We start from the raw sequence: 55,835 nt of genomic DNA, 5'->3' as shown, positions 1-55,835 counted from the left end.
TTACACAATCGGGCTGTCCAATCTGGTGCCGGCACCAAGAGTCGAACTCGGGACCCCCTGATTACAAGTCAGGTGCTCTACCAACTGAGCTATACCGGCAAAGAAGGTGAATTATGCAGGCAACTTCACACTTTGGCAAGAAATTTGTTCGACCCCCTCATAAAAATACACTAAGTATCTTATTTAAAACAAAATTAATTTGAAACAGGACAAGCATCGGCATTCTGATAAAATATCCGCCTTTCAAACCGACCGTTCACACCGATGGCAAGACATCCCTACCGCCGCCTGCGTCCTGCAAAATCCGGCTTTCCCGAAGTCGGCATTTCCGAAGAAGGCAATATCCGTTCGCTTCACTTGGGCAGCGACACCGTTCAAAGCTCGATGAACCTCGACCACCCGTCCGAGCTGGTACTCTCTTACAGCCGCGCGATGATGGGCTGGCTGCTGTTTGCGGAACGCCTGCCGCAACATATCACCCAAATCGGCTTGGGTGGCGGCTCGTTTGCACGCTGGATAGATACCTACCTGCCCGACACGCGCCAAACTGCCGTGGACATCAATCCGCAGGTCATCGCCATTGCCCGCAGCCTGTTTGAGTTGCCTTTCGAGGGCGAGAAATTTGAAATTATTGAAGCAGACGGTGCGGAGTACATCAAAGTCTTCCGCCGCAATACCGATGTGATTTTGGTGGACGGCTTCGACAGCGAACAAATCATCGATACGCTGGTTGAAGAACCGTTCTTCCGAGACTGCCGAAACGCACTCTCTTCAGACGGCATATTCGTTACCAACTGGTGGAGCGGCGACAAACGCTATCAACGCTTCATCGAACGGTTGTTGAGCGTTTTTGAAGGGCGCGTATTGGAACTTCCTGCCGAAAGCCACGGCAATGTCGCGGTAATGGCATTCCAAAGCAGCCCCAAAGAGCAAAACATAGGCAAACTCAAAAAACGTGCCGACAAACTGAGCAGCGCATACGGATTGGACTTTCACCGTATGCTCGCCGGCCTGAAAGCATCCAACCCCAACAACGGCAAGCATTTCCACCTTTAAGCCGCCATCTTCGCGGCTGCATCGGAATATGCGGAAAATCAAGAGGAAACCATTATGCAAAAACCCGAAACCATACACATACCCGGCCCTGCCGGCATTTTAGAAACCATCCATATCCCGTCCGAACAAGTACCAGCGCGCGGCGTTGCCGTTATCAACCACCCCAACCCCCTCCAGGGCGGGACAAACACCAACAAAGTCATTCAAACCGCTGCCAAAGCCTTAAGCAAACTCGGATTCCACTGCTACCTGCCCAACCTTCGCGGCGTAGGCGGCAGCGGAGGCGAACACGATTACGGACGCGGCGAAACGCAAGACTGCCTCGCCGTCATCGATTATGCCCGCGCCCAACATCCCAAGGCTCCCGAATTTGCCTTATCCGGCTTCTCCTTCGGCGGTTATGTCGCCACATTTGCCGCACAAGAGCGCATACCCGACCTGTTACTGCTCATGGGCGCAGCAGTCTGCCACTATACCAACCGTCCGGAACCGTCAGCCGTTCCCAACGTTGCAAAAACGCTGATGATACACGGCGCGGAAGACGAAGTCGTCGAAATCGAAAAAGCCCTGAAATGGGCGGAACCGCAAGATTTGCCCGTCATCACCATCGCCGGTTCCACGCATTTCTTTCACGGCAAACTCATCGTCCTGCGCGACACCATCCTCCGCTTCGCGCCCGTATGTCTGAACGGATAAAGCCCCTTTCAGACGGCATCGATAATATCAAACCCGTATCGGCGGCATCTGCCGATACGGGTTTGCATTTCCTCTCATTATAGGCAAAACCTACTGCAAAACACCCTTTCCAGACCCGACAAAGGATCTGCAAACGCAATCTTTTTTGCCAATAGCTTCAAAGGTTTCCGATAATCCTCGCTTCCCGCTTCAGACGGCACGGGATAGAGCGCGTCATTCAACAACGGCATACCCAAACCCATCATATGTACGCGCAACTGGTGTTTCTTGCCGGTATGCGGCGTAAGGCGGTAAAGGCTGAATTCCCCTCTGTTTTCAATCAGTTCGACCGTCGTATGTGCGTTTGGTTCGCCTTCCGCCTCTTGCGTCGTAAAAAATTTTTCACCCCTTACCAAACGCGACACCACATCCAGCGGATACGGCAAATCCGTCCTTGTCGGCGCAAGTGCCTCATACGTTTTCCATACCGTTTTGTTTTGAAACATCGTCTGATAAGCCCCGCGCGTGTCAGGATTGTGCGACAGCAGCATCACACCCGCCGTATCCTTGTCCAAGCGGTGCAGCGGCGTAATGTCTTCAACATTCAAATGCTGCAATTCAGGACGCAGGCGCAGACGTGTGAGCAGCGTTTCCCTCAAAAAACGCCCGCTGGGGATGACGGGCAGAAAATGCGGCTTGTCCACCACAATCAAATGTTCATCAATATGCAAAATCTTTTCTTCAAACGGAATACGCGGCTCATCCTCACTGCTGGTTTCCCGATAATAAAACATCGTCTTACCCGGCTCGAACAAAGTATATTCGTCCAACGCCGCACCATCCGAACCGACCACAAAACCGCTGTTCAACCGCCTGCGCCAATCGTCCGCGCCCACAAAAGGAAAGCGGATGCACAGAAAATGCAGCAGCGGCAGCCCGTAAAACTGCTTTTCATGCGGCAGCACCAAATAACTGGGTTTGACACCGTTCAACAACGGAAGAGGATTGTTGCGTTTTTTCATGCGGCGGATTGTAACCGTTTTTCACAAACTTTTCAGACGGCATATCAAAACATAATTGATAAAAACAAATATATCGTTTTTTTTTGATTTAAAAATTTATTTAGACAGAATTATCGGATATTCATTACCATTCTTAAATAAGAATTAATATCAATAAGAGGAAATATGAAACGTATCTTTTTGTCCGCCTTGCCCGCCATCCTGACTTTATCCGCTTATGCCGACCTGCCCTTAACGATTGAAGACATAATAACCGACAAGGGCAAATGGAAACTGGAAACTTCCCTTACCTACCTGAACAGCGAAAACAGCCGCGCCGCACTTGCCGCACCGGTTTACATTCAAACCGGCGCAACCTCGTTTATCCCCATTCCGACCGAAATCCAAGAAAACGGCAGCAATACCGATATGCTCGTCGGCACGCTCGGTTTGCGCTACGGACTGACTGGCAATACCGACATTTACGACAGCGGCAGCTATCTGTGGCACGAAGAACGCAAACTCGACGGCAACGGCAAAACCCGCAACAAATAGATGTCCGACATATCTGCCGGCATCAGCCATACCTTCCTCAAAGACGGCAAAAACCCCGCACTCATCGCTTTTCTCGAAAGCACGGTTTACGAAAAATCGCGCAACAAAGCCTCGTCGGGAAAATCGTGGCTCATCGGCGCCACCACCTACAAAGCCATAGATCCGATTGTCCTTTCCCTCACCGCCGCCTACCGTATCAACGGCAGCAAAACCCTTTCAGACGGCATCCGCTACAAATCGGGCAACTACCTGCTGCTCAACCCCAACATCTCATTTGCCGCCAACGACAGAATCAGCCTGACCGGAGGCATCCAATGGCTGGGCAGGCAGCCCGACCGGACGGACGGCAAATGGGAATCCTCCGGAAACACATCCACCTACGCCCATTTCGGCGCAGGTTTCGGTTTCACCAAAACCACGGCTTTAAACGCATCCGTACGTTTCAACGTTTCAGGGCAAAGCAGTTCCGAACTGAAATTTGGCGTACAGCATACATTTTAAGCAGGTTTTGATTTTCCAACCTTGTAATCCAAAGGAGTTATTATGAAAAAACAAATCACCGCAGCCGTAATGATGCTGTCTATGATTGCCCCCGCAATGGCAAACAGCTTGGACAATCAGGCATTTGAAGACCAAGTGTTCCACACGCGGGCAGATGCGCCGATGCAGTTGGCGGAGCTTTCTCAAAAGGAGATGAAGGAGACTGAGGGGGCTTGGGGACCGGTAGGTGCATTTATCGGAGGAGTCGGAGGCGGAATCGGATATATGATGAACCAGCAACTTAGCGGAAGCAGATTTTCTCCCACAGCATTCACTCTTGCCGTAGGGGCGGGAGCTTTTGGAGGGGCGACAGCAGGTCCGGCAGGGGTTGTATGGGGATTTAACCGATCTTTGGCAACAGGTATGGTTACGGGTGTTGCCCAACGATATGGTAAATAAATATATAAAAACAGCAATCAGCATAACCACCATATCTATATTTTATCTTCTAACTCAAGAAAGCAGCGGCAAAACTGAAGAACCATCATATTTCTTGATGTTCATGTTTCTCAACTCGCTTTGGTTTGAAGAAAATAAAACAGTTATGGCTGCCGTTACGGCAATGATTGCCGCCCACCTTATATTTGTCACACTATCCGATTAATAAGCAAACAAAAAGGCTGCTTGGAAATTTCAGGCAGCCTTTCAGGAGGACTTTGATGAAACATTATCTCCTCCCTAAGAATTTGTTATGAAAAAACAAATCACCGCAGCCGTGATGATGCTGTCTATGATTGCCCTCGCAATGGCAAACGGCTTGGACAAAATGAATTAAGGACATTAGCTGTTTTTACAGAAATTTTTAAAATGGATGATTTGATTGTAGCTTTTTTAGGCTATTTATCAGGTAAATATAGCGAAGGGAAAATAAGCAGATTAGAAATATCCCTAACGGCAGGAAGTATTTTCTTTGCAGTATTCTTTATTCATGAACTGATAATTTTTATTGTTGATGGAAATAAGGAAAATCTTTGGAATTTTATTACTGAGATGATGAAAGATTTATTTTTATTTTCATGTTCTGTTTGTTTATTATTCTACTTCTTATTATTTATTGCGGAAACTATTGGGAAAACAATCAATAAAATTAAATAAGATATTTAAGCCGCTAAAACCATTTAAGTATTTTATCTTTTCTATGCGGCATTTATCTTGGAATTGAAATACTGCAATCGGACTGCCGTTACGGCAATGATTGCCGCCCACTTTATATTTGTCGCACTATCCGATTAATAAGCAAACAAAAAGGCTGCTTGGAAATTTCAGGCAGCCTTTCAGGAGGATTTTGATGGAACAAAAAAGGCGGTTTGCCGCTTCCCTGCTCCTCGCCGCCGCCCTGCCGCTTTGTGCACATTCTTTTCCCTTTGCGGAAGAAAACCCCATAGCCTACGGCAAAGTCAAAATACAAAGCTGGAAAGCGCGGCGGGATTTCAATATTGTAAAGCAGGATTTGGATTTTTCCTGCGGGGCGGCTTCGGTGGCGACGCTTTTGAACAATTTTTACGGGCAAACGCTGACGGAAGAAGAAGTGTTGAAAAAGCTGGATAAGGAGCAGATGCGCGCGTCGTTTGAGGATATGCGGCGCATTATGCCAGATTTGGGTTTTGAAGCGAAAGGCTATGCCCTGTCTTTCGAGCAGCTCGCGCAGTTGAAAATCCCCGTCATCGTGTATCTGAAATACCGTAAGGATGATCATTTCTCGGTATTGCGCGGTATAGATGGCAATACGGTTTTGCTTGTCGACCCGTCGCTGGGTCATGTTTCGATGAGCAGGGCGCAGTTTTTGGATGCTTGGCAAACCCGTGAGGGAAATTTGGCAGGTAAGATTTTGGCTGTCGTACCGAAAAAAGCGGAGACGATTTCAAATCAATTGTTTTTTACACATCATCCCAAGCGGCAGACGGACTTTGCAGTCGAACAAATCAGGCAAGCACGTGCAGAGTAAGTCAAATGCCGTCTGAAAACTGTTTCAGACGGCATTTTTACCCGTCCGCAAACCATCTCCATCCTCACAAGCCCTTAAAAATCCGCTATAATCGCCCGCATTTGATTTCAGCACCCCCTTTTTGAAATGGCACAAAAAATTCAATCTGTAAAAGGTATGAACGACCTTTTACCTGTCGAACAAAAAGATTTCAAACTGACGGCTGCGTTTTGGCAGGCGTTTGAAGATACGGTAAACCGCTGGACACGCGCTTACGGTTATCGGCAAATCCGTACGCCGATTGTCGAGCAAACCGGTTTGTTTGTCCGCTCCATCGGCGAGGAAACCGATGTGGTTGGCAAGGAAATGTACACCTTCTCCGATTCAAACGATTCTTTGAGTTTGAGCCTGCGTCCTGAAGGTACGGCTTCTTGTCTGCGTGCGGTGGTCGAACACAACCTTCTGTACAACAGCCCGCAAAAGCTGTGGTATATGGGTCCGATGTTCCGCCGCGAGCGTCCGCAAAAAGGCCGTTATCGTCAGTTCCATCAGGTCGGTATCGAGGCTTTGGGTTTTGAAGGGCCGGATATCGATGCAGAAATCATTGCGATGTCTGCCGACTTATGGGAAAAATTGGGTATTCGTGAATACCTGACTTTGGAAATCAACAGCTTGGGCAACCGTGAGGAACGCGCAGCACACCGTGCGGCGTTGGTTGAATATCTGACCCGTTATGAAGACAAATTGGACGAAGACAGCAAACGCCGTCTGAAAACCAATCCTTTGCGCGTTTTGGATACAAAAAACCCTGATTTGCAGGAAATCTGCAATGCCGCACCGCGTTTGGTGGATTACTTGGGCGAGGCTTCGCAAAACCACTATGCACGCTTCAAGGCGATGTTGGATGGTTTGGGTATTCAATATATTGAAAATCCGCGCTTGGTTCGCGGTTTGGATTATTACAATCAGACGGTTTTTGAGTGGACGACCGACAAACTCGGCGCGCAGGCGACTGTGTGCGGCGGCGGCCGTTACGACGGTTTGATTGAGGAACTCGGCGGCAAACCTGCGCCGTCCATCGGTTTTGCAATGGGTATCGAGCGGCTGCTGCTTTTGGTGAGCGAATACGGTTCGCTGGAAGTGAACGCCGCGCCTGATGTGTATGCAATGCATCAAGGCGAAGGTGCGGACTTGCAAGTGATGAAATACGCCCAAGCCTTACGCGCTCAAGGTTTCAACGTGATGCAGCATTCCGGCTATCAAAGCCTAAAAGCGCAAATGAAAAAAGCAGACAACAGCGGCGCACGCTTTGCCCTGATTGTCGCGCAAGACGAACTGGCGAACGGTACGGTTACCCTGAAAGATATGCAGGGCAAACACGGTCAGCAAACCGTTGCCGCCGCCGATTTGACAGACACTTTACAACAATGGAAGAACGCATAAATGGCAGCCCATTTGGAAGAACAACAAGAGTTAGACAACTTTAAATATTTTTGGAAAACCACGGGCAAATGGCTGTTTGCCTTGCTGATTTTGGCGGCACTCGGCTACTTGGGATACACGGTTTACCAAAACCGTGCGGCTTCCCAAAATCAGGAAGCGGCGGCGGTGCTGGCAAACATCGTGGAAAAGGCGCAAAACAAAGCCCCGCAAAGCGAAATCAATGCCGAATTGACCAAACTCCAGCAAAGCTACCCGCATTCCATTTCCGCCGCCCAAGCCACGCTGATGGCGGCGGCAACCGAATTTGATGCGCAGCGTTACGATGTTGCCGAAGGCCATTTGAAATGGGTGTTGTCCAACCAAAAAGACAGCCTGATTCAGGCGTTGGCGGCACAGCGTCTCGGCGTGGTCCTGCTCCAGCAGAAGAAATACGATGCCGCCCTTGCCGCACTCGACACGCCGGTTGAGGCGGACTTCGCCCCCCTGCTGATGGAAACCAAAGGCGATGTCTATGCCGCACAGGGGAAAAGCCAGGAAGCCTTAAAAAACTACGGACAGGCTTTGGAAAAAATGCCTCAAGATTCTGTCGGTCGCGAATTGGTTCAAATGAAACTCGATTCGCTGAAATAAATGCCGTCTGAAATGCCGCTCTCTCTTCAGACGGCATTTCAGACAACCCCATCCTACGGCAATTCCCGTAAAACCCATCCGCCGTGTCCCAACGGACACCTGCTCGTGTTCAGTTCTCCCGAACGGCACTTGACACAGAAAGACTTAATTATGAAACCAACCATCGCACTTGTCGGCCGTCCCAATGTCGGCAAATCTACTTTATTCAACCGTTTAACGCGCACCAAAGACGCGCTCGTGCATGACCTGCCCGGTCTGACCCGCGACCGCCATTACGGACACGGCAAAGTCGGCAGCAAACCTTATTTGGTCATCGATACCGGCGGTTTTGAGCCGGTTGTGGACAGCGGCATTTTGAACGAAATGGCAAAACAAACCTTGCAAGCTGTCGATGAAGCCGATGCCGTCATGTTTTTGGTGGACGGACGCACCGGCCTGACCCCGCAAGACAAAATCATTGCCGACCGCCTGCGCCAAAGTCCGCGCCCCGTTTATCTAGCGGTAAACAAAGGCGAAGGCGGCAATAGGGCTGTACTTGCCGCCGAGTTCTACGAACTTGCCTTGGGCGACCCTTATGTTATTTCAGGTGCGCACGGAGACGGCGTGTATTACCTGATTGAAGAAATTTTAGAGAACTTCCCCGAGCCTGAAAAAGAAGAGGAAGAGGCGAAACATCCCGTTTTTGCCGTTATCGGCCGTCCGAACGTCGGCAAATCCACGCTGGTCAACGCCATTCTCGGTGAAGAACGCGTGATTGCCTTCGATATGGCAGGTACGACGCGCGACAGCATCCATATCGATTTCGAGCGTGAAGGCAAACCGTTTACCATCATCGATACCGCAGGTGTGCGCCGTCGCGGCAAAGTGGATGAAGCGGTGGAAAAGTTCTCCGTTATCAAAGCCATGCAGGCGGTTGAAGCGGCAAATGTTGCTGTTTTGGTGTTGGATGCGCAACAAGATATCGCCGACCAAGATGCGACGATTGCAGGTTTCGCTTTGGAAGCAGGCCGTGCTTTGGTAGTTGCCGTCAACAAATGGGACGGCATCAGCGAAGAGCGGCGCGAGCAAGTGAAGCGCGATATCAACCGCAAACTGTATTTCCTCGATTTTGCCAAGTTCCACTTTATTTCCGCCTTGAAAGAACGCGGCATAGACGGATTGTTCGACAGCATTCAGGCTGCCTACAACGCGGCGATGATTAAGATGCCGACACCGAAAATCACGCGCGTATTGCAAACCGCCGTCGAACGCCAACAGCCGCCGCGTGCGGGCTTGGTGCGTCCGAAAATGCGTTATGCCCACCAAGGCGGCATGAATCCGCCGGTGATTGTGGTTCACGGCAATTCGCTGCACGCGATTTCCGACAGCTATACGCGCTATCTGACCCAAACGTTCCGCAAAGCCTTCAACCTGCAAGGCACGCCACTACGTATTCAATACAATGTTTCGGAAAACCCGTATGAAAATGCGGAAGACAAACCAAAGAAAAAACCGCTGCGCCGTGTCAGCCTGAGCAACCGTATTGAGAAACGCGAAGGCCGTAAGGAAGAGAAAAACCGCTTCAAGAAGAAAACCAAAGTCAGTGTGAAAAAACAGCACAGCAGGTAATCTTCGATATTTCAAACAACTGGAAACATCATGTGGTTCAAACAAATCAGTTTTTATCCGATTGACAAGGTAAAGCTGCCTGAAGCGGACGTACTTGCCGACAAACTTGCTGAAGCTGAATTTACCCATTGCCAAGGTTTGGACTGGTTCAGCGAAGGCTTTACCGCGCCGGTTTCTTTTTCTCCCGAACTCGTTTTCCCTGCCGACTTTACCTTGTGCATCGCTCTGAAAAAAGAGGAAAAAGTCCTGCCTGCCGGTGTCATCCGCGACATTTTGGATGAAAAAATCGCCGAAATTCAAGACAACGAGGCGCGTAATGTCGGACGCAAGGAAAAACAAGAACTTAAAGAACAGATTACCGACGACCTGCTGCCCCGCGCGTTTACTCGCAGCAGCCGCACCGAAGCCGTTTTCGATACCCGCCACGGCTATCTTTTGGTTAACAACGCCGCCTCCGCCAAAGCTGAAAACATCCTGACCAAGCTGCGCGAAGCCTTAAGCGGCTTGGAAGCCAGACTCCCGAACACCAAACAATCCCCATCATCGCTGATGACAAGCTGGCTGTTGCAGGGGCATTGCGAAGGCGGTTTTGAATTAGACAGCGATTGCGAACTCAAAGGCACGGGCGATGCCGCGCCTGTCGTCAAAATCTCCAAACAGGATTTGACCGCCGACGAAGTCGTGCAACACGTCAAAAACGGCAAAACCGTAACCCGGCTGGGTTTGATTTGGCGCGAACAAATCACCTTTATCCTCACTCAAGACTTCACACTCAAGCGCATCCAATACCTCGACGTATTGCAGGAAGAAGCCGAAAGCAACGGCGACGATGCCGCCGGTCTTGCCTTTGCCTCGCAAATCCTGATGGCTGAATCCGTCAGCACCATGTTGGAAGAGTTGGTTTCCTATTTGGGCGGCTGGCAAGATTGATTTTTCAGACGGCTTTTATACCGTCAGCCAAAATCCAATGGAATAACCCTTATGCTTAAACATCTCGCATTCCTACTGCCCGCCATTATGTTCGCCCTCCCCGCCGCGTCCGCCGTTCTGACTTCCTATCAAGAACCAGGCTGCACCTACGACGGCGATGTCGGCAAAGACGGCAAACCTGCCGGCAAAGGCATATGGCGTTGCCGGGACGGGCGCAGCTACACTGGCTCATTCAAAAACGGCAAATTCGACGGGCAAGGCTTTTATACCGTTGCCGCCGGCCGCGAAGTATTTCTCGAGCCGTTCAATTCCGACAGTACCAAATTCCGCAATATGGCATTGTCGGGCACGTTCAAACAAGGCTTGGCGCACGGCAGGTTCGCCGCCTCGCAAAACGGCGAAACCCTCTTCATTATGAAATGCGAACACGGCATGATTAAAGAAGTGAAACTGCCCAAAAACAAATAAGCCCCCCGTTTTTCAGACGGCATCCCCCAATGCTTTGTCCGAACACCGCAAAAAACAAGGAAAACACTATGAGCATCAAGTCCGACAAATGGATACGCCGAATGAGCGAAGAATTCGGCATGATCGACCCCTTCGAGCCGAACCAGATTAAAGAAGCCGACGGCAAACGCATCATTTCCTACGGCACGTCCAGCTACGGCTACGACATCCGCTGCGCCAACGAATTTAAAATCTTCACCAACATCAACAGTACCATCGTCGATCCCAAAAACTTCGATCCCAAAAACTTCGTTACCGTCGAAGACGACTGCTGCATCATCCCACCCAATTCCTTCGCACTGGCGCGCACTGTCGAATATTTCCGCATCCCGCGCAACGTCCTGACCGTCTGCTTGGGCAAATCGACCTACGCCCGCTGCGGCATCATCGTCAACGTTACCCCGTTCGAGCCGGAATGGGAAGGCTACGTTACCCTCGAGTTTTCCAACACCACCCCCCTGCCCGCCAAAATCTACGCCGGCGAAGGCGTGGCGCAAGTCCTGTTTTTCGAGAGCGACGAAATCTGCGAAACTTCCTACAAAGACCGCAACGGCAAATACATGGGGCAAACCGGCGTAACCCTGCCCAAAGCCTGAAATACAAAATGCCGTCTGAACCCTTATCGTCGGGTTTCAGACGGCATTTACCGTTCACCTCAAATCAGAACTGAACCGTCCCATTGACGCTGATGCTGATTTCCTCCACACCCGGCGCGGCAGAATCCGCACCCTCCATATTGACGCTTGCCGCCATCGGCATGGCACGAAGCATTTTTGCCTGAGCAGCTCCCCCTCCCGCGATATGGCTGCCGATGTGTCCCAAATTTAATTTGACGATTTTATAACCGGACGCACCCAAAATGCCCGCCAGTTTTTCGGCACGCGCCTTGAAACGCAAAACGGCATCCTTGCTGACCTGATCGATGACCTCGTTGCGGCGTTCGCGCGACACATAAAAATCCGTATATTCCAACGCGGCATCTGCCTGAACATCGGCAATAAAACGGTTTAAAGCATCAAAATCCCTGCCCTCGACCTTAAATTCCGCACGCTCCTCCCAACCCGTTTGGATACGCTTGCCGTTGGTATATTGATAGCGCGGCATCGCACTTCGGGAAACCAATTCGGTTTTAAAGCTGCCATTTTTCGATTTTCTGTTAAAACTGTTGAATTTTTTAACAAACTCAGCATTGACGACATTTTTGTCCCGTCCTTCCGCCGCCACCTGGAAATGTGCGGACATTGTATCTTGAGCCACCTCTACACCGGCCGATTCAGAAAATTCGACAATATTGTAATTCAATGCTTCAGCCGCTGCCGGAAAAGATACCGCCAATAGGGAAGCCGCCAAAATAGAACGCAACATATCCGTCTCCTTACTTGAAAAACCGCCAATCTAGCATATCGGCGCGCCAAATTGCATTAGCGCGGGGCAATTATTTCAAACCGCGTTTTCTCCTGCCGCCCGCAAGGCAAAATAGATTAAAATCACACAATATCCAACCATTCGGATGAACATATGACACATACCGTCCACCTGCATTTGGAAGAAACCGGCAACTTGGCATTGCAACGCCTGTGCGGTTCTTTCGACAGCAACCTAGATTCGCTTGCCAAAGCACTCGGCATCAGCATCAGCCGCCGTTTTGAACATTTCACCCTCAACGGCGCATTTGCCCATGCCGGAAAACGCGCACTGCTCAAACTTCTAGAAACGGCGCAAACACGCGATTTGGACGACAACGACATCAGGCTTGCCGCCGTCGAAGCCCAAACCGAAGATGCCGGGCATCAGGAAAAAAACCATGACCACGCCTATTATTTCCGTACGAAGCGCGGCAGCATAGGCGGCAGGACACCCAGACAAAACGGCTACATCCGCGCCCTGCTCAACCACGACATCGTATTCGGTCTCGGGCCGGCAGGCACGGGCAAAACCTATCTTGCCGTCGCCGCCGCCGTCGATGCGATGGAAAAACACCAAGTCGAACGCATCATTTTAGTACGCCCCGCCGTTGAAGCCGGCGAGAAACTGGGCTTTCTGCCCGGAGACTTGACCCAAAAAGTCGACCCCTACCTCCGCCCGCTTTATGACGCGCTTTACGACCTGATGGGTTTCGACCGCGTCAGCAAACTGATTGAAAAAGGCCTGATCGAAATCGCCCCGCTCGCCTATATGCGCGGCAGGACGCTCAACGGCGCATACATCATCCTTGACGAGGCACAAAATACCACGCCCGAACAAATGAAAATGTTCCTGACCCGCATCGGCTTCGGCGCGAAAGCCGTCATTACCGGCGACACCAGCCAAATCGACCTGCCCAAAAACATCAAATCGGGATTGAAAGACGCGCGTGAGAAACTGCACGGCGTGGAAGGGCTGTATTTCCATACCTTCACCGGCGAAGACGTTGTCCGGCATCCTCTGGTGCAAAAAATCGTCGAAGCCTACGAATCGGCAGAACACGAACGGGAATGACGGGGCAGATGCCGTCTGAAAGGAAACGCAGAGGGGGCTTTTACCGGCATGGGACAACAGGGACATGACCGCGCAAAAATCCGACGGGCAAGTTACCCCGTATTTTCGCCGGGACGGCGGTTACGGACTTCAAACGGCAGCAAGCCCTAAACGAACACCCCAAAACGAACAGGACGAAGGCGGCACAGGCGGCAAGCACCCCGCCGTCCTCCTGCATTGCCATTACCTGTGAGTCCGGTAGGAAACCTCGAACCGTCCTGCGGAACGTGCGCCCGATTTATCTTGGCAGACAGTGCTTCGGCAGCTTTCAGATTGACGCACGGCATCCCGCCCGAACAAGAATGACGTATGCCGTCTGAAGCCTGAAGCTTAGGCAAGTTAAAATCGAAAATAATTGAAAGCCGACTGAAAAAGACGGCCGGCGCATCGAATGGGAAGCACAGAAAGAAGAGCGGCGCGCAGCTTCCTTGCTGTTGGCGGAGCAGTGCGAAACGCGCGGCGCATAGGCGTTAGCCTGCGCGCGGTCGCGTTGCGCCGCAAACGAAAAGGAGGAAAGTACAGATGACCACAGCCGTTTTAGATTACCGCCTGTCGGAATTTGACACCGTGCAAGAAGCGGAAGATTACGACACTTGGCTGGCGCGTAAAGTCGAAGAAGCAAGAAAAGCCGGGATTGTCAGCCATGAAAGCGCAATGGCGCATTTTGCCGCCAAGAGAAACGAGCGGCTGAAGGGATTGAAAAATACCCTTATTCCTTGAATGGACAAAGCCCGCGATTGCCGATACAGACGAAATCATCGATTACATTTTTGCCGACAATCCCGCCGCCTTTGACTTTGAGCAGATTATCCACGAAAGCGCGAACAATCTGACCGTTTTGCCATATCCCGGCAGGTTGGGAAGAGTTCCGAAAACGCGCGAACTGATTTTTCATCCTAACAAAGTTTGCGAAGCAATCTCGCTCACGCGGCTTGACCTTGACAGGTTTGGAAACGACCCACGCTCAAGGTGAGAGGGACAGAGCCCCCGCAGGTTCGCCCCAAAGGACGGACTCATCACACCGCAGGTTCAGGTTCGCCGCCGCCGTCCTTTTTTGTTTTTTGCAGAAAAACGACAATTCCTCATATATAACTTATTAAAAAATAGGCTGTGTTTGAATACTCGGTTGATTCCATCCGTTTGTAAGGGGAAACGCCGGTTGCACTGTCGCCGTCGGTTTATGCGAAGGTTTTGCCATTGAACGGAATGTTGGCGCAAAAGGCCGGCAAATCGGAAATGGCAAGGCGTTTGGGGATAACGCCGCAGGAGTTTCAGCGTGTGGCGGAATTGAACGTAACCAAAATCGATATGCCGGCACGGGTGCCGGCCCTGCCGGGCAGGCGGCTTGAGGTGCGCCCTGCTTGAGTCAAACCGATTTTTACAAGGAGAACGTAGGGTTCTTTTTGAAATCTTCAATTATTGATGGTAAAGATATCAGTTAAGCCAAACAACATAAAACATAAGCATATCTTACCAACATGAAACAGATGTAATAATATTATCTTCAATCCAAAATAAAGCATTCAATTTTTCTGATTGATAAAAATCTCCTTTTAAATCTAAAGTCAAGTCATTAATATTTATATTTTTCATTATATTAATAAATTTATTAATGGGTAAGCCAATAATGCTTATGTCGTTTAAATGTAGATTTTTCTGAATTTCAAACCCACTACAGATTAAATCATTTGTTAAAGTAATTGAAATACCAAATTCGTTAGAAATATATTCAAAATCTAACTCACCATTAGCAAGTCCTTTATCAATATATGCTAAATTGAAATTATATTTAATTAATAGATCTTTAGGGCATTCTTTATTCAAAAAGAATTCATTTACACCTATATTGGGCAACCAAATCCACTTATTTATCATAAAATAGTTTCTGTTAGTGTTTATGTTTCATAGAATAATTTTCACCTGTTTCATTCATTTTATTGCGCCAATGTCGTACTTGTCTTTCAAGAGGTTTAAGTTCTTTTTTTGAAAGTCTTTGCTGTTTCGCTTCTTTTAACGCCTTTTATGTTGAACTATGTACCGGTTTTTGACGGCACATGCCTCACTGATCCGCACGGCTTTCAAATAAGCACACAGTACGGATAGGGAATATAAGCCCGAGGTTTAAAACCTGAAGCCCGATCGGTCGCAAAAACAAAAACGGATGCGGAGGTCTGATTCCGTATCCGTCTTATCCGGCAGCCGGCGGATTTTCAGTCAAACTTCCTGTACTTGACCGCCCCGCCCGTACAGAACATCGCCACAGAACATCGCCGAAGTTGCCCGCATACACGCCCGCCTTGCCTTATCCCGCACCGCACCCTCGCTCCGCACGCTTCAAATGTCTTCTGCAACGGCGTGACGCTGCATACATACAGGACCGGGCGGGTATAGGAAAGACCGGCTTCAAGGATGCCGCTTTCCAATACGGCGATGCGGTGTTCCAATTCTTCCGGCAAAGGCAGGAAACGCGGCACGCGCGCCGAAAATATATTTTTTCTTCGTTGCCCTTAATGGTTCAAACCATCCGGGGCGGGGGTTGTTTTTTTGAAGCTGCGTCCAAACGGTGCGGAACGCGGACCGCGCCTTATGCGTCGGAACGCCGTTGCCCTTTCCTGCCGGCGTTATGTCCCAGCTGCCGCCGCCGGCTTGGGTTTGCGCCTGCGACGGCGGCGTTTTTTCGCCTGTCCCTCGTTTTTTTCGTGTCGGGCGGCGGCTTTGTTTTTGGTCATCTCCGACCGCTGTTCCGCCGATGCCGTCTGAAACGCCGTCCACCACTCGGCAAGGGCACGGTCCGCATTGCCGGTTTCGGCGCGCAAGAGCAGGAAATCATAAGCGGCACGGAAACGCGCCTGTGCAAACAGTTTGTGCGGACGTGCGCCTTTGCGGTTTTCAAACTGCGGCTGGAACATCCAAATTTCGCGCATCGTGGCGGAAAAGCGTTGCGGCACGCCCCAACCGCGTTCGACGGTTTCGCGCATCGTATTGATTGCATCGGACAGGGCGGGCGCGGGTTTCAAACCCTGTTGCAGATTGCTTTTCCAATGGCGGACCAACTCGGGCCACATTAACGCCGCCAACACAAAGCCGACCGAAACCGATTTGTCGGCACGCAACCGCTCATCGGTATTTTTCAGGGCAAGCACCGTCATTTTTCCGGCGATGCCGTCTGAAACGCGCAAGGCATTGAGCAGCGGATGGATGTCGTCCGGTATGTCAAATCCGTTCAAACGTTTCAGACACTCGCGCGCATGCCCTGAAAACAGCAGTTTCATGATTTCGTCGAACAGCCTTGCCACAGGTTCGTGCTTCAGACGGCATATCGATTCGTCAATCGGTGCGGCGGTTTCTTCCGACAGTTCAAAGCCCAATTTGCCCGACAGGCGGATGGCGCGCAAAATCCTGACAGGGTCTTCCTGATAGCGTTCGGCGGCATCGCCAATCATAACCAGCCTGCGGGCGGCAACATCGGCAATCCCGTTGTGGAAATCCAAAATCTCTTCTTTTTCAGGATCGTAATACAAGGCATTGCAGGTAAAATCGCGCCGCATCGCATCTTCTTCGATGCTGCCGTAGGTGTTGTCCTTCATGATTCTGCCGCGCGCGTTCTGCTGAACCTTCGCACCGCCGCGAAACGTCGTTACTTCGATAATCTCTGCACCGTTCATCACGTGGACGATTTGAAAACGCCTGCCGATGATGCGGCTGCGGCGGAAGAGTTTGTGCACCTGTTCGGGCGTGGCATCGGTTGCGACATCGAAATCTTTGGGTTCGATGCCGAGCAGCAGGTCCCTGACCGCGCCGCCGACCACATAAGCCTGAAACCCCGCCCCTTTCAGGCGGCGTATGACGTTTTCGGCGGCAAAGCTCAACATTTCCGCACGGATGTTGTGTCTTTCGACGGGAATAACCGTTTTGCTTTCCGCTTTTTTACTGCTCCGACCGGAAGGCAGCATCTTATTCAACCATTTTTTCAGCATAAGTATTCTGACCCGAAGAGCGGCATCTCCACGGGCAACCGTGTTCAGACGGCATCAGGCGGTACGATTCCGCAAGATGCCGTAACCATAAACAAAAGGCGTAGAAACTACGCCGTCCGAATCACGCCGCCCTCGCGGCGGCAACGCGCCATTATAACAGATTGCCCTTTAAAAAATTCCGCCGACGGCAATCCGGCCGGCAAAGAAACGGCATCGGCGGACTTTGCCCGCCGGACGCGTCCGAATGAATAAGCCCTGACGGCTTCTATTTTTCTCAAAATCGGAAAGGTTTTAACCGATTGGACATTTTCAGCACATTTTTTAGCGCATTTTTATGCGTCGGATTGCACGGACAGGCTGTTTTGCACAGGCTTCAACCGGTTTAAAAACTTCTCCCGTCCGCCTTAAACGCGCGTCAAAATGCCGTCTGAAGCCGTTTTACCCGTTACGCGGAATGATGCGGGCAGGCAGAATCCTACCTTTCCCTTAAGCCGCTTCCCAGTAATCGATATACAGCTGCAATTCGAGGTTGTTGCGCCACTCGTTTGCCACGGGGCGGTACACCGTGCGGATGTATTCGGGAATGTCTTCGCTGCAACGCCAAAACATGGCTTCAAATTCACAGCCGTCTTTTTGCAGCCAGACTTTTTTGTGTTTGCCTTCCGCGCCCAAAGGCTGCTGGCGGACGACGTGAAATTCGTCGGTAAAACTCGGCGGAGCGAAGCCTTGTCCCCAAACGTGGCGGGCGAGGTTTTGCGCCTGTTCCAACGTGATATCGCAGGCGGGCAGGCTGCCGTCGGTGATGAAGGTTTGCGACAAATCGTCTTCGCACACCATCTCGCGCACGGCTTCTTCAAAGGCCGTCTGAAACGCGGGAATATTGTGTTCGAGTATGCTCAAACCCGCCGCCATCGCGTGTCCGCCGAATTTCAAAATCAAATCGGGATGGCGTTTGGACACCAAGTCCAAAGCATCGCGCAGGTGCAGATTGGGAATGGAACGCCCCGAACCGCGCACTTCGCCGTTGTCGGCAGGCGCAAACACGATGGTCGGACGATAAAAACGGTCTTTGAGGCGGCTGGCAACAATGCCGACCACGCCTTGATGGAAGTCGTCGCGATACGCCACCAAAGTCGTCTGCCCCAGAGGGAGTGTTTCGGGAAAGGCGTTCAGTGCGTCTTGCAGCATAGACTGCTCGATTTCGCGGCGTTCGATGTTGAGGTTGTTCAACTGGGCCGCCAGTTCTTGCGCCTCGGCATCATCTCGCGCCAACAGGCAGGCAATGCCGACCGACATATCGTCCAGCCGTCCGGCAGCGTTGATGCGCGGGCCCAACGCAAAGCCCATATCAAACGGCTGAGCCTTGCGCCAATCGCGCCGCGCCACTTCAAACAAGGCACGGATGCCGGGGCGCATTTTGCCCGAACGCATCCTTTTCAAACCTTGCGACACGAGGATGCGGTTGTTGTGGTCAAGGGGGACGACGTCGGCGACGGTACCAAGTGCGACCAAATCCAAAAGGTCGCCCAGATTCGGCTCTTTGATGCCGTCTGAAAAATAATTGCGGCGGCGCAGTTCGGCACGCAACGCCGTCAATACATAAAAAATCACGCCCACGCCCGCCAAGCTTTTGCTTTGGAAACCGCAGCCTTTTTGGTTTGGATTGACGATGATGCAGTCGGGTACGGTCTCGGCAGGCAGATGGTGGTCGGTTACAATCACATCCAAACCCAATTCCTGCGCACGCGCCACGCCTGCGATGCTGGCGATACCGTTATCGACCGTAATCAGCAAATCCACACCTTGCTCTGCCGCGATTTCGGCCAGCTCGGGCGTTAAGCCGTAGCCGTGTTCAAAGCGGTTGGGTACGAGGAAATCCACTTTCGCGCCCATCGCCGCCAAACCGTCCAAACCGACAGCACACGCGGTCGCGCCGTCGGCATCGTAGTCGGCGACAATCAGGATTTTTTCCTGACGCTCAACCGCATCCGCCAAACGGCCGGCGGCGGCTTCACAGTTTGTCAACGTTTGATACGGCAAAAGCGCAGCAAGCTTGTCGTCCAATTCGGCAGGACTTTGCACACCGCGCGAGGCACAAAGCCGGGCGATTAAAGGATCGGCACCGGCGGTGAGCAAATGATTGAAAACGTCGGTATTGACGGATCGGGTTTGGATTTTGGCTGACATGACGAAGTTTTTTCAAGATATGATGAGGCTGAAATGCCGTCTGAAGGCTTTTCAGACGGCATTACCGTTCATTTGTCTGAGGAATTCGAGACTGCAATCAACGCCGCGATAGGCAAGGCCAGCACCGCGCCCACCGCATCCAGTATCAACGTGGTGGGCGTATATGCAATATTTTCAAACAACTTGGATTTGTCGGTATGTTTTTCCGTAACCGTGTAATAAATATCGGCAGGCACACTTTGCTCAAAATGATAATCGGCGTTCAGTTCTTGCGGTGTGGCGTAGTATTTGCCTTTGGCGGAGACGCAGCGCGTGTAAATGGTCCGATTGTCGAGTTCGACCGCTTCAAACTCAAGCTGTTTCAGCTTGGCGATGTCGGCAGGTCTGTCGGTATCGTAGCGCAGGCAAAGGTCGTCGGTACTGAAATTCTGGCTGCCGGGCGATTCGAGTTTGACCGGCAAGGCTTGGTAGGCAAAGCGCGGGTTGGACTCAACCATTTGGAAGGGCTTGTCCAACCTGACCTTCAAAATGCCCGTCAGCTTCGCCGAATCTTCAGGATTGACGACGAACCAGTATTTCCCACCCATCATCACCAGGCTGCCCTTTTCCAATTGGGCATTGTCTTTGGCAACCACACCGAAGGCGCGGATTTGGTCTTTGTCAACGTGTTTGCGGGCGGTCGTTTCGCTGAACGGGTAGTTCACGCCCCACATCATTACCGTACAGCCGTTCAGCATCAAGGTTGCCGCCAAAACGGCGGCGGTCGTTTTACGGAACAACATTTTATCCTCCAATCTGAATAACGGCGGATGCCGTCTGAAAATATGCCTAAATTTCCCCGCCGCCATTTTCCATAACGGTTTTCAATTCCTGAAACAGGGCGCGGAAATTTTTCGGCGGTTTGTTTTGCTCCTGCTCTTTTTTGGTATTGCGGACGAGTGTCCTCAGCTTGCCCGCGTCCGCATGTGGAAAATCCGACATAAACTGCGTCAACGCGCCGTCGTCTGCCAACAGCCGTACGCGCGCCTGTTCCACACGTTGCAAAAAGGCATTGTGCGCCGCATCGTCGCCGCGCAGCTTGGCAAGAAACGCCTCGATGGGCGCGGGATCGGTGTCGCGCATCAGCCTGCCGATAAATTGCGCCTGCCGCTTGAGCGCGCCGTTGGACGTAATTTTTTTATAGGTAACGACGGCTTCGTACAAAGCTTCGTCCAAACCGATTTTTTTCAGCGTATCGTTTGAGAGCTTGGTCAACGCCATGCCCAAATCCTGCAAATCGTTCATTTGCTTTTTCATTTGGGTTTTGCTGACCCATTCATCTTCTTGTTCAAACATCTTGGTTCTCAAATTTTATCCGATAGGCGCATTTTAACAGAATGCCGCCGCGTTCAGACGGCATTTTGCACCGCACGCCCTGCAAACGGCGCGCTTTTGCCCCTGCCGCCCGAAACGGTTAAAATGCCGCAACGCTCCACCAAGAAAGATTTCTATGCTATTCAACCACACTGCTTCCGAACTGCTCGACCTTTGCCGCCGCACGCTCGACTTGGCAAAAGCGACGGGCGCAACCGCCGCCGAAGCCGATTTCAGCGAATCATTGGGACAAAGCGTCAGCGTGCGGCTGGGCGAAATCGAACAAATCGAGTTCCAGCAGGACAAGTCGCTGGACATTACCGTTTACGTCGGCAAACGCAAAGGCCGCGCCAGCACTGCCGACTTCTCCGAAAAAGCCCTGCAAGACACCGTCAAAGCCGCCATCGACATCGCCCGCTACACTGCCGAAGACGATTGCGCAGGTTTGGCAGACGCTTCGCTTATGGCGCAACACGTCGGCGACCTCGACCGTTACCACGAATGGGATTTAAGCCCGGAAGCCGCCGTCGAGTTGGCAAAACAATGCGAACAAGCCGCCCTGAACGAGGATGAACGCATCGAAAACTCCGAAGGGGCGGCGGTACAAACCGGACATTACCAATACGTTTACGGCAACACCCACGGTTTTGCCGCACACCAGCAAGGCACACGCCACAGCATTTCATGCAGCGTCGTTGCCGCCGACGAAAACGGCATGCAGCGCGACTACTGGTACGATTCCTCCTGCCGACATCAAGACATGGACAGCCCGACGCAAATCGGTCAAACCGCCGCCGAACGTACCTTGCGTCGTTTGAACAGCCGCAGCATTCCGACTGGAAGCTACCCCGTCCTATTCGATGCGACCGTTTCGGGAGGTCTGATCGGACACCTAGTCGGCGCACTGTCCGGCGGCTCGCTCTACCGCCAAAGCAGCTTCCTGATTAACAGCATAGGCAAGCAAATTCTGCCCGATTTCCTCAGCCTGCGCGAAGAGCCGCATATTCCCCGCGCCTTCGGCAGCACCTATTTTGATTCCGAAGGCGTCGCCACGCGGCCGCGTTTCATCATCCGCGACGGCATTGTCGAAAGCTATTTCCTCAGCAGTTATAGCGCGAGAAAACTCGGTATGCAGACCACGGGCAACGCCGGCGGCGCGCACAACCTTTATTTGAACCATACGCACGAAACGCAATCAGACCTGCTGAAAGAAATGGGCACAGGATTGTTGGTAACCGAGCTCATGGGACAAGGCGTAAACGCCATTACCGGCGACTACTCGCGCGGTGCGGCGGGTTTTTGGGTGGAAAACGGCATCATTGCCTACCCCGTCCATGAAATTACCGTTGCCGGCCGCCTTCAAGATATGTACCGCAACATCGTCGGCGTGTCCGATGATGCCTTACGCCGTTCGTCCAACCAAATCGGTTCTATCCTGATAGGAAGCATGACGGTTGCCGGCAACTGAAACCCCAACCGGATGCCGTCTGAAAGCAAAGGGCTGAACCTACAACGGTTCGGCCCTTTGTTGATATAGTGGATTAACAAAAACCAGTACGGCGTTGCCTCGCCTTAGCTCAAAGAGAACGATTCTCTAAGGTGCTGAAGCACCAAGTGAATCGGTTCCGTACTATTTGTACTGTCTGCGGCTTCGTCGCCTTGTCCTGATTTTTGTTAATCCACTATACATAATTTCTTTTAGATTTCCGCAAAAATCCCTGACAAACAATCTGCACATTTTTTAATCATATAAGATTTCCCCTTATTCCTCAGCATACTATCAAACATATCCACAACAGGATTCACACAGGCTAAGGATAAAGCAGATAAAAGACACTTGTTCTTTTCAGACGGCATTCCCTGTTTCTGCAAACGGCAAAACAAAACGGCAGGACATCGTCTGTCCTGCCGTTTCACATATACGGTTTCCCGTACACTCGGGATTAAGCAGCCTGAATGTTAGCAGCTTGTTTGCCTTTAGGGCCGGTGGTTACGTCGAAAGAGACGCGTTGGCCTTCTTTCAGGGTTTTGAAACCTTCCATATTGATCGCTGAGAAGTGAGCGAACAAATCTTCGCCACCTTCGTCAGGAGTGATGAAACCAAAACCTTTAGCGTCGTTAAACCATTTTACGATACCGGTTGCCATTAGAAACTTCCTATACTTAAAAATTAACAAAATCAGCAAAATAAGGCATACAGCAAACTTAAACGTTCAGCGTTTCTCCCCAGCTTTATATACTTGGTCGAGTGCCAGCTTCTGCTTAACCGTCTTTTTACATTTGTTAAGCCGAAACGTCAAGCTATGTTTCCAAAAAAGTGAGAAAATAAGCGGAAAGACCGAAAATACAACAGAAATGCCGTCTGAAAACGGCTTCTTCCCGATAGAAAACAACTTATGACGACACACTGCCAATCCGATACGCTTTTAAGCGACCTGAAAACCCTGCCGCCGAAACGTTACGGCGTTTTCCTATTGAACGACGATTACACCACGATGGAATTTGTCGTCGAAATCCTGACCGAAATCTTCATGCTCGGACAAGAACAGGCGGTAGCGGTAATGCTCTTGGTTCATCACGAAGGCAAAGGCCTGTGCGGCACTTACACGCGCGATATTGCCCAAACCAAACGGCAACAAGTCATGCAGCGGGCAAAAGCCGAAGGGCATCCGCTGCAATGTATTGTCGAGGAGATTTAATATGCTTGCCCCTGAATTAGAACAGATTTTGCAGCAGCTTTACCGCGAGGCGCGCAACGCCCATTATGAATTTATCAGCCTCGAGCATCTACTTTTGGTACTCATCGAAGAAGATGCCGCCGTCCCCAACGTCCTCAAGCTCTGCGGCACGGATTTGAAAGTGGTGTCCGAACAACTCGCCGCCAGCGTTGCCGAAAACACCCCCCTGATTCCCGACCACCTTTTAGACACGGTCGAAACCCAGCCCACGCTCGGCTTCCAACGCGTCATCCAACGGGCGATGGTGCATACCCAATCGGCAGGCAAAGGCTTGGTCGAGCCTTTGGACGTTTTGGTCGCGCTGATGAGCGAAACCGACAGCCACGCCGTCTATTTCCTCAAGCTGCAATCGGTTACGCGTTTTGAAGTTTTGCGCTGTATTGCCCACGGCTCTCCCGATGAAGATGAAGACGATGGCAACTATTCTTCAGACGGCATGGACGACGATAATGAGAACCGCACCAAACCGAGCAAAAACCCTTTATCGGAGTACACCGTCAACCTCAACGCCGAAGTCAAAGCCGGCCGCATCGACCCCTTAATCGGCAGAAAACACGAAATGGAACGGCTGGTGCAAATCCTGTGTCGCCGCCGCAAAAATAATCCGCTTTTGGTCGGCGAGGCCGGCGTGGGCAAAACTGCGCTGGCGGAAGGTTTGGCACATCAAATCGTCAACGGCGACATTCCCGACGCACTTAAGGAAGCCGAAGTGTACGCGCTGGATATGGGTTCGCTTTTGGCGGGCACGAAATACCGCGGCGACTTTGAAGCGCGGGTCAAATCCGTTTTGAAACAGCTCGAAAAAATCCCGCACGCCATTTTGTTTATCGACGAAATCCACACCATCATCGGCGCGGGCAGCACCAGCGGCGGTACGATGGACGCGTCCAATCTGCTCAAACCAGCATTGGCGAAAGGCTCGCTGCGCTGCATCGGTGCAACCACCTACGACGAATACCGCACCATTTTTGACAAAGACCACGCCTTAAGCCGCCGTTTCCAAAAAATCGACGTGGTCGAACCCACCGTCGCCGAAACCGTACAAATCCTGCGCGGTTTGAAACCGATGTTTGAAGGCTTCCACCAAGTGCGCTATACGCAAGGCGCACTCGAAGCTGCCGCCGAACTTTCTGCACGCTACATCAACGAGCGTTTCCTGCCCGACAAAGCCATCGACGTAATGGACGAAGCAGGCGCGGCACAACGGATTTTGCCCAAATCCAAACAGAAAAAAGTCATCGGCAAAGCGCAAATCGAAACCGTCATCGCCAAAGTTGCGCGGATTCCCGAAAAAACCGTGTCGCACGACGACAAACAAGTGCTGCAATTCCTCGGCCGCGATTTGAAAAACATGGTTTACGGTCAGGAAAACGCCATCGATACGTTGGTTGCCGCCGTCAAAATGTCGCGCTCCGGCCTTGCCCTGCCCGACAAACCGATAGGCAGCTTCCTCTTCTCCGGCCCGACCGGCGTCGGCAAAACCGAAGTCGCCAAACAGCTTGCCTACTCGATGGGCGTACCGCTGCAACGCTTTGATATGTCCGAATACATGGAACGCCACGCCGTATCGCGCCTCATCGGCGCGCCACCGGGCTACGTCGGCTTTGAACAAGGCGGCCTTTTGACCGAAGCCGTCAACAAACAGCCGCATTGCGTGTTGCTCTTGGACGAAATCGAAAAAGCCCATCCCGACATTTTCAACGTCCTCCTGCAAGTGATGGACGCAGGCAAACTGACCGACAACAACGGCAAGAGTGCCGATTTCCGCAACGTCATCCTGATTATGACCACCAACGCAGGCGCGGAAAGCCTCAGCCGACCCAGTCTCGGCTTTACCGCCAAGCGCGAGCGCGGCGACGAAATGCAGGCCATCAACAAGCTCTTCACGCCCGAGTTCCGCAACCGCTTGGATGCGATTATCCCGTTTGCACCCCTGTCCGAACCCATTATCGTCAAAGTCGTGGATAAATTCCTGCTCCAGCTCGAACACCAGCTTCTCGACAAAAAAGTTGAAGCTGAATTCACACCGGCATTGCGTAAATACTTGGCAGAAAAAGGTTTCGACCCGCAAATGGGCGCGCGCCCGATGCACCGCCTGATTCAGGAAAAAATCCGCAAACCGCTCTCCGACGAACTCCTGTTCGGCAAACTCGCCGACGGCGGCTTTGTGCGGATAGACTGGGATGCGGCAAAAGAAGAAGCCGTGTTGAAGTTTAAGAAAAGCAAGGTCAAAATATAGTGGATTAACAAAAACCAGTACGGCGTTGCCTCGCCTTGCCGTACTATTTGTACTGTCTGCGGCTTCGTCGCCTTGTCCTGATTTAAATTTATTCCACTATAAAAACCGCCTCCGCATAAAATCAAAAATGCCGTCTGAAATTTCAGACGGCATTTTCTTTCAAACAAAATGACCAATCGTGTTTACGCCAAATTTTCCAGCATCCATCCGACATAACGCGACACACCGGCCTTTACGTCTAAAAATTCTTCCGTATAACCTGCCTCACGCAGTTTGGTGATGTCGGCTTGGGTGAAGCTTTGGTATTTGCCTTTGAGCGCGTCGGGAAATGGGATGTAGCGGATAAGTTCTTCTTCTACCAGCTCTTTCAAGCTCATTTCAGGTTTGCCTTCGGCGGCGCGGCAGGCATTGACGGTGGCGGCGGCGAGTTCGTTGAACTGTTGGCTGCGACCGGTGCCGAGGTTGTAGATGCCGGAAAGTTCGGGATGGTCGAAGAAGTAGAGGTTGACTTTGGCAACGTCTTCGACGCTGACGAAGTCGCGGGTTTGTTCGCCGTTGCCGTAGCCGTCGTTGCTGCCGAACAGGTTGACGTAACCGTGTTCGCGGTATTGGTGGAAGTGGTGGAAGGCGACGGATGCCATTCGGCCTTTGTGTTGTTCGTGTTGTCCGTAAACGTTGAAGTAGCGGAAGCCGACGACTTGGGCGGTGAGACCTTCTTTGATGCGGCGGCGCAATACTTGGTCAAACAGGAATTTGGAGTAGCCGTACACGTTGAGCGGTTTTTCAAGTTCGCGCTCTTCGCGGAAGATTTCGCCTTTGCCGTACACGGCGGCACTGGAAGCATAAAGGAAGGGGATGCGTTCGTCCTGACACCAGTCCAGCAAATCCAGCGTGTACTGGTAGTTGTTGTCCATCATATACAAACCATCGTGGTTCATAGTGTCGGAACACGCGCCTTGGTGGAACACGGCTTCGATATTTTGATAAGGTAAAATGTGTTCCCTCACTTGGCGGATGAATTCGTGTTTATCGAGATAATGGGCGATTTCGCACTCGGCGAGGTTTTTGAATTTTTCGCCTTTGCTCAAATTATCGACGGCAACGATGTCGGTAATGCCGCGTTGGTTAAGTGCTTTGACGATGTTGCTGCCGATAAAGCCGGCCGCACCTGTTACGATGATGGTCATATTGGGTTTCCTTTGTTTTGAGGGTTTCAGACGGCATTGGATGGTCATGCCGTCTGAAAAGATTTATTGCCCGTCCAGTGCTTCAACCAACTCTGCAAACGAACAGACCGCCGTGCCGAGTTTGGCGACGACAACCCCAGCCGCAGTATTGGCGAGGTGCATGGCTTCGGGCATCGTGCAGCCTGCCGCCAGCCCCAAGCCCATTCCGGCAATGACGGTGTCGCCTGCGCCGGACACGTCGTAAACTTCTTGGGCGCGGGTGGGCTGGTAAATCGGTTCGCCTTCGCTGAACAAGGTCATGCCTTCTTCGCTCCGGGTCAGCAAAACGGCGGTCAGGTCGAGGTGGCGGCGCAGGTTTTGCGCTTTTTCGGTCAGCTCGCCTTCGTTTTTCCAACTGCCGACCACTTCTTTCAATTCGGCGCGGTTGGGCGTAATCAGGGTTGCGCCGGCGTATTTTTCGTAATCGTCGCCTTTGGGGTCGATTAATACGGTTTTACCTGCGTGTTTTGCCCAATCGATCATATCGGAGATGTGCGACAGACCGCCTTTTCCGTAGTCTGAAAAAATAACGGCATCGTATTCGGGCAAAACTTCTCGGTATTTCCGCTTGATTTGTTCCAACACTTCGCGGTTGGGATGTTCTTCAAAATCAAGGCGGATAAGCTGCTGGTTGCGGGCGACGACGCGCAGTTTGACGGTGGTGGCGATTTGTTTGTCGCGCATCAGATAGGAGGCGACGCCGTCCTGCACCATCAGCGCGTCGAGCGCGTTGGCGGCTTCGTCGTCGCCGGTTACCGACAACAGCCCTGCCCTGCCGCCCAACGAAGCGATGTTGCGCGCAACGTTCGCCGCACCGCCCGCGCGTTGGTCGATACGTCCGATTTTTGCTACCGGCACAGGTGCTTCGGGCGAAATACGGGACACATCGCCAAACCAATAGCGGTCAAGCATCACGTCGCCGACAACCAGGACTTTGGCTTGCGCGAAGCGGGATTTGAGGGTTTCTTGTTGAAACTTGGCGGGCATTTTATGCACTCCAAAATAAGTTGTTTTTTGTGTGTGAAAACTTCACTGTATTCTCAGTAATTATCTGGCAAATTTACTGATTAATAATAAAATCCGGCTTTTTATTATTCTTCAAAGTCAAAAGGAGACCAATCGGTAATAGGTGAAAAGCAATCCTCTCCTTCTTTTTTTTCAAAAACGCTACCTATATCCGCCCAAAACAGCTCCCCAACATCTGCTTGATAATGAGTAAGCCGCGTCAAACTATGAAAGGAGAAGTTATCAGGGTTATTCGAGTATTCATCATCTTCTGTTCCGGAAAATACCCGCCATCCGCTATCAAATGGTAAATCCCCTTGATGTTCCCGATACATAAATTTAATAGGAAGCCCCTCTTCGACAATTTTATGCGACACGATTGCATACCATCCAACAGGGGTATCCTTTACAAGCAAATCATCTTCCGGAAATGCATCATAATCAAAAATATTGCTCACATCTGAACCACATTGAGACATCGGATAATTTCCTTTCTAAGCTGAAATTTTCTGGTTATTTATCTATCGTATCAAAGTGAGGCAGTTTCTTTGAACAGCATCAAAATTGTTGATGCTTAAGCGTTTGCCACGCGGTTCACTTCGCGCAATACGGCGACCGGATCGGCGGCTTGGGTTACAGGGCGGCCCATTACCAAATAGGTTGAACCTGCCGCCAAGGCTTCGGCGGGCGTCATAATACGGCGTTGGTCGTCGTTGTTGCCGGCAACGTCCAAGCGGATACCGGGCGTTACCAAGACAGAATCCTGTCCCAATTCACGGCGCAATGGTGCGGCTTCTTGAGCGGAACAGACGACTCCGTCCAAGCCCGAACTTTGCGCTAATTTCGCCAAGCGGATGACTTGTTCTTCAGGGGCGATGTTCAAACCGATTTCTGCCAAATCGCTTTGTTCCATGCTGGTCAACACGGTTACGCCGATTAAGAGCGGCTTCGTGCCGTATCCGGCAACGGCTTCGGCTGCGGCTTCCATCATACGGCGGCCGCCTGAGGCATGCATATCGACCATCCAAACGCCCATATCGGCAGCGACTTTGCAGGCTTGCGCGACGGTGTGGGGAATATCGTGGTATTTCAAATCGAGGAAAAGCTTGAAACCTTGATTGATTAAGCTTTCCGCCAAACTGCGCCCCGTCGCGGTAAACAGCTCTTTGCCGATTTTGATTTGGCACAACGTCGGATCAAGGTTGCGGACGAATCCGAGCGTGTCTTTTTCGTTGGCAAAATCAAGGGCAACGATGACGGGGGTGCGTTGTTGCTGGGTTTGGAAGTCGGAGATTAAGGGGTTCATAAGATGCCTGCGGATAAACGGTTACAACTTCGATTTTAACAGCTTTCATACACAAAATGCCGTCTGAAAATATTTTTTCAGACGGCATTTCCTACTCGGCAAAACTTATTTGCCCAAACCTTTCAATACTTCTGCTTTCACGGCTTCTACTGCTTGGGTACCATCAACTTTGATGTATTTAGGCGCGTGTTCGCCTTCCAGCTTGCTGTAAAAATCAACCAAAACTTCTGTTTGCTCGTGGTACACGGCAAGGCGTTTTTTGACGGTTTCTTCTTTGTCGTCGTCGCGCTGAATCAAGTCTTCACCGGTTACGTCGTCTTTGCCTTCAACTTTAGGCGAATTGTAGGTAACGTGGTAGGTACGACCGGAAGCCAAATGCACGCGGCGGCCGCTCATGCGGTCGATAATCACGCTGTCGGGTACGTCGATTTCAACAACCGCGTCCAAATCCACACCGGCTTCAACCATCGCTTCGGCTTGTGCCAGCGTGCGCGGGAAACCGTCAAACAAGAAACCGTTTTTGCAATCGTCTTGCGCGATGCGTTCTTTGACCATACCGATAATGATGTCGTCGCGCACCAAGCCGCCTTCATCGATGATTTTTTTCGCTTCCAAACCCAGCGGCGTACCTGCTTTAATGGCGGCGCGGAGCATATCGCCAGTAGAGATTTGCGGAATATCAAAAGCGGCGGTGATGAATTGCGCCTGAGTGCCTTTGCCCGCGCCCGGCGCGCCTAAAAGTAATGCTTTCATGAAGTGATCCTTTTAAATGTGTTTATTGGAATCAAACAGATGGTTTACGATTCTACACGGCTTGGCACAATAGTTCAAAAACCAACTGTACAAACTGCCATTTGCAAGCAAATGTTTTGCATACCTTTGCCGAGCTTAATATTCACAAGGCGGCAACTTTTTGGGACAATCCCCAAAACTTTAAAACATCACACCCTACCAAAAAGGAACATCCGTGAAACGCATTTTTCTGTTTTTGGCTACCAATATCGCTATTTTGGTCGTAATCAGTATTGTTTTGGCGGTTCTAGGCATCAACAGCCGGGGCGGCACGGGCAGCCTGTTGGCGTATTCCGCCGTCGTCGGCTTCACTGGTTCGATTATTTCGCTGCTGATGTCCAAATTCATCGCCAAACAATCGGTCGGCGCGGAAGTTATCGACACACCGCGCACTGAAGAAGAAGCCTGGCTTTTGAATACTGTCGAAGCCCAAGCGCGGCAATGGAACCTGAAAATGCCCGAAGTCGCCATCTACCACTCCCCCGAACCCAATGCCTTTGCCACGGGCGCATCGAGAAACAACTCTCTGATCGCCGTCAGCACCGGTTTGCTCGACCATATGACGCGCGACGAAGTGGAAGCCGTGTTGGCGCACGAAATGGCGCACGTCGGCAACGGCGACATGGTGACATTGACGCTGATTCAAGGGGTGGTTAATACCTTCGTCGTATTCCTGTCGCGCATTATTGCCAACCTGATTGCCCGAAACAACGACGGCAGCCAGTCCCAGGGAACTTATTTCCTGGTCAGCACCGTATTTCAAATCCTGTTCGGCTTCCTTGCCAGCCTGATTGTCATGTGGTTCAGCCGCCAGCGCGAATACCGCGCCGACGCGGGGGCGGCAAAACTGGTCGGCGCACCGAAAATGATTTCCGCCCTGCAAAGGCTTAAAGGCAATCCGGTCGATTTGCCCGAAGAAATGAACGCAATGGGCATCGCCGGAGATACGCGTGACTCCCTGCTCAGCACCCACCCTTCGCTGGACAACCGCATTGCCCGCCTCAAATCGCTCTGAGCCGATTTGAAACAACAAAAAAAACCGTACGCGCAAGCAGTACGGTTTTTTCGTATATGCCGTCTGAAAACATCGGGGTTGCCATACCGGCACCGACCTTATCCATTTCCGCACCGGATACGCCGCATTGAGATTCCCCGACAAACCGTGTCCGGACAGAAAATATCAGATAAAACGGCAGCAAAAATGCCGTCTGAAACCAATTAGGGCTTCAGACGGCATTTTTACTGCAAAACCTTATGCGAACGGATGATGCAGCACAATCGTTTCTTCGCGGTCGGGGCCGGTGGAGACGATAGCTACCGGCGCACCGCACACTTCTTCAATCCGTTTCAAATATGCTTTGGCATTGGCAGGTAATGCGTCGTAGCTTTTCACGCCGAAAGTGGATTCGCTCCAACCGGGCATGGTTTCGTAAATTGGCTTGCAGGCTTCTACCGCATCGGAACCGCAAGGCAGGATGTCGGTTTTGCTGCCGTCGGGCAATTCGTAGCCGACGCAGATATTGATGTTCTCAATACCGTCCATCACGTCCAGCTTGGTGATGCACATACCGGAAATACCGTTGACTTGGATGGAGCGTTTCAGGGCGGCGGCATCAAACCATCCGCAGCGGCGTGCGCGGCCGGTTACGGAGCCGAATTCATGTCCGCGCTCTGCCAAACCTGCGCCTACTTCGTCAAACAATTCAGTCGGGAACGGGCCTGAACCGACGCGCGTGGTATAGGCTTTGACGATGCCCAAAACATAATCCAGCATTTGCGGACCTACGCCTGCGCCTGCGGAAGCGGCTCCCGCCAGGCAGTTGGAAGAGGTAACGAAGGGGTAAGTGCCGTAGTCGATGTCCAACAGCGTGCCTTGCGCACCTTCAAACAGCAGTTTTTCGCCGTTTTTGTTTTTCTCGTTCAACACGCGGGATACGTCGGTAATCATCGGCGTAATGCGCGGCGCGACTTTTTCGATAACCGCCATCACGTCTTCCGCTTTCACCGGCTCGGCATTGTGCAGATGTTGCAATTGAACGTTGTAATAAGCGAGGATGGCATCCAGTTTTTCACGCAATTTTTCAGGATGCAGCAAATCGACGGCGCGGATGGCGCGGCGTGCCACTTTGTCTTCGTAGGCAGGGCCGATGCCGCGGCCGGTCGTGCCGATTTTGCCTTTGCCGCGCGATGCTTCGCGGGCTTGGTCGAGCGCGATGTGGTAAGGCAGGATCAGCGGACAGGTCGGCGCGATTTTCAGACGGCCTTCGACGTTTTTCACGCCTGCCGCGTTCAACTCGTCGATTTCGCCCAACAATGCTTCGGGGGAAACGACAACGCCGGAACCGATGAAGCAGTCCAGACTTTCATGCAGAATGCCGCTCGGAATCAGGCGCAAAATGGTTTTTTTGCCGACGACGACCAAAGTATGACCCGCATTGTGGCCGCCTTGGAAGCGCACGACGCCGCCGGCTTCTTCCGCCAGCCAGTCAACGATTTTACCTTTGCCTTCATCGCCCCATTGGGCGCCGATTACTACAACATTTTTAGCCATAGCCATATAACCTATCGATATTAAAAATTATTGCGGAAATCCCCAAACCGGTGCGGCTTTGCAACCCGCCACGGCTTGCCTTTCATCCGCTATGAACGGGTATTTAGCGTTTCACGACCTGCCAAACGCCGTCCGTCTTTTTCAGACGGCCTGCAAACTCTTCCGAAACATTGTGTCCGATGCCATAGTCAATCACGACACACTGCCCTTGTTCACGCAAGGCTTCGACTGCTTCGCGCGCCGCTTCGGCATCTTCCGCATCGACCAACACGGCGGGCTGCCGTTCTATGGCGGGCAAACGCCCGATAAAGCTGCGCAAGTCGAAACTAAATCCCGTTGCCGGGCGCGCCCTGCCGAAATATCCGCCCAATCCGTCATAACGCCCGCCGCGCGCGACCGCGTCGTGGAAATCGGCGGCATAGGCGGCATACAGCAAGCCCGTGTGGTAATTGTCGACGCGCAGCTCGGACAAGTCAATATGGATTTCACAATCGGGAAATGCGTCGCATACCGCCTGCAATTCGTCCAACGCGCCGCCGACCGCCGACAAATCCGGCAACCGTCCGCGCGCGTCGGACAACACTTCACACCCGCCGTACAGGCGCGGCAGCAGCGAGAATGCTTTTGCCCACATACCGTCCAGTTTCCAAACCTTGACCTGCGCTTCGACCGCCCCGGTATCTTTATCCTGCATCAAGGCAAGCAGCGTTGCGGACTGCCCCGCATCCAAATGCGCCGCATCGGACAAGGCGCGGAATATGCCGATATGCCCCAGCGAAAGCAGCACTTTGCCCATATCGGCAATTTTCATGCTTTTCAGCATCAGGTCTATCAGCTCGATGTCACCACGGATATCGGCAAAACCGTACATTTCCGCCCCTGCCTGCAAGGGTTCGCGCATATTCAGCAGACCGTCGGGCTGCGCGTGCAACACCGGACCGGCATAACATAACCGGTTAATCCCTTGGTTGGCGGACAAAAGATGGGCATCGATACGCGCCACTTGCGGCGTAATATCGGCACGGATGCCCAACTGCCTACCGCTCAACTGATCGACCACTAAAATGGTTTTCAATGACAAGCCCACGTCAATATGCGTCAGCAGGGAGTGGCTGTATTCCATCAACGGGGGTTGGACCAACTCGTAACCGTGTACGCGGAACAGTGCCAACAACTGCTCCCTCGCGCTTTCAAGCTGCCGCGCGTTCGTGGGCAGTACGTCGGCGATATGTTCCGGAAGCTGCCATGTCTGCATGAGAATCTGCCTTCTATTTTATTTTGCAAACACAAAAGGCTGCCCGATCCGCAATCAGACGGCATCTTTGCCGCAACGCATCACGCCGCTGTCAAAACGGCGATGCTTCCTTCCGATTCAGAATCCGAACAGCCCCTATCCGACGGCTCAATGCCGTCAAGTTGTTAAAACCAAACTTTACCATAAAATACACACAATCTGAATATACTTTTATACCCTGTATCCGCCGTCTGACGGCACGGCATTTTTTTACTATATAATGTGCACCATTATTTCTCATGACTCCCTGCTGCCGTTTTCTGCTTCAGACGGCATTTTTGTTGATTGAACACTTATGCTGCTCGACCTCGACCGCTTTTCCTTTTCCGTCTTCCTGAAAGAAGTCCGCCTGCTGACCGCCCTTGCCCTGCCCATGTTGTTGGCGCAGGTCGCGCAAGTGGGCATCGGTTTCGTCGATACCGTGATGGCGGGCGGTGCGGGTAAGGAGGATTTGGCGGCGGTGGCTTTGGGCAGCAGCGCGTTTGCCACGGTTTATATTACCTTTATGGGCATTATGGCGGCGCTGAACCCGATGATTGCCCAGCTTTACGGCGCGGGTAAAACCGCCGAAGTGGGCGAAACGGGGCAGCAGGGGATTTGGTTCGGGCTGATCTTGGGAATTTTCGGCATGGCATTGATGTGGGCGGCGATTACGCCATTCCGCAACTGGCTGACCTTGAGTGATTATGTGGAAGGCACGATGGCGCAGTATATGCTGTTCACCAGCTTGGCGATGCCGGCGGCAATGGTACACCGCGCCCTGCACGCCTACGCTTCCAGCCTGAACCGCCCGCGCCTGATTATGTTGGTCAGCTTCGCGGCGTTTGTGTTGAACGTGCCGCTGAACTATATTTTCGTTTACGGCAAATTCGGTATGCCCGCTTTGGGCGGCGCGGGCTGCGGACTGGCGACGATGGCGGTATTTTGGTTCAGCGCATTGGCTTTGTGGCTTTATATCGCCAAAGAAAAATTCTTCCGTCCGTTTGGCTTGACAGCAAAAATCGGCAAACCCGATTTGACGGCTTTCAAACAGATTTGGAAAATCGGCGCCCCCATCGGCTTGTCTTATTTTCTAGAAGCCAGCGCATTTTCGTTTATCGTCTTTTTGGTGGCGCCATTCGGCGAGGATTATGTGGCGGCGCAGCAGGTCGGCATCAGTTTGTCGGGGATTCTCTATATGATTCCGCAAAGCGTCGGCTCGGCAGGGACGGTGCGCATCGGCTTTTCATTAGGACGGCGCGAATTTTCGCGGGCGCGTTATATTTCGGGCGTGTCGCTGGCGTTGGGTTGGATGCTCGCCGTGATTACCGTGCTTTCTTTGGTATTATTCCGTTCGCCGCTGGTAAGTATGTACAACAATGATCCGGCGGTTTTAAGCATCGCTGCCACCGTCCTGCTGTTCGCCGGCTTGTTCCAACCGGCAGACTTCACCCAATGCATCGCCTCCTACGCCCTGCGCGGCTACAAAGTCACAAAGGTGCCGATGTTCATCCACGCCGCCGCCTTCTGGGGTTGCGGCCTGTTGCCCGGCTACCTGCTTGCTTATCATGCCGATATGGGCATTTACGGCTTCTGGACCGCGCTGACCGTTTCACTGACGATTGCCGCCATTGCATTGGTATGGTGCTTGGAGCTTTGCAGTAAAGAGAGGGTCAAATCGCATAAGGCCGTCTGAAATTTCTTTCAGACGGCCTCCATTGATATTTCATTTACGGCTTATTAACTCTTAAGGAAAAAAATGTTTTCAACTTCCATTATAGAAAAACTTGCTTACTATGTTTATTGCTTGATTGACCCTAGAGACGGCAATATTTTCTATGTAGGTAAAGGCGTGGGCAATCGCGTTTTCCATCATGCCCTAGGTTCATTACAAGAAACAGAAACGCCAAGTGATAAAATTGCCTTGATTAGGGAAATACATAAAAGCGGAAACCAGCCCGTGTATTACATTCTGCGGCACAACATCCAAACAGACAAACAGGCTTTTGAATATGAAGCGATGGCAATAGACCTACTCTCCCTAGTCAAGCCGAGCCAGCAGCCGCTGACTAATATTCAAGGGGGCACGCATTCTTCAGAAGTAGGATTAATGAGTTTGTCGGAATTAAAACGAAAGTATGATGCTCAAGAATTAAAAACTGATAAACCCATTGTTTTAATTACGATTAATAACGAATACGAGAAACTGAAAAAAGACATTAGATCCGGAAATATTCCTGAAGCCAATAGGGATAAGGAAATTTACGAACGCACACGGAAATATTGGAAAATCGGAAGCCGACGTGAAAAAGCAAAATATGCAGTTGCAGTCTATCGCGGCTGGACATTGGCAGTATATGAAATCGAAAGATGGATTTCTGCCGACGATATTATTCAAGGCCGTTGGATGTTTGAAGGCAAGCCGTTACCAGAAGGCTCCGACATTTATGAAGAAATCGTGAATAAGCTGACCTATTCTTCCCAAGAAAACTATAAAGCCCCCCAAAACCCCATTACCTATCGTAATTGTTAAATAGTAAGTTTTCAGACGACCTGAATCCACAAAATCACAAATCATCATGCAACCCATCCAATACCAAACCGACCTCACACCCTACAACACTTTCGGTCTTCGCGCCCAAGCCCAAGCCTTTATCGCGCTCGAACACGCCGACGAGTTGCGCGACATCGTCCGACTGCCCGAGTTCGACCGCAATACCGTTTTATGGCTCGGCGGCGGCAGCAATATCCTTTTGATGCAGGATTACGACGGCTTGGTCGTACACATGGAAAACAAGGGCATACGCGAGATTGCGCGTTCAAACGGCATGGTTCTGATTGAAGCGCAAGCAGGCGAAATTTGGCACGATTTTGTCCTGCACACTGTCGCGCTGGGTTTGAGCGGTTTGGAAAACCTGAGCCTGATTCCGGGTACGGTCGGCGCGTCGCCCGTGCAGAACATCGGCGCATACGGCGTGGAAGCGAAAGACGTGATTCACAGCGTGCGCTGCTTCGATTTGGATACGGAAACCTTTGTCGAGCTTGCCAATGCCGATTGCCGCTTCGCCTACCGCGAAAGCCTGTTCAAGCAGGAAGGTAAAGGGCGTTATGTGATTGTTTCGGTCGTATTTGCATTAAAAACGCATTTTGTGCCGAACTTGGGTTACGGCGATTTGGCAGCGAAGGTTACCGAATTGAGTGCAGGCAGGGAGGCGACGGCAAAAGACGTTTCCGATGCGGTATCCGCCATTCGCAACAGCAAATTACCCGACCCGAAAGTTTTGGGCAATGTCGGCAGTTTCTTTAAAAACCCCGTCGTCAGCGCAGAAAAAGCCGCCACCCTGTTGCAGTGGCATCCCGATATGCCGCATTATCCGCAGCCGGACGGTTCGGTCAAACTCGCCGCCGGCTGGCTGATCGACCAATGCCGTCTGAAAGGCTTCCAAATCGGCGGCGCGGCGGTACATGACAAACAGGCTTTGGTTTTAGTGAACAAAAACAATGCCTCGGCAAACGACGTTCGGCAGTTGGCGCAACACATCAAATTTACAGTATTTGCTCGGTTTCAGGTAGAATTACACGCCGAACCCAATTGGCTGCCCGCTTCGTACAGCCTGTAAATCCAAGGAGTATGCCCGTGACCCGCATTGCAAAAACCAATACTTACACCCGCATCATCGACGCCAGCCTTGCGCTTTTCAACGAGGAAGGCGAGCGCAACATCAGCACCAACCATATTGCGGCGCATTTGGGCATCAGTCCGGGCAATCTCTATTACCACTTCCGCAATAAAGACGAAATCATCGTCCAACTGTTCAAACGTTATAGCGAAGCCCTGCTGGAATACCTCAACAAAGCCGTGCTGCCGTCCAATGTCGAAGATTCCATCAACTATATGGCAGGGATTTACGATGTGATGTGGGAATACCGTTTCCTCTTCAGCGACGTGAATACCCTGCTTGCACGCAGTGCCGAACTTTTGGGCGAACACAATACCTTTACCCAAGCCAAAGTCTCCCCGCTCTTGGTCAACCTGCTCACCCAGCTCAACGGTCTGAACATCATCAACGCCGACCAAACCGCCATGAACGACCTCGCCGTCAATATGTGGATGGTCACGAAATACTGGTTCGACTTCGACAGCTCCCTGCGCGGGCGTACCAAGCTGACCGAAGACTCCAAAGCACGCGGCATCCGCCGCACCTTAAGCCTTCTGCGCCCTTATCTTTTGCCCGAACACTGTGCGGAATACGACCGCAAAATCGGCAACGGTAACCCATAAACCCATAACGTCCGAATCAGCCTTCAGACGGCACTTACCCGACGGTATCAGCGAATGCGCGCAGCCCTCCCGCCCCATATCTCCATCACAGGCCTAGGTTACCTCGGCCTGCCGCTGGCACAAAAGTTTTACCGACACGGCAGCCGCGTCGCCGCCGTTAAACGCAGCCTGACTTCGGACGACATCAACCTGCCCATACACCTCGACACCTTCGACCTTGGCGACACCGATACCTTCCAGACGGCATTGTGGCAAAACCACGCCGACAAACCCGTCTGGTATTTCCTGCTGCCGCCCTCCTCGCTGACGCATTACGCCGACACCGTCAAACAATGGGCAGAGCTTGCCCGGGCGTGCAACGTGCAACACCTGATTTTCACAAGCAGTACCAGCATTTACGGCGATAAGGCACGCGAATGCGACGAAACCGCCGCACCCGACCCGCAAACCGAGTCCGCCCGACAAATCCTCGCCGCCGAACGACACCTGCTCGACAGCGGCGTGCCGAACATCGACATCCTGCGTCTGGGCGGGCTTTATTGCACCGAACGCCACCCCGTCAGCCGCCTCGTTCAAAAACAAAACATCCAAGGCGGCAACCGGCCCGTCAATATCGTCCACCGCGACATCGCCGTCGAAACCCTGTTTCAGACGGCATTAAAACCCAACGGCAAAAGACTGAAAAACATTATTGAACCGCGCCACCCGACACGACGCAAATTTTATACGGAAGAAGCCGCCAAACTCGGCCTGCCCGCGCCGGATTTCGCACCCGACGACAGCGTGGGCAAAATCATCCGTACCGTTTGCGATAACGGCTTAAGCCTGTAAAATAACCGGCAACAGCAACAAACCGGCATTCTGCCCGCAGTCAGGAAATAAACATGCCCGCCCTATTCCTCATCATCAACCACCTGATTCAGCAAAACCCCGACAGCCGCTCGGAGCTTGCCGCATTTGCCGACAAAACACTGGCACTGAACATTGCCGGATTGAAACTGACCGGACGTATCACAGAAGAAGGATTTCTATCGGCAAGCAACGGTTTTGCAGACACAGAAATCACCTTCCGCAACAGCGCGGTACAAAAAATCCTGCAAGGAGGCGAGCCTGGGGTGGGAGACATCAGCCTTGAAGGAGACCTCATCCTCGGCATGGCGGTACTACCACTGCTCGGCAGCCTGCGTTACCGTGCATCAGACGACTTGGCACGGATTTTCGGCATGCAGCTCGGCAACAGCATCGGCAGCCGCGCCGCCGACATCGGACACGGCATCAAACAAATCGGCAGGAACATCGCCGAACAAATCGGCGGATTTTCCCGCGAACCCGAGTCCGCAAACATCGGCAACGAAGCCCTTGCCGGCTGCCTCGACGAAATAAGCAGACTGCGCGACGGCGTGGAACGCCTCAACGAACGCCTCGACCGGCTCGAACGCGACATTTGGATAGACTAACCTTCAGACGGCATCCGACATGAACAGCCCTTTTCACAACATCGGCATCGTAACCCGCCCCAACACGCCCGACATCCAAGATACTGCACACACGCTGATTACCTTTTTGAAGCAGCACGGCTTTACCGTCTATCTCGACGAAGTCGGCGTAAGGGAAGGCTGCATCTATACCCAAGACACCGCCAACTGCCATATCGTCAACAAAACCGAACTGGGACAATACTGCGACCTGGTCGCCGTTTTGGGCGGAGACGGCACTTTTCTCTCCGCCGCCCGCGAAATCGCCCCGCGCGCCGTTCCGATTATCGGCATCAACCAAGGTCATTTGGGCTTCCTGACCCAAGTTCCCCGCGAATATATGACGGACAAGCTATTGCCCGTTTTAGAAGGGAAATACCTTGCCGAAGAGCGCATCCTGATTGAAGCCGCACTCATCCGCGAAGGCAAAACCGCCGAACGCGCCCTCGCCCTCAACGATGCCGTCCTCTCCCGTGGAGGGGCCGGACAAATGATTGAATTTGAAGTCTTCGTCAATCAGGAATTCGTCTATACACAACGTTCGGACGGGCTGATTGTCTCCACCCCCACCGGATCGACCGCCTATTCGCTTGCCGCCGGCGGTCCTATCATGCAGGCAGGATTACACGCCTTCACACTCGTACCCATCTGTCCGCAATCCATGACCAACCGCCCCATCGCCATTTCCGACGCATCTGAAATCGAAATCCTCGTTACCCAAAGCGGCGACGCCCGTGTTCATTTCGACGGACAATCCTTCATCGACGTGCAAAACCTCGACCGCATCATCATCCGCCGCTACCACAATCCCTTACGCATCCTACACCCGACCGATTACCAATATTTCAAAACCCTGCGCCAAAAACTGCACTGGGGCGAGCAATTGGTCTGAGCCGGCCCTTACCCGAAAGTACCCATGAATCCCAAAATTTTCTCCGACCATACAGAAGATACCATGCGCCTCTCCAAACGTATGGCGCAACTGGGGCTTTGTTCGCGCCGCGAAGCCGACGGCTATATCGAACAGGGCTGGGTAACGGTCAACGGCAAAACCGCCGTACTCGGCCAGAAAGTTTCACCGGCAGACCGTATCGAACTGAACAAGAAAGCCCACGAACAGCAGGCAGCACGCATTACCATCCTGTTGAACAAACCCGTCGGCTATGTCAGCGCACAAGCGGAGAAAGGCTATAAATCCGCCGCCGAACTGATTACCCCTGAAAATCACTGGGAAGGCGACACCAGCCGCATCCGTTTCGATCCGAAACACAAAATCGGTCTTGCCCCCGCCGGCAGACTCGATATCGATTCAGTCGGATTACTGGTGTTGACGCAAGACGGCCGTATCGCCAAGCAGCTTATCGGCGAAAACAGCGGCAGTGAAAAAGAATATTTGGTGCGCGTGCGCGGCAAATTGGACGAAAAAGGACTTGCCTTACTGAATCACGGATTGAGTTTGGACGGTGAGAAACTGCGTCCCGCCAAAGTAGAATGGCAAAACGAAGACCAACTGCGTTTCGTATTGAAACAAGGTAAAAAGCGGCAAATTCGCCGTATGTGCGAACTGGTCGGGCTGCGCGTCGTCGGGCTGAAACGCATCCGCATGGGCAAGGTCAAACTCGGCAGGCTGCCGACCGGCAAATGGCGTTATCTCGCTCCCGGTGAATCGTTTTAAATAAGCATTAAAAAATGCCGTCTGAAAATCCTTGCGTTTTCAGACGGCATTGCCTTATGCCCAAATAACGGTTTCTTCCAAGGGCCTGCGCGCTTTAGTGGCGATTTCCTGAACGCGGTAGCCGAATGTCGCGGCAACGGACACGCCCCATTCTGCCGCATCGAACAAACCGAACTGCCCGGACAATACGCGTTCCATATCGGCATAGTTGAAACCTTCCACCGGGCAGGAATCGATACCTGCCATAGCGGCACCCGTCATCATGTTGGCTAACGCGATATAGGTCTGGCGGCAACACCAGTCAAACAAGGCGCGCGAATCGTCCAAAATCTTGATGTCGTCGGCTTGAAACGCCTGATACCTCGCCAAAGATTTTTCTACGGCATCCGGTTCGGTAACGCCGCGCCGTTTGAGGCTTTCCAACATAAACGGGCTGTCGAAGCGGGCATTTTTCTTCGCCAAAAACACCACCAAATGACTGGCGGTATCCAAAGCATCCGCCATACCCCAAGAAAACGGCTTGACGGCCTGTCGGATTTCAGGGTTTTGAACCACAATAAACTGCCAAGGCTCCGAACCGACCGAACTGGGCGACAAACGCCCAAGTTCTAAAATAAACTGAAAATCCTCGGCACTGATTTTGCGTGCCGCATCGTAATGCCGGCATGATTTGCGGTTTTTAAATGCGGATAGAACCTGCTCTTTGCTTAATACTGTCATCGTGCATCCTTTATTACTTTTATTGCAAATTGATTTCAAACCGATACGGCGGCAGATTCGACAATAACGCCCAAACGCCTTTCAGACGGCATTTGGTTCATCGCAAACACGCCTACGGATACGCGATATAGGCATAAGCCGAATGGTTGTGGATAGATTCGAAATTCTCGCTCTCGACAATGAAACTCTTGATGCGTTTGTCGGCAATCAGCGAAGTAGCGACATCACGCACCATATCTTCCACGAATTTCGGGTTTTCGTAGGCTTTTTCGGTAACATATTTTTCATCGGGGCGTTTGAGCAAACCGTAGAGTTGGCAGCTTGCCTGCGCCTCCACATAATCGATGACTTCCTCGATACCGACTTCGGCATCGGCAGTCAGGCTGACGGTAACGTGCGAACGCTGGTTGTGCGCGCCGTATTGGGAAATTTCTTTGGAACACGGGCAAAGCGAGGTTACGGGAATCATGACCTTCATACTGTGGCCGTATGCACCGTCTTTGATTTCGCCCGTAAGACAGACATCATAATCCAGTAAGGACCGGATACCGGATACCGGCGCGGTTTTCTTGCGGAAAAACGGGAAAGAAATGCTGATTTTGCCGGCGCGGGAATCCAAAAGCGCGACCATTTCGGCAGTCAGCCTGTGCAATTGTGCGAAATCCAAGGCTTCGGTATGCTGCTCCATCAATGCGACAAAGCGCGACATATGCGTACCCTTCTGCTCAGCGGGCAGGTAAACCGTCATGGTCAGACGGGCAACGGTGGACTGGATGCCTTCTGCAGTTTGCAGGGTAATCGGAAAGCGCAGGCCTTTAATGCCGACCTGATTGATCGGCAGGTTGCGTAAATCTCTGCTGGATTGCACGTCTGCAATGGCGTTCATGCGTTGTTTGTCCTTAATATTCAGATAATTATCGAGATGTGTGTATTGTATGGCAGGCAGATGCCGTCTGAAAAAACGCTGTTGGCCGCCTGCCTGCAAATGCGAGATTATATCACTTGCTTTTGGCGGCTGCATTGATTGTTTCTATTTTCGGGATAGTGATAAAATCCCGACTTATTCATATCTTACAAGGCAGAAACAGATGAAATTCGCCACCCAAGCCATCCATTCCGGCTACGATTGCGACGAACACAACCGCGCGCTGATGCCGCCGATTTATCAAAACAGTATGTTTGCGCTGCACGAAATCGGCGAAAATGTGCCTTACCGTTATTCGCGCCTGAGCAACCCGACCCGTCAGATTTTGGAAGACACCGTTGCCGATTTGGAGCACGGTGCGGCAGGTTTTGCGTTTTCCAGCGGTATGGCAGGGATTGATGCCGTGTGGCGTACTTTCCTGCGCCCTGGCGATACCATTGTCGCCGTCGCCGATATTTACGGCGGCGCTTATGACTTATTGGTCGATGTTTATCAAAATTGGGGGGTGAGCGTTGTTTTTGCCGATTTGGGCAATCCGGATAATTTGGACGAATTGCTCAAAGCGCACAAGGTCAAACTGGTTTGGCTGGAAACGCCGTCCAATCCGCTTTTACGCTTGGTAAACATCAAAGCCCTTGCAGCGAAAGCCAAAGCGGCCGGTGCGCTGGTCGGCATCGACAACACCTTTGCCACGCCGTATCTGCAACAGCCGTTGGATATGGGTTGCGATTTTGTATTCCATTCCGCTACCAAATATTTGTGCGGCCATTCCGACGTGTTGATGGGCATCGTCGTTGCTAAAACCAAAGAACTGGCGCAGCCTTTGCACGACATGATGGTGCATACCGGTGCGATTGCAGGCCCGATGGACTGCTGGCTGGTGTTGCGCGGCATCAAAACACTGGCTCTGCGCATGAACGCCCATTGCCAAAACGCACTCAAAATCGCGCGCCGTCTGGAAGCTCATCCTGCCATTGAAAAAGTGTTCTATCCCGGCCTGCCGTCGCACGAACATTACGCACTCGCCCAAGCGCAAATGCCCAAAGGCATCGGCGGCGTGGTTACGGTTTATCTCAAAAACGACACGCGTGAAGCGGCAAACAGCGTGATTAAAAACATGAAACTGGTCAAAATGGCTTCCAGCCTCGGCGGCGTGGAAAGTCTGGTCAACCATTGCTATTCCCAGTCCCACAGCGGCGTGCCGCATAATGTGAAAATGGAAATGGGCATCAGGGTCGGACTCCTGCGCTTCTCCATCGGCATCGAAGACGCGGACGATATTTGGAACGATATTTCCGCCGCACTCGATACGACTTTGTAAACCGTAAAAATGCCGTCTGAAACCATAGTTTCAGACGGCATTTCAATATTGCGAATCAAATATCAACGCTTCAGCATCTTTGCCGCCTCAATGGCGTAATAAGTTAAGATACCGTCCGCGCCCGCGCGTTTGAACGCCAGCAGGCTTTCCAAAACCACCTTATCGCCGTCCAGCCAGCCGTTGGCAATTGCTGCCTGCAACATCGCGTATTCTCCCGAAACCTGATAGGCATAAGTCGGTACGCCGAACTCGTCCTTCACGCGGCGGACAACGTCCAAATACGGCAAACCGGGCTTGACCATCACCATATCCGCACCTTCCTGAATGTCCAACGCCACTTCGTGCAACGCCTCATCGGTATTTGCCGGATCCATCTGGTAGGTTTTCTTGTCCGCCTTGCCCAAATTGCCCGAACTACCCACCGCATCGCGGAACGGCCCATAAAACGCCGAAGCATATTTGGCGGAATATGCCATAATCCGCGTGTGGATATGCCCGGCATCCTCCAACGCCTCGCGAATCGCACCGATACGCCCGTCCATCATATCGGAAGGGGCAATCACCTGCGCGCCCGCTTCAGCGTGGCACAAAGCCTGCTTGACCAAAACCTCTACGGTTTCATCGTTCATCACGTAACCGTTTTCGTCCGTCAGCCCGTCCTGACCGTGAACCGTATAAGGATCGAGTGCGACATCCGTCATAATACCCAGTTCGGGAAACCTCTCACGCAATGCGCGGACGGCTGCCGGCACGAGTCCTTCGGGATTGTACGCTTCCTCCGCACGCTCGGTTTTGTTTGCCGTAACCACGGGAAAGAGTGCCAACATCGGAATACCGAGCTTCACCGCCTCCTCCGCCGTAAACAGCAACCTGTCCAAACTTTGACGCTTCACACCCGGCATAGAAGGCACATCCTCCTCACGAGCCGCCCCCTCCAATACGAACACCGGATAAATCAAATCATCCGCAGTCAGCGTATGCTCGCGCATCAGACGGCGTGAAAAATCGTCCCTGCGCATACGGCGCATACGCGAAGCCGGAACATTGCGATAAGGAAACTGCATAACATCCCTCCAATCATCCTGTCAACAATTCAAATCATACGGAAGCCGCCGCAACTTGCAGACGGCATCGGGCGGTAATCAAAATCCGTTTTCACCGGAAATGGTTTCGGCATGCCGAAATGCCGCGCCGGAGGACAGCGTCCCGCCCGTTAAAGAACAAACCCCTTCCAAAATCAGGCTTCGATATTCTTACGCCACAATACCAAAAGTTTCCCGATATGCTGAACCGGTTGCGCGTCAACCGCCTCACACAAGGCATTGCAGATTTCGATACGCTCGGCACGGTCGTCGCCGAATACGCGCACTTTAATCAGCTCATGCGCCGTCAGTGCCGCATCGGTTTCCTTGATGACCGCGTCCGTCAAACCCTGCTGACCGACCATCACAACAGGATGGAGATGGTGTGCGCGTGCTTTCAGTTCCAAAATTTCTTTGGTGTTCAATTTGGTATCCGTCATTTTCCTACTGCTTGAATAAAAAGAATAATGCGGCATTGTACGCGATTTGGCACGGCAACGGCAAAATTAACGTACAATACGCGGTTTCATTCCGACCCGCGAACCACTATGGCTGTACGTTCCAAATCCTCAAAAGCGTGGCTGCACGAACACGTCAACGATCATTACGTCCATATGGCGCAAAAAGACGGCTACCGCGCCCGTGCCGCATACAAACTTTTAGAAATCAACGAAAAAGACAAGCTGATCAAACCCGGCACGATACTTGCCGACTTGGGCAGCGCACCGGGAAGCTGGTCGCAGGTTGCCGCCAAGCTGACGGGTACTTCCGGAGCAGTTTTCGCCTTGGACATCCTGCCTATGGAAGCCATAGGGGGCGTGTCCTTCATTCAGGGCGACTTCCGCGAGAACGACGTACTGGCACAATTTGAAACCTTGTTGGACAACCGCCCTCTCGACCTTGTAATCTGCGATATGGCGCCCAATATGTCGGGCAATGCCGTAACCGACCAGGCGCGCAGCTTTTATCTGTGCGAACTGGCTTTGGACTTCGCCTCGCAACACCTGAAAACCGGAGGCAGCTTTCTGGTCAAAGTCTTTCAGGGTGCAGGCTATCAGGAATACATGGCAGCCATGCGCGAAATTTTCGGCACGGTACAGACGCGCAAACCCGAAGCCTCGCGCAATCGCTCCAGTGAGATTTATTTATTGGGCAAAAATAAACGCTGACAATACAGACGGCGTGTTTTACAATCATTTCCGTTTTACACCTCAATTATGGAGCCTTGCTAAGTGGGGAACACCTTTAAATCAATCCTTGTCTGGGTCGCCTTGGGTATCGGCCTGATGGCTGCGTTCAACGCTTTAGACGGTAAAAAAGAAGACAACGGACAAATCGAATATTCTCAGTTCATCCAACAGGTCAACAACGGCGAAGTATCCGGCGTCAACATCGAAGGATCCGTCGTCAGCGGTTACCTGATTAAAGGCGAGCGCGCCGACAAAAGCACCTTCTTCACCAACGCGCCTTTGGACGACAACCTAATTAAAACGCTGCTCGACAAAAACGTCCGCGTAAAAGTAACGCCGGAAGAAAAACCGAGCGCGCTGACTGCCCTGTTTTACAGCCTGCTGCCCGTCCTGCTGCTGATTGGCGCATGGTTCTACTTTATGCGTATGCAGACAGGCGGCGGCGGAAAAGGCGGCGCATTCTCCTTCGGCAAAAGCCGCGCCCGCCTGCTGGACAAAGATGCCAACAAAGTGACCTTTGCCGATGTCGCCGGCTGCGACGAAGCCAAAGAAGAAGTGCAGGAAATCGTCGATTACCTCAAAGCGCCGAACCGCTATCAAAGCCTCGGCGGCCGCGTGCCGCGCGGCATCCTGCTGGCGGGCAGCCCGGGAACCGGTAAAACCCTGCTGGCAAAAGCCATTGCAGGCGAAGCCGGCGTGCCGTTCTTCAGCATTTCAGGTTCCGACTTTGTCGAAATGTTCGTCGGTGTCGGTGCGAGCCGCGTCCGCGATATGTTCGAGCAGGCGAAGAAAAACGCTCCCTGTATCATCTTTATTGATGAAATCGACGCAGTCGGCCGCCAACGCGGCGCAGGATTGGGCGGCGGCAATGATGAGCGCGAGCAAACATTAAACCAATTGTTGGTTGAAATGGACGGTTTTGAAAGCAATCAGACTGTGATTGTGATTGCGGCAACCAACCGTCCCGACGTACTCGATCCGGCATTGCAGCGGCCCGGTCGCTTCGACCGCCAAGTGGTTGTCCCCTTACCCGATATCCGCGGGCGCGAACAGATTTTGAAAGTCCATGCCCAAAAAGTGCCTTTGGACGAATCCGTAGATTTGATGTCCCTGGCACGCGGCACGCCGGGTTTTTCCGGCGCGGATTTGGCGAACTTGGTCAACGAAGCCGCCCTGTTTGCCGGCCGCCGCAACAAAGTCAAAGTCGATCAGAGCGATTTTGAAGATGCCAAAGACAAAATCTATATGGGTCCGGAACGCCGCAGTATGGTGATGCACGAAGACGAAAAACGTGCGACGGCGTATCATGAGTCCGGACACGCGATTGTTGCCGAAAGCCTGCCCTTTACCGACCCCGTCCACAAAGTAACCATTATGCCGCGCGGACGGGCACTGGGTCTGACCTGGCAGCTTCCGGAGCGTGACCGCATCAGTATGTATAAAGATCAGTTGTTAAGCCAGCTCTCCATCCTGTTCGGCGGACGGATTGCCGAAGACATCTTCGTCGGACGCATCTCTACCGGTGCATCCAACGATTTCGAACGCGCAACCCAAATGGCGCGCGAGATGGTAACGCGCTACGGCATGAGCGACAAAATGGGCGTGATGGTTTATGCGGAAAACGAAGGCGAAGTCTTCTTGGGGCGCAGCGTAACCCGTTCGCAAAACATTTCCGAGAAAACCCAGCAGGACATCGACGCGGAAATCCGCCGGATTTTGGACGAGCAGTATCAGGTTGCCTACAAAATCCTTGATGAAAACCGCGACAAGATGGAAACGATGTGCAAAGCCCTGATGGAATGGGAAACCATCGACCGCGATCAGGTATTGGAGATTATGGCAGGCAAACAACCCAGCCCGCCCAAGGATTACAGCCACAACTTGCGCGAGAATGCGGACGCGGCGGAAGATAACGCGCCGCACGCTCCAACTCAGGAAAAAACCGAAGCACCTGCCCCGGCAGACACCGCTTCGACAGAGTCCGAGCAGCAGCCTGAAAACAAGGCTTAACTCCCCGAACAAACGGCAGCCCGCAAGCTGCCGTTTTCCCATCTTGTTTTCAGACGGCATTTTCCGATCAATGCCGTCTGAAACGCAAAAGCCGTATCGGTTTTTGCGAATCTGCGATATGGCGGTTTAAATTGAAATCAGAACGGGGCAAGGCTGTACCGGTTTAAAATTAAACCGCTATAATACCGCCCTTCAAATACACGCCCGCATTGGTGATGCCTGTGAAAAAAGTTGAAAAAAACATCTTGGTGCTGCACGGCGCGAACAAAATGTTCGAGCTGGTCGACAAGGTTGAAGACTATCCGCACTTTCTGCCGTGGTACAGCAAAACCGAGGTCATCGGGCGCAACGGCAACGAACTGAAGGCGCGGCTGTTTATGGACTATATGCACGTTCGCCAATCATTCGCCACGCACAACCGCAACATTCCGGGCAGGGAAATCCGTATGGAACTGCTCGAAGGCCCGTTCAAAACCTTACGTGGAACGTGGAAATTTATCGATTTGGGCGACGATATGTGCAAAATCGAATTCAATTTGGAATACGATTTTTCCAACGCCATCCTTTCAGCCATGATTTCCCCCGTCTTCAACCACCTTTCCGCCACGCTGGTCGAGGCGTTCGTTAAAGAGGCGGATCGCCGTTATGCTTGAAATTGAGATTGTGTACGGGCTGCCCGACCGACAGGTTTTGAAAACGATGCAGCTTGCCGAGGGAACAACCGTCCGCGCCGCCGCACTGCAAAGCGGTTTGGACGGCATATTTGAAGATTTAAACCTGCATTCCGCGCCTTTGGGCATTTTCGGCAAAGCCGTCAAAGACGACACGCCGCTGCGCGACGGCGACCGCATCGAAGTGTACCGCCCGCTGTTGATCGACCCCAAAGAAGCGCGCCGCAAACGCGTTCAAAATCAGGAAGAATAACCATGCCGTCTGAAGCCTTCAGACGGCATTCGGCAGAAACACGGAAAATATCATGTCAAACACAATCAAAATGGTTGTCGGCTTGGGCAACCCGGGCAAAGAATACGAACAGACCCGCCACAATGCGGGTTTTTGGTTCCTCGACGAACTGGCTTGGAAGTGGAAGGCTTCGTTTAAAGAAGAAAAAAAATTCTTCGGCGAAGTTGCCCGCGCCGCCCTGCCCGACGGCGATGTTTGGCTGCTCAAACCGGCCACGTTCATGAACCGTTCCGGACAGGCGGTTGCCGCGCTTGCACAGTTCTACAAAATCAAACCCGAAGAAATCCTCGTCGTCCACGACGAACTCGACATCCCTTGCGGCAGGATTAAATTCAAACTCGGCGGCGGCAACGGCGGACACAACGGCTTGAAAGACATTCAGGCACGGCTCGGCACGGCCGACTATTACCGCCTGCGCCTCGGCATCGGCCACCCGGGCGACCGCAACCTCGTCGTCGGCTATGTCCTGAACAAACCCAGCGCGGAACACCGCCGACAGATTGACGATGCCATCGCCAAATCCCTGCAAGCCATACCCGACATCATTTCCGGCAAATGGGAAGAAGCAACACGTTTCCTGCACAGCAAATGACCCGATGCCGTCTGAAGCCTTTTCAGACGGCATTTCCCCGATTTCCATATCCGAACAGTCATGACCGAACTCAAGCAGCTTATCCAAACCGAATCCGTCCCCGTCATCGAAGAAACCATCGATTTCCTACTATACGAATGCAGTATTGACGACGCACCGTCCGCCGAAGAAGTGGCACAATGGCGCGACATACTTGCCGCACGCGGCGGAAAATTCCTGCGCCTGTCCGAAATCTGCCAAATGTGGCTGGACGAGGAGGCAGCATGAAGCTGCCGCGCAACCGCTTTACCCTGCTTTCCGCATTGTGGTTTGCCGGCGGCATCTATGCGCTGCTCAGACCCGCCGAAACCGCGCCGCCGCCGTTTCCGCATTTCGACAAAGCCGCACACCTCGCCCTGTTTTTCGCACAAATCTGGCTTTTGACCAAAGCATTCAGAACCGAAAGCCGCCCCATCCCCTACCGCAGCCTGATTGCGTTCGCCTTCTGTTTTGCCGTCGGCAGCGAATGCGCGCAGGCATGGTTTACCGCAACGAGAACCGGCAGTTTGGGCGATGTCCTTGCCGATATGGCGGGTACGGTTCTCGCACTCTTTGCCGCCCGCGCCGCCTGCCGCCCGGACTGAATCGGTTTATTTCTCCCAAACAGGATGAATCCCCCCTGATGCATCCTGTTTTTCTCCTTACATATCAATCCCATCTCATAAACAAAACCGACAAATCGTTTACAATATATTTACACTACATCTGATTACAAATATACTCGAACCAGTTGCAGAACCGGCGGTTCCGCAAACCGTTTCGAATTGCACGACACAAAAGAAAAACCGATTTTGTTGCCTTAAAGGAGCATTCATGAACCTGCATGCAAAGGACAAAACCCAGCATCCCGAAAACGTCGAGCTGCTCAGTGCGCAGAAGCCGATTACCGACTTTAAAGGTTTGCTGACCACCATTATTTCCGCCGTCGCCTGTTTCGGCATTTACCACATCCTGCCCTATACCCCCGATGCCAACAAAGGCATCGCGCTGCTGATTTTCGTTGCCGCACTTTGGTTCACCGAAGCCGTCCACATTACCGTAACCGCACTGATGGTGCCGATTCTCGCCGTCGTACTCGGTTTCCCCGACATGGACATCAAAAAGGCAATGGCAGGTTTCGCCGACCCGACGATTTATATCTTCTTCGGCGGTTTCGCACTCGCCACCGCCCTGCATATGCAGCGTCTCGACCGCAAAATCGCCGTCAGCCTGCTGCGCTTGTCGCGCGGCAATATGAAAGCGGCGGTTTTGATGTTGTTCCTCGTTACCGCCTTTCTGTCCATGTGGATCAGCAACACCGCCACCGCCGCGATGATGCTGCCTTTGGCAATGGGCATGATGAGCCACCTCGACCAGGAAAAAGAACGCAAAACCTATGTCTTCGTTTTGCTCGGCATTGCCTATTGCGCCAGTATCGGCGGCTTGGGTACCGTGGTCGGTTCGCCGCCGAACATGATTGCCGCCAAAGCCCTGAATCTCGATTTCGTCAGCTGGATGAAACTCGGTCTGCCCATGATGCTGTTGATTCTGCCGCTGATGCTGTTCTCCCTGTACGTCATCCTCAAACCTAATTTGAACGAGCGCGTGGAAGTTAAAGCCGAATCGATTCCGTGGACGCTGCACCGCGTCATCGCACTGTTGATTTTCCTTGCCGCCGCCGTCTCTTGGGTATTCAGCTCCAAAATCAAAGCCGCATTCGGTATTTCCAACCCCGATACCGTTATCGCCCTGATTGCCGCCGTTGCTGTCGTCGTATTCGGCGTGGCGCAATGGAAGGAAGTTGCCCGCAATACCGACTGGGGTGTATTGATGCTCTTCGGCGGCGGTATCAGCCTGAGTGCGCTGTTGCAATCTTCCGGCGCATCTGAAGCACTGGGTCAGCAAGTTGCTTCCACATTCTCCCATTCTCCTGCATTGCTGGTGATTTTCGTGGTTGCCGCCTTCATCATCTTCCTGACCGAGTTCACCAGTAACACGGCTTCTGCCGCCCTGCTTGTGCCTATTTTCGCCAGCATCGCCGCGCAAATGGGTCTGCCCGAACAAGTCTTGGTATTCGTCATCGGTGTCGGCGCATCTTGTGCCTTCATGCTGCCGGTTGCCACACCGCCTAACGCGATTGTATTCGGCACGGGCTTAATCAAACAACGCGAAATGATGAACGTCGGCATACTGCTGAACATCCTCTGTATCGCGCTGGTTTCGCTGTGGGCATACTTCTTCCTGATGTAAATCCGATTCCCTAAAACGATGCCTTCTGACATAATCCGTTCAGACGGCATTGGATTTTCCTCAAGCCTCCCAATTTTGCCTGTGATTTTCAACGAAAGGAAACCCATGATTATCCTGCACACCAACAAAGGCGACATCAAAATCGAACTCGATTTCGACAAAGCCCCAGTTACCGCCAAAAACTTTGAACAATACGTCAAAGACGGCTTCTACGACGGCGTAATCTTCCACCGCGTCATCAAAGGCTTCATGATTCAAGGCGGCGGCATGGATGAAAACATGAACGAAAAAGCAACCCGCGATCCGATTCAAAACGAAGCGTCCAACGGCCTGCCCAACGATAAATACACCATCGCTATGGCGCGCACTTCCGACCCCCATTCCGCCAGTGCGCAATTCTTCATCAACACTGCCGACAATGCCTTCCTCAACCACCGCTCCAAAGAAATGTACGGCAGAACCGTCGTACAAGACTGGGGTTACGCCGTATTCGGCAAGGTAGTCGACGGTTTTGACGTTGTCGATGCCATCGAAGGCGTATCCACCAAACGCCACGGCTACCACGACGACGTACCGACAGAGCCTGTCATCATCATTAAAGCCGAAGCGGTATAAACCGGCAATCCGAAAGCAGCCTGCACAAAGGCTGCTTTTATTTCAGACGACATGTTATTTGATGTAACCGGGCTATGCCGTCTGAAAACCGGACGCAAGCCTTCAGACGGCATACCGCTATGTTAAAATACGCCCGTTTTTCCTAAACGGACACAAAGGAAACCTTATGGCAAGCATCGCCCGCGACATCTTCAAAGCCTACGACATCCGTGGCATCGTCGGCAAAACCCTGACCAACGAAGCCGCCTATCTCATCGGCAAAGCCATCGCCGCCAAAGCCGCCGAAAAAGGCATCGCCCGCATCGCGCTCGGACGCGACGGACGCTTGAGCGGTCCCGAACTGATGGAGCACATCCAACGCGGCTTTACCGACAGCAGCATCGACGTTCTCAACGTCGGCATGGTTGCCACCCCTATGCTCTACTTCGCAGCCATTAATGAATGCGGTGGCAGCGGCGTGATGATTACCGGTAGCCACAATCCGCCTGATTACAATGGTCTCAAAATGATGCTCGGCGGCGACACGCTCGCAGGCGAAGCCATTCAAGAACTTTTAGCTATTGTTGAGAAAGACGGCTTTGTTGCCGCCGACAAACAAGGCAACGTAACCGAAAAAGACATTTCCGGCGAATACCGCAACCACATCGTCGGACACGTCAAACTCAAACGCCCCATGAAAATCGCTATCGACGCAGGCAACGGCGTAGGTGGCGCATTTGCAGGCAAACTCTACAAAGGTTTGGGCAATGAAGTGACCGAGCTTTTCTGCGAAGTGGACGGCAATTTCCCCAACCACCACCCTGATCCTTCCAAACCCAAAAACCTGCAAGATTTGATTGCCGCGCTGAAAAACAGCGATGCCGAAATCGGCTTGGCATTTGACGGCGATGCCGACCGCTTGGGCGTGGTCACCAAAGACGGCAACATCATTTATCCCGACCGCCAACTGATGCTGTTCGCGCAAGACGTGTTAAGCCGCAATCCTAAAGCCAAAGTGATTTTCGATGTCAAATCCACCCGTCTGCTTACGCCTTGGATTAAAGAACACGGCGGCAAACCTGTGATGGAAAAAACCGGCCACAGCTTCATCAAATCCGCCATGAAAAAAACCGGCGCGCTGGTTGCCGGTGAAATGAGCGGACACATCTTCTTTAAAGAACGCTGGTTCGGCTTCGACGACGGCATGTATGCCGGTGCACGCCTCTTGGAAATCCTGTCTGCCTTCGATAATCCGTCCGAAGTGTTGAACAAGCTGCCGCAAAGCATTTCCACTCCGGAACTCAACATTGACCTGCCGGAAGGCAGCAACGGCCACAAAGTGATTGAAGAGTTGGCTGCCAATGCCAAGTTTGAAGGTACGACCGAAATCATCACCATCGACGGCTTGCGCGTTGAATTTCCCGACGGCTTCGGACTGATGCGTGCTTCCAATACCACGCCGATTTTGGTGTTGCGCTTCGAGGCGGATACGCAAGAAGCGATTGAGCGTATTCAAAACCAATTCAAAGCAGTCATTGAAAGCAATCCAAATTTAATCTGGCCTCTGTAAAGATAGAAAAATGCCGTCTGAAAGTTTCAGACGGCATTTTTCACACATGGTTAATCAAATCTTGGCAGATTGGATTTGGCTTAAAAATCTCCGCGTCCGTTCGTGTTTGGGGTGGTCGAACAACTCTTTCGGGCCGCCCTGCTCTACGATAACGCCGCCATCCATCACGACGACGGTCGTGGCAACTTCCAGCGCAAACTTGATTTCGTGGGTAACGACAACCATCGTCCAACCTTCCCGCGCCAATTCCTTCATGGCGTTCAACACGTCTTGCACCAACTCGGGGTCGAGTGCGGAAGTCGGTTCGTCAAACAGCATCAGCTCGGGCTGAATCGCCAATGCGCGGGCAATGCCGACGCGCTGCTGCTGACCGCCGGAAAGCTGGTAGGGATAAAGGTTAACCTTATCGCTCAAACCGACTTTTTCAAGCAATTTGACAGCCTCTTCACGCGCTTTGGCGACAGGCTTACCCTGTACGGCAACCGGCCCTTCCATCACATTTTCCAAGGCGGTTTTGTGCGGAAAGAGGTTGTATTGCTGGAACACCATTCCGGACTTGCGGCGCAGTGCCAAAATATCGTGTTTGCTTGGTTTTTTGGAAAAATCAATTTTCAGCGGACGCTCGTTGTCGAACTCGATTTGTCCGTCTTCAGGCATTTCCAGCGCGTTTAAACAGCGTAAAAACGTGGTTTTGCCCGAGCCGGAAGGCCCGAGGATGACAACCACCTGCCCTTTGCCCACATCCAAATCGATGCCGCGCAAAATGGTGTTTTCGCCAAAGGTTTTGCGGATATTGCGGATTTTAATCATAACAACTCCTTATTTGGCGACATAGCGGTCGAAGCGTTTTTCCAAACGCGCCTGAATCAGGAACAGCACTTTGCAGAAACACCAGTAAACCAATGCGGCTTCAATATAAACCGGTAAAAAGTCATAAGTACGGTTTGCCGTCTCTTGGGCAACACGGAAAAGCTCCGTTACCGTTACCACGGCGGCAAGCGAGGTGTTTTTGAACAAGCCGATAAACTCGTTGCTCAAAGGCGGCACGGCGACGCGGAATGCCTACGGCGCAACGATGCGGCGGAAAGTCTGCATATAGGTCATGCCGATGGAGAAACCTGCTTCCCATTGGCCT

60 protein-coding genes, 1 tRNA gene and 4 pseudogenes are annotated in these 55,835 nt (G+C 52.3%); 40 read left to right on the top strand and 25 right to left on the bottom strand.

Annotated elements, in window-relative coordinates; all coding sequences use genetic code 11:
• Positions 1–23: 23 nt before the first annotated feature.
• Positions 24–99 (bottom strand) — tRNA-Thr (locus tag Q9J32_RS01440).
• A gap of 165 nt (positions 100–264) precedes the next feature.
• Between Q9J32_RS01440 and Q9J32_RS01435 the strand changes: the two genes are divergently transcribed.
• Positions 265–1,056: a polyamine aminopropyltransferase gene (locus Q9J32_RS01435; protein ID WP_301885474.1), complete on the top strand. Its 792-nt coding sequence runs from the start codon at positions 265–267 to the stop codon at positions 1,054–1,056.
• Positions 1,057–1,110: 54 nt separating this feature from the next.
• Positions 1,111–1,752 (top strand): alpha/beta hydrolase, encoded by a 642-nt coding sequence (locus Q9J32_RS01430; RefSeq protein ID WP_301885475.1) that lies wholly within the window; start codon positions 1,111–1,113, stop codon positions 1,750–1,752.
• A gap of 77 nt (positions 1,753–1,829) precedes the next feature.
• On the opposite strand, the gene Q9J32_RS01425 is transcribed toward Q9J32_RS01430, so the two are convergent.
• Entirely contained in the window at positions 1,830–2,753 is a 924-nt protein-coding gene (locus Q9J32_RS01425; protein ID WP_301885476.1) for an RluA family pseudouridine synthase, read from the bottom strand.
• A gap of 165 nt (positions 2,754–2,918) precedes the next feature.
• Between Q9J32_RS01425 and Q9J32_RS01420 the strand changes: the two are divergent.
• The 11 genes and pseudogenes from Q9J32_RS01420 (at position 2,919) to dcd (ending at position 11,465) form a co-directional block, all read left to right on the top strand.
• Positions 2,919–3,788 (top strand): annotated as a pseudogene (locus Q9J32_RS01420) (meta-pathway of phenol degradation family protein).
• Between the two features lie 42 nt (positions 3,789–3,830).
• Positions 3,831–4,226: a hypothetical protein gene (locus Q9J32_RS01415; RefSeq protein WP_219302911.1), complete on the top strand. Its 396-nt coding sequence runs from the start codon at positions 3,831–3,833 to the stop codon at positions 4,224–4,226.
• Positions 4,216–4,431 carry a hypothetical protein gene (locus Q9J32_RS01410; protein ID WP_301885520.1) on the top strand — a complete coding sequence of 72 codons (216 nt, stop codon included), beginning with the start codon at positions 4,216–4,218 and terminating at the stop codon, positions 4,429–4,431. Before Q9J32_RS01415 ends, Q9J32_RS01410 begins: the two co-directional genes overlap by 11 nt.
• A 203-nt stretch (positions 4,432–4,634) precedes the next feature.
• Positions 4,635–4,922: a hypothetical protein gene (locus Q9J32_RS01405; protein ID WP_003707389.1), complete on the top strand. Its 288-nt coding sequence runs from the start codon at positions 4,635–4,637 to the stop codon at positions 4,920–4,922.
• A gap of 193 nt (positions 4,923–5,115) precedes the next feature.
• Positions 5,116–5,772, top strand: coding sequence for a C39 family peptidase (locus Q9J32_RS01400; protein WP_301885477.1), 657 nt, complete (start codon positions 5,116–5,118; stop codon positions 5,770–5,772).
• A gap of 126 nt (positions 5,773–5,898) precedes the next feature.
• Entirely contained in the window at positions 5,899–7,194 is a 1,296-nt protein-coding gene (gene hisS, locus Q9J32_RS01395; RefSeq protein ID WP_301885478.1) for a histidine--tRNA ligase, read from the top strand.
• A complete protein-coding gene (locus Q9J32_RS01390) occupies positions 7,195–7,824 on the top strand; it encodes a YfgM family protein (protein ID WP_002239610.1) in 630 nt (209 codons plus the stop codon).
• Between the two features lie 150 nt (positions 7,825–7,974).
• The gene (gene der, locus Q9J32_RS01385; RefSeq protein ID WP_301885521.1) at positions 7,975–9,432 is read left to right on the top strand and encodes a ribosome biogenesis GTPase Der; all 1,458 of its coding nucleotides are present in this window, start codon (positions 7,975–7,977) and stop codon (positions 9,430–9,432) included.
• Between the two features lie 30 nt (positions 9,433–9,462).
• Complete coding sequence (locus Q9J32_RS01380) at positions 9,463–10,362, top strand: recombination-associated protein RdgC (protein WP_301885479.1); 900 nt, start codon at positions 9,463–9,465, stop codon at positions 10,360–10,362.
• A gap of 51 nt (positions 10,363–10,413) precedes the next feature.
• Complete coding sequence (locus Q9J32_RS01375) at positions 10,414–10,830, top strand: MORN repeat-containing protein (protein ID WP_301885480.1); 417 nt, start codon at positions 10,414–10,416, stop codon at positions 10,828–10,830.
• A gap of 68 nt (positions 10,831–10,898) precedes the next feature.
• A complete protein-coding gene (gene dcd / locus Q9J32_RS01370; protein WP_002224592.1) occupies positions 10,899–11,465 on the top strand; it encodes a dCTP deaminase in 567 nt (188 codons plus the stop codon).
• 64 nt (positions 11,466–11,529) lie between these two features.
• On the opposite strand, the gene Q9J32_RS01365 is transcribed toward dcd, so the two are convergent.
• On the bottom strand, positions 11,530–12,234 hold the full coding sequence (locus Q9J32_RS01365) for an SIMPL domain-containing protein (RefSeq protein ID WP_301885481.1): 705 nt from the start codon (positions 12,232–12,234) through the stop codon (positions 11,530–11,532).
• Between the two features lie 153 nt (positions 12,235–12,387).
• Here Q9J32_RS01365 and Q9J32_RS01360 point away from each other — a divergent pair, with 153 nt between their 5' ends.
• The 4 genes from Q9J32_RS01360 to Q9J32_RS01345 all read left to right on the top strand — a co-directional run bounded on the left by Q9J32_RS01360 (position 12,388) and on the right by Q9J32_RS01345 (position 14,751).
• Entirely contained in the window at positions 12,388–13,347 is a 960-nt protein-coding gene (locus Q9J32_RS01360) for a PhoH family protein (protein ID WP_301885482.1), read from the top strand.
• 561 nt (positions 13,348–13,908) lie between these two features.
• Positions 13,909–14,106 carry a type II toxin-antitoxin system RelB family antitoxin gene (gene relB / locus Q9J32_RS01355; RefSeq protein ID WP_301667855.1) on the top strand — a complete coding sequence of 66 codons (198 nt, stop codon included), beginning with the start codon at positions 13,909–13,911 and terminating at the stop codon, positions 14,104–14,106.
• Positions 14,090–14,359, top strand: a complete 270-nt coding sequence (locus Q9J32_RS10090; RefSeq protein WP_369415172.1) for a type II toxin-antitoxin system RelE/ParE family toxin — start codon at positions 14,090–14,092, stop codon at positions 14,357–14,359. The genes relB and Q9J32_RS10090 overlap by 17 nt, the downstream gene beginning before the upstream one ends.
• Positions 14,360–14,592: 233 nt before the next feature.
• Positions 14,593–14,751: a hypothetical protein gene (locus Q9J32_RS01345; RefSeq protein ID WP_301885483.1), complete on the top strand. Its 159-nt coding sequence runs from the start codon at positions 14,593–14,595 to the stop codon at positions 14,749–14,751.
• Between the two features lie 105 nt (positions 14,752–14,856).
• On the opposite strand, the gene Q9J32_RS01340 is transcribed toward Q9J32_RS01345, so the two are convergent.
• The 6 genes and pseudogenes from Q9J32_RS01340 to yjgA form a co-directional block, all read right to left on the bottom strand.
• The gene (locus Q9J32_RS01340) at positions 14,857–15,261 is read right to left on the bottom strand and encodes a hypothetical protein (RefSeq protein ID WP_301885484.1); all 405 of its coding nucleotides are present in this window, start codon (positions 15,259–15,261) and stop codon (positions 14,857–14,859) included.
• Between the two features lie 339 nt (positions 15,262–15,600).
• Positions 15,601–15,833 (bottom strand): annotated as a pseudogene (locus tag Q9J32_RS10160) (hypothetical protein); the annotation flags it as partial.
• A gap of 174 nt (positions 15,834–16,007) precedes the next feature.
• Complete coding sequence (locus Q9J32_RS01335) at positions 16,008–17,363, bottom strand: polynucleotide adenylyltransferase PcnB (protein ID WP_301885485.1); 1,356 nt, start codon at positions 17,361–17,363, stop codon at positions 16,008–16,010.
• 486 nt (positions 17,364–17,849) lie between these two features.
• On the bottom strand, positions 17,850–19,550 hold the full coding sequence (gene recJ, locus Q9J32_RS01330; protein ID WP_301885486.1) for a single-stranded-DNA-specific exonuclease RecJ: 1,701 nt from the start codon (positions 19,548–19,550) through the stop codon (positions 17,850–17,852).
• A 68-nt stretch (positions 19,551–19,618) separates the two neighbouring features.
• Positions 19,619–20,332 carry a YidX family protein gene (locus tag Q9J32_RS01325; RefSeq protein ID WP_301885487.1) on the bottom strand — a complete coding sequence of 238 codons (714 nt, stop codon included), beginning with the start codon at positions 20,330–20,332 and terminating at the stop codon, positions 19,619–19,621.
• 46 nt (positions 20,333–20,378) lie between these two features.
• Entirely contained in the window at positions 20,379–20,885 is a 507-nt protein-coding gene (gene yjgA, locus Q9J32_RS01320) for a ribosome biogenesis factor YjgA (RefSeq protein ID WP_301885488.1), read from the bottom strand.
• Between the two features lie 154 nt (positions 20,886–21,039).
• Between yjgA and pmbA the strand changes: the two genes are divergently transcribed.
• On the top strand, positions 21,040–22,371 hold the full coding sequence (gene pmbA / locus Q9J32_RS01315; RefSeq protein WP_301885489.1) for a metalloprotease PmbA: 1,332 nt from the start codon (positions 21,040–21,042) through the stop codon (positions 22,369–22,371).
• 230 nt (positions 22,372–22,601) lie between these two features.
• Here the strand turns inward: pmbA and Q9J32_RS01310 are convergent, their stop codons facing one another.
• Both Q9J32_RS01310 and Q9J32_RS01305 read right to left on the bottom strand, forming a co-directional pair.
• Positions 22,602–22,760 carry a hypothetical protein gene (locus Q9J32_RS01310; protein WP_301885490.1) on the bottom strand — a complete coding sequence of 53 codons (159 nt, stop codon included), beginning with the start codon at positions 22,758–22,760 and terminating at the stop codon, positions 22,602–22,604.
• 86 nt (positions 22,761–22,846) lie between these two features.
• Positions 22,847–23,050: a cold-shock protein gene (locus Q9J32_RS01305; RefSeq protein WP_002217533.1), complete on the bottom strand. Its 204-nt coding sequence runs from the start codon at positions 23,048–23,050 to the stop codon at positions 22,847–22,849.
• Between the two features lie 249 nt (positions 23,051–23,299).
• Between Q9J32_RS01305 and clpS the strand changes: the two genes are divergently transcribed.
• Positions 23,300–23,602 carry an ATP-dependent Clp protease adapter ClpS gene (gene clpS / locus Q9J32_RS01300; protein ID WP_301885491.1) on the top strand — a complete coding sequence of 101 codons (303 nt, stop codon included), beginning with the start codon at positions 23,300–23,302 and terminating at the stop codon, positions 23,600–23,602.
• Between the two features lies 1 nt (position 23,603).
• On the top strand, positions 23,604–25,880 hold the full coding sequence (clpA, locus tag Q9J32_RS01295) for an ATP-dependent Clp protease ATP-binding subunit ClpA (protein WP_304666396.1): 2,277 nt from the start codon (positions 23,604–23,606) through the stop codon (positions 25,878–25,880).
• On the opposite strand, the pseudogene Q9J32_RS10155 reads toward clpA, so the two are convergent.
• The 6 genes and pseudogenes from Q9J32_RS10155 to adk all read right to left on the bottom strand — a co-directional run.
• A pseudogene (locus tag Q9J32_RS10155) lies at positions 25,827–25,981 on the bottom strand (IS5/IS1182 family transposase); the annotation flags it as partial. The gene clpA and the pseudogene Q9J32_RS10155 overlap by 54 nt on opposite strands.
• An 81-nt stretch (positions 25,982–26,062) precedes the next feature.
• Positions 26,063–27,067, bottom strand: a complete 1,005-nt coding sequence (gene rfaD, locus Q9J32_RS01290; protein ID WP_301885493.1) for an ADP-glyceromanno-heptose 6-epimerase — start codon at positions 27,065–27,067, stop codon at positions 26,063–26,065.
• Between the two features lie 63 nt (positions 27,068–27,130).
• Complete coding sequence (gene hldA / locus Q9J32_RS01285; RefSeq protein ID WP_301885494.1) at positions 27,131–28,093, bottom strand: ADP-heptose synthase; 963 nt, start codon at positions 28,091–28,093, stop codon at positions 27,131–27,133.
• 104 nt (positions 28,094–28,197) lie between these two features.
• Positions 28,198–28,590 carry a DUF2185 domain-containing protein gene (locus tag Q9J32_RS01280; RefSeq protein ID WP_101129543.1) on the bottom strand — a complete coding sequence of 131 codons (393 nt, stop codon included), beginning with the start codon at positions 28,588–28,590 and terminating at the stop codon, positions 28,198–28,200.
• A 95-nt stretch (positions 28,591–28,685) separates the two neighbouring features.
• Positions 28,686–29,417, bottom strand: coding sequence for an orotidine-5'-phosphate decarboxylase (gene pyrF, locus Q9J32_RS01275; RefSeq protein ID WP_301885495.1), 732 nt, complete (start codon positions 29,415–29,417; stop codon positions 28,686–28,688).
• 105 nt (positions 29,418–29,522) lie between these two features.
• Positions 29,523–30,170, bottom strand: a complete 648-nt coding sequence (adk, locus tag Q9J32_RS01270) for an adenylate kinase (RefSeq protein ID WP_301885496.1) — start codon at positions 30,168–30,170, stop codon at positions 29,523–29,525.
• Positions 30,171–30,384: 214 nt separating this feature from the next.
• Between adk and htpX the strand changes: the two genes are divergently transcribed.
• Entirely contained in the window at positions 30,385–31,224 is an 840-nt protein-coding gene (gene htpX / locus Q9J32_RS01265; RefSeq protein WP_301885497.1) for a protease HtpX, read from the top strand.
• A gap of 237 nt (positions 31,225–31,461) precedes the next feature.
• On the opposite strand, the gene Q9J32_RS01260 is transcribed toward htpX, so the two are convergent.
• Positions 31,462–32,760 (bottom strand): adenylosuccinate synthase, encoded by a 1,299-nt coding sequence (locus Q9J32_RS01260; RefSeq protein WP_301885498.1) that lies wholly within the window; start codon positions 32,758–32,760, stop codon positions 31,462–31,464.
• Positions 32,761–32,863: 103 nt separating this feature from the next.
• Entirely contained in the window at positions 32,864–34,015 is a 1,152-nt protein-coding gene (locus tag Q9J32_RS01255) for an ATP phosphoribosyltransferase regulatory subunit (protein WP_301885499.1), read from the bottom strand.
• 334 nt (positions 34,016–34,349) lie between these two features.
• On the opposite strand from Q9J32_RS01255, the gene norM reads away from it, so the two are divergent.
• From norM to Q9J32_RS01215, 8 genes are all read left to right on the top strand, one after another.
• Positions 34,350–35,729, top strand: a complete 1,380-nt coding sequence (norM, locus tag Q9J32_RS01250; RefSeq protein WP_301885500.1) for a multidrug efflux MATE transporter NorM — start codon at positions 34,350–34,352, stop codon at positions 35,727–35,729.
• A gap of 63 nt (positions 35,730–35,792) precedes the next feature.
• Entirely contained in the window at positions 35,793–36,566 is a 774-nt protein-coding gene (locus Q9J32_RS01245; RefSeq protein WP_304666397.1) for an LEM-3-like GIY-YIG domain-containing protein, read from the top strand.
• Positions 36,567–36,612: 46 nt separating this feature from the next.
• Entirely contained in the window at positions 36,613–37,653 is a 1,041-nt protein-coding gene (gene murB / locus Q9J32_RS01240; RefSeq protein ID WP_301885502.1) for a UDP-N-acetylmuramate dehydrogenase, read from the top strand.
• A gap of 11 nt (positions 37,654–37,664) precedes the next feature.
• Positions 37,665–38,315, top strand: coding sequence for a TetR/AcrR family transcriptional regulator (locus Q9J32_RS01235; RefSeq protein ID WP_301885503.1), 651 nt, complete (start codon positions 37,665–37,667; stop codon positions 38,313–38,315).
• A gap of 54 nt (positions 38,316–38,369) precedes the next feature.
• Positions 38,370–39,146: an SDR family oxidoreductase gene (locus Q9J32_RS01230; protein WP_301885504.1), complete on the top strand. Its 777-nt coding sequence runs from the start codon at positions 38,370–38,372 to the stop codon at positions 39,144–39,146.
• Between the two features lie 53 nt (positions 39,147–39,199).
• Positions 39,200–39,772 carry a ubiquinone biosynthesis accessory factor UbiJ gene (locus tag Q9J32_RS01225; RefSeq protein WP_301885505.1) on the top strand — a complete coding sequence of 191 codons (573 nt, stop codon included), beginning with the start codon at positions 39,200–39,202 and terminating at the stop codon, positions 39,770–39,772.
• A gap of 19 nt (positions 39,773–39,791) precedes the next feature.
• Entirely contained in the window at positions 39,792–40,682 is an 891-nt protein-coding gene (locus Q9J32_RS01220) for an NAD(+) kinase (protein ID WP_301885506.1), read from the top strand.
• A gap of 24 nt (positions 40,683–40,706) precedes the next feature.
• Positions 40,707–41,465 (top strand): pseudouridine synthase, encoded by a 759-nt coding sequence (locus Q9J32_RS01215; protein ID WP_301885507.1) that lies wholly within the window; start codon positions 40,707–40,709, stop codon positions 41,463–41,465.
• A 54-nt stretch (positions 41,466–41,519) separates the two neighbouring features.
• On the opposite strand, the gene Q9J32_RS01210 is transcribed toward Q9J32_RS01215, so the two are convergent.
• Together Q9J32_RS01210 and folE2 are read right to left on the bottom strand one after the other, a co-directional pair.
• The gene (locus tag Q9J32_RS01210; RefSeq protein WP_025457220.1) at positions 41,520–42,185 is read right to left on the bottom strand and encodes an NAD(P)H-dependent oxidoreductase; all 666 of its coding nucleotides are present in this window, start codon (positions 42,183–42,185) and stop codon (positions 41,520–41,522) included.
• A gap of 112 nt (positions 42,186–42,297) precedes the next feature.
• The gene (gene folE2 / locus Q9J32_RS01205; protein WP_369415171.1) at positions 42,298–43,071 is read right to left on the bottom strand and encodes a GTP cyclohydrolase FolE2; all 774 of its coding nucleotides are present in this window, start codon (positions 43,069–43,071) and stop codon (positions 42,298–42,300) included.
• 202 nt (positions 43,072–43,273) lie between these two features.
• Here folE2 and Q9J32_RS01200 point away from each other — a divergent pair, with 202 nt between their 5' ends.
• Positions 43,274–44,431: a trans-sulfuration enzyme family protein gene (locus tag Q9J32_RS01200; RefSeq protein WP_301885509.1), complete on the top strand. Its 1,158-nt coding sequence runs from the start codon at positions 43,274–43,276 to the stop codon at positions 44,429–44,431.
• Between the two features lie 62 nt (positions 44,432–44,493).
• On the opposite strand, the gene hemB is transcribed toward Q9J32_RS01200, so the two are convergent.
• Both hemB and yhbY read right to left on the bottom strand, forming a co-directional pair.
• On the bottom strand, positions 44,494–45,495 hold the full coding sequence (hemB, locus tag Q9J32_RS01195) for a porphobilinogen synthase (protein WP_301885510.1): 1,002 nt from the start codon (positions 45,493–45,495) through the stop codon (positions 44,494–44,496).
• Positions 45,496–45,668: 173 nt separating this feature from the next.
• A complete protein-coding gene (gene yhbY / locus Q9J32_RS01190; RefSeq protein WP_025457224.1) occupies positions 45,669–45,953 on the bottom strand; it encodes a ribosome assembly RNA-binding protein YhbY in 285 nt (94 codons plus the stop codon).
• 108 nt (positions 45,954–46,061) lie between these two features.
• On the opposite strand from yhbY, the gene Q9J32_RS01185 reads away from it, so the two are divergent.
• The 10 genes from Q9J32_RS01185 (at position 46,062) to Q9J32_RS01140 (ending at position 54,700) form a co-directional block, all read left to right on the top strand.
• On the top strand, positions 46,062–46,682 hold the full coding sequence (locus tag Q9J32_RS01185; protein ID WP_301885511.1) for an RlmE family RNA methyltransferase: 621 nt from the start codon (positions 46,062–46,064) through the stop codon (positions 46,680–46,682).
• 63 nt (positions 46,683–46,745) lie between these two features.
• Positions 46,746–48,713, top strand: a complete 1,968-nt coding sequence (gene ftsH / locus Q9J32_RS01180; protein ID WP_301885512.1) for an ATP-dependent zinc metalloprotease FtsH — start codon at positions 46,746–46,748, stop codon at positions 48,711–48,713.
• A 221-nt stretch (positions 48,714–48,934) separates the two neighbouring features.
• Positions 48,935–49,366 (top strand): type II toxin-antitoxin system RatA family toxin, encoded by a 432-nt coding sequence (locus Q9J32_RS01175; RefSeq protein ID WP_301885522.1) that lies wholly within the window; start codon positions 48,935–48,937, stop codon positions 49,364–49,366.
• Entirely contained in the window at positions 49,359–49,637 is a 279-nt protein-coding gene (locus tag Q9J32_RS01170) for an RnfH family protein (RefSeq protein ID WP_002217575.1), read from the top strand. Before Q9J32_RS01175 ends, Q9J32_RS01170 begins: the two co-directional genes overlap by 8 nt.
• A gap of 52 nt (positions 49,638–49,689) precedes the next feature.
• Positions 49,690–50,268: an aminoacyl-tRNA hydrolase gene (gene pth, locus Q9J32_RS01165; RefSeq protein WP_013449219.1), complete on the top strand. Its 579-nt coding sequence runs from the start codon at positions 49,690–49,692 to the stop codon at positions 50,266–50,268.
• Positions 50,269–50,328: 60 nt separating this feature from the next.
• On the top strand, positions 50,329–50,535 hold the full coding sequence (locus Q9J32_RS01160; protein ID WP_301885513.1) for a dioxygenase: 207 nt from the start codon (positions 50,329–50,331) through the stop codon (positions 50,533–50,535).
• The gene (locus tag Q9J32_RS01155; protein ID WP_301885514.1) at positions 50,532–50,891 is read left to right on the top strand and encodes a VanZ family protein; all 360 of its coding nucleotides are present in this window, start codon (positions 50,532–50,534) and stop codon (positions 50,889–50,891) included. The genes Q9J32_RS01160 and Q9J32_RS01155 overlap by 4 nt, the downstream gene beginning before the upstream one ends.
• A gap of 229 nt (positions 50,892–51,120) precedes the next feature.
• Entirely contained in the window at positions 51,121–52,536 is a 1,416-nt protein-coding gene (locus Q9J32_RS01150) for an SLC13 family permease (RefSeq protein ID WP_301885376.1), read from the top strand.
• Between the two features lie 105 nt (positions 52,537–52,641).
• Positions 52,642–53,151 (top strand): peptidylprolyl isomerase, encoded by a 510-nt coding sequence (locus Q9J32_RS01145; protein ID WP_301885375.1) that lies wholly within the window; start codon positions 52,642–52,644, stop codon positions 53,149–53,151.
• 166 nt (positions 53,152–53,317) lie between these two features.
• The gene (locus tag Q9J32_RS01140; RefSeq protein ID WP_301885374.1) at positions 53,318–54,700 is read left to right on the top strand and encodes a phosphomannomutase/phosphoglucomutase; all 1,383 of its coding nucleotides are present in this window, start codon (positions 53,318–53,320) and stop codon (positions 54,698–54,700) included.
• Positions 54,701–54,754: 54 nt separating this feature from the next.
• On the opposite strand, the gene Q9J32_RS01135 is transcribed toward Q9J32_RS01140, so the two are convergent.
• Positions 54,755–55,510, bottom strand: a complete 756-nt coding sequence (locus Q9J32_RS01135) for an amino acid ABC transporter ATP-binding protein (protein ID WP_304675347.1) — start codon at positions 55,508–55,510, stop codon at positions 54,755–54,757.
• Positions 55,511–55,519: 9 nt separating this feature from the next.
• A pseudogene (locus Q9J32_RS01130) lies at positions 55,520–55,835 on the bottom strand (ABC transporter permease subunit); the annotation flags it as partial.

Source organism: Neisseria uirgultaei (assembly GCF_962719845.1).
Lineage (GTDB): Bacteria > Pseudomonadota > Gammaproteobacteria > Burkholderiales > Neisseriaceae > Neisseria > Neisseria bergeri.
This window is presented reverse-complemented; position numbering and strand designations above follow the sequence as displayed.

What these genes read in the sequence shown, in the direction of transcription:
- Q9J32_RS01435 (WP_301885474.1), top strand. Translation starts at nt 265, where the DNA reads ATGGCAAGACATCCCTACCGCCGCCTGCGTCCTGCAAAATCCGGCTTT.
- Q9J32_RS01430 (WP_301885475.1), top strand. Translation starts at nt 1,111, where the DNA reads ATGCAAAAACCCGAAACCATACACATACCCGGCCCTGCCGGCATTTTA.
- Q9J32_RS01425 (WP_301885476.1), bottom strand. Translation starts at nt 2,753, where the DNA reads ATGAAAAAACGCAACAATCCTCTTCCGTTGTTGAACGGTGTCAAACCC.
- Q9J32_RS01415 (WP_219302911.1), top strand. Translation starts at nt 3,831, where the DNA reads ATGAAAAAACAAATCACCGCAGCCGTAATGATGCTGTCTATGATTGCC.
- Q9J32_RS01410 (WP_301885520.1), top strand. Translation starts at nt 4,216, where the DNA reads ATGGTAAATAAATATATAAAAACAGCAATCAGCATAACCACCATATCT.
- Q9J32_RS01405 (WP_003707389.1), top strand. Translation starts at nt 4,635, where the DNA reads ATGGATGATTTGATTGTAGCTTTTTTAGGCTATTTATCAGGTAAATAT.
- Q9J32_RS01400 (WP_301885477.1), top strand. Translation starts at nt 5,116, where the DNA reads ATGGAACAAAAAAGGCGGTTTGCCGCTTCCCTGCTCCTCGCCGCCGCC.
- hisS (WP_301885478.1), top strand. Translation starts at nt 5,899, where the DNA reads ATGGCACAAAAAATTCAATCTGTAAAAGGTATGAACGACCTTTTACCT.
- Q9J32_RS01390 (WP_002239610.1), top strand. Translation starts at nt 7,195, where the DNA reads ATGGCAGCCCATTTGGAAGAACAACAAGAGTTAGACAACTTTAAATAT.
- der (WP_301885521.1), top strand. Translation starts at nt 7,975, where the DNA reads ATGAAACCAACCATCGCACTTGTCGGCCGTCCCAATGTCGGCAAATCT.
- Q9J32_RS01380 (WP_301885479.1), top strand. Translation starts at nt 9,463, where the DNA reads ATGTGGTTCAAACAAATCAGTTTTTATCCGATTGACAAGGTAAAGCTG.
- Q9J32_RS01375 (WP_301885480.1), top strand. Translation starts at nt 10,414, where the DNA reads ATGCTTAAACATCTCGCATTCCTACTGCCCGCCATTATGTTCGCCCTC.
- dcd (WP_002224592.1), top strand. Translation starts at nt 10,899, where the DNA reads ATGAGCATCAAGTCCGACAAATGGATACGCCGAATGAGCGAAGAATTC.
- Q9J32_RS01365 (WP_301885481.1), bottom strand. Translation starts at nt 12,234, where the DNA reads ATGTTGCGTTCTATTTTGGCGGCTTCCCTATTGGCGGTATCTTTTCCG.
- Q9J32_RS01360 (WP_301885482.1), top strand. Translation starts at nt 12,388, where the DNA reads ATGACACATACCGTCCACCTGCATTTGGAAGAAACCGGCAACTTGGCA.
- relB (WP_301667855.1), top strand. Translation starts at nt 13,909, where the DNA reads ATGACCACAGCCGTTTTAGATTACCGCCTGTCGGAATTTGACACCGTG.
- Q9J32_RS01345 (WP_301885483.1), top strand. Translation starts at nt 14,593, where the DNA reads ATGTTGGCGCAAAAGGCCGGCAAATCGGAAATGGCAAGGCGTTTGGGG.
- Q9J32_RS01340 (WP_301885484.1), bottom strand. Translation starts at nt 15,261, where the DNA reads ATGATAAATAAGTGGATTTGGTTGCCCAATATAGGTGTAAATGAATTC.
- Q9J32_RS01335 (WP_301885485.1), bottom strand. Translation starts at nt 17,363, where the DNA reads ATGCTGAAAAAATGGTTGAATAAGATGCTGCCTTCCGGTCGGAGCAGT.
- recJ (WP_301885486.1), bottom strand. Translation starts at nt 19,550, where the DNA reads ATGTCAGCCAAAATCCAAACCCGATCCGTCAATACCGACGTTTTCAAT.
- Q9J32_RS01325 (WP_301885487.1), bottom strand. Translation starts at nt 20,332, where the DNA reads ATGTTGTTCCGTAAAACGACCGCCGCCGTTTTGGCGGCAACCTTGATG.
- yjgA (WP_301885488.1), bottom strand. Translation starts at nt 20,885, where the DNA reads ATGTTTGAACAAGAAGATGAATGGGTCAGCAAAACCCAAATGAAAAAG.
- pmbA (WP_301885489.1), top strand. Translation starts at nt 21,040, where the DNA reads ATGCTATTCAACCACACTGCTTCCGAACTGCTCGACCTTTGCCGCCGC.
- Q9J32_RS01310 (WP_301885490.1), bottom strand. Translation starts at nt 22,760, where the DNA reads ATGCCGTCTGAAAAGAACAAGTGTCTTTTATCTGCTTTATCCTTAGCC.
- Q9J32_RS01305 (WP_002217533.1), bottom strand. Translation starts at nt 23,050, where the DNA reads ATGGCAACCGGTATCGTAAAATGGTTTAACGACGCTAAAGGTTTTGGT.
- clpS (WP_301885491.1), top strand. Translation starts at nt 23,300, where the DNA reads ATGACGACACACTGCCAATCCGATACGCTTTTAAGCGACCTGAAAACC.
- clpA (WP_304666396.1), top strand. Translation starts at nt 23,604, where the DNA reads ATGCTTGCCCCTGAATTAGAACAGATTTTGCAGCAGCTTTACCGCGAG.
- rfaD (WP_301885493.1), bottom strand. Translation starts at nt 27,067, where the DNA reads ATGACCATCATCGTAACAGGTGCGGCCGGCTTTATCGGCAGCAACATC.
- hldA (WP_301885494.1), bottom strand. Translation starts at nt 28,093, where the DNA reads ATGCCCGCCAAGTTTCAACAAGAAACCCTCAAATCCCGCTTCGCGCAA.
- Q9J32_RS01280 (WP_101129543.1), bottom strand. Translation starts at nt 28,590, where the DNA reads ATGTCTCAATGTGGTTCAGATGTGAGCAATATTTTTGATTATGATGCA.
- pyrF (WP_301885495.1), bottom strand. Translation starts at nt 29,417, where the DNA reads ATGAACCCCTTAATCTCCGACTTCCAAACCCAGCAACAACGCACCCCC.
- adk (WP_301885496.1), bottom strand. Translation starts at nt 30,170, where the DNA reads ATGAAAGCATTACTTTTAGGCGCGCCGGGCGCGGGCAAAGGCACTCAG.
- Q9J32_RS01260 (WP_301885498.1), bottom strand. Translation starts at nt 32,760, where the DNA reads ATGGCTAAAAATGTTGTAGTAATCGGCGCCCAATGGGGCGATGAAGGC.
- Q9J32_RS01255 (WP_301885499.1), bottom strand. Translation starts at nt 34,015, where the DNA reads ATGCAGACATGGCAGCTTCCGGAACATATCGCCGACGTACTGCCCACG.
- norM (WP_301885500.1), top strand. Translation starts at nt 34,350, where the DNA reads ATGCTGCTCGACCTCGACCGCTTTTCCTTTTCCGTCTTCCTGAAAGAA.
- Q9J32_RS01245 (WP_304666397.1), top strand. Translation starts at nt 35,793, where the DNA reads ATGTTTTCAACTTCCATTATAGAAAAACTTGCTTACTATGTTTATTGC.
- murB (WP_301885502.1), top strand. Translation starts at nt 36,613, where the DNA reads ATGCAACCCATCCAATACCAAACCGACCTCACACCCTACAACACTTTC.
- Q9J32_RS01235 (WP_301885503.1), top strand. Translation starts at nt 37,665, where the DNA reads ATGCCCGTGACCCGCATTGCAAAAACCAATACTTACACCCGCATCATC.
- Q9J32_RS01230 (WP_301885504.1), top strand. Translation starts at nt 38,370, where the DNA reads ATGCGCGCAGCCCTCCCGCCCCATATCTCCATCACAGGCCTAGGTTAC.
- Q9J32_RS01225 (WP_301885505.1), top strand. Translation starts at nt 39,200, where the DNA reads ATGCCCGCCCTATTCCTCATCATCAACCACCTGATTCAGCAAAACCCC.
- Q9J32_RS01220 (WP_301885506.1), top strand. Translation starts at nt 39,792, where the DNA reads ATGAACAGCCCTTTTCACAACATCGGCATCGTAACCCGCCCCAACACG.
- Q9J32_RS01215 (WP_301885507.1), top strand. Translation starts at nt 40,707, where the DNA reads ATGAATCCCAAAATTTTCTCCGACCATACAGAAGATACCATGCGCCTC.
- Q9J32_RS01210 (WP_025457220.1), bottom strand. Translation starts at nt 42,185, where the DNA reads ATGACAGTATTAAGCAAAGAGCAGGTTCTATCCGCATTTAAAAACCGC.
- folE2 (WP_369415171.1), bottom strand. Translation starts at nt 43,071, where the DNA reads ATGAACGCCATTGCAGACGTGCAATCCAGCAGAGATTTACGCAACCTG.
- Q9J32_RS01200 (WP_301885509.1), top strand. Translation starts at nt 43,274, where the DNA reads ATGAAATTCGCCACCCAAGCCATCCATTCCGGCTACGATTGCGACGAA.
- hemB (WP_301885510.1), bottom strand. Translation starts at nt 45,495, where the DNA reads ATGCAGTTTCCTTATCGCAATGTTCCGGCTTCGCGTATGCGCCGTATG.
- yhbY (WP_025457224.1), bottom strand. Translation starts at nt 45,953, where the DNA reads ATGACGGATACCAAATTGAACACCAAAGAAATTTTGGAACTGAAAGCA.
- Q9J32_RS01185 (WP_301885511.1), top strand. Translation starts at nt 46,062, where the DNA reads ATGGCTGTACGTTCCAAATCCTCAAAAGCGTGGCTGCACGAACACGTC.
- Q9J32_RS01170 (WP_002217575.1), top strand. Translation starts at nt 49,359, where the DNA reads ATGCTTGAAATTGAGATTGTGTACGGGCTGCCCGACCGACAGGTTTTG.
- pth (WP_013449219.1), top strand. Translation starts at nt 49,690, where the DNA reads ATGTCAAACACAATCAAAATGGTTGTCGGCTTGGGCAACCCGGGCAAA.
- Q9J32_RS01160 (WP_301885513.1), top strand. Translation starts at nt 50,329, where the DNA reads ATGACCGAACTCAAGCAGCTTATCCAAACCGAATCCGTCCCCGTCATC.
- Q9J32_RS01155 (WP_301885514.1), top strand. Translation starts at nt 50,532, where the DNA reads ATGAAGCTGCCGCGCAACCGCTTTACCCTGCTTTCCGCATTGTGGTTT.
- Q9J32_RS01150 (WP_301885376.1), top strand. Translation starts at nt 51,121, where the DNA reads ATGAACCTGCATGCAAAGGACAAAACCCAGCATCCCGAAAACGTCGAG.
- Q9J32_RS01145 (WP_301885375.1), top strand. Translation starts at nt 52,642, where the DNA reads ATGATTATCCTGCACACCAACAAAGGCGACATCAAAATCGAACTCGAT.
- Q9J32_RS01140 (WP_301885374.1), top strand. Translation starts at nt 53,318, where the DNA reads ATGGCAAGCATCGCCCGCGACATCTTCAAAGCCTACGACATCCGTGGC.
- Q9J32_RS01135 (WP_304675347.1), bottom strand. Translation starts at nt 55,510, where the DNA reads ATGATTAAAATCCGCAATATCCGCAAAACCTTTGGCGAAAACACCATT.